This is a genomic window from Lacrimispora brassicae, from assembly GCF_054772055.1.
Map to the genome: position 1 here is coordinate 1 of NZ_BRYH01000044.1, position 57,671 is coordinate 57,671.

Sequence of the window (57,671 nt, forward strand, 5' to 3'; positions counted from 1 at the left end):
GCCCTGATGAAGAAAACAGGGATTGACGGGCTTGAAAGCAGGGATATCACGGAGGTTTCGGGCGGTCAGCTCCAGCGGGCCGGCATCTGCCGCGCCCTGATGAATGCGCCGGAGATTCTCTTTGCCGACGAGCCAACCGGAGCACTAAACTCAAAATCGGCGGAGGAAATTATGGGGCTGCTGGTGGACATCAACAAAGAAGGCACAGCCATATTGCTTGTGACCCATGACGCAAAAGTCGCGGCCAGGGCTGACAGGGTTCTGTTTACCAAGGACGGGAAAATCGTTTCCGAACTGCCGCTACAAAAGTTCAGCGGCAAGGATATGGAGGTGAGAGGGGAAAGGGTATTTGCTGGGATGGCGGCTGTGGGTATTTAGATGCGATTGAGAATGGCAAATAACAATAGGCGGCGAGAAAAACCTCTGAACTTTATTGCTTATATCTTGCGAAAACGATAAACGTGCAGCGCGTAACCGTACTACCTTTGGGCAAAAATTCGAACTTGGACAATAATGTATAAATTAGTGAGTGTGAGGTGGTGAGGGAAGAGAGAACTTTCCTAAAAGAATAGGATATTCGTTATTCCGGCAAAAAGTCCAATTTGTTTGTAACCACAGTAGTTTATGAAATAGAGACAAATAGAATAATATCCCGTAATTATGTCACAGAACACTTCAGCTTGCTGCTGGCAAACGGAATATCCATGAAGCAAATCCGGATTTGGCTGGGGCACAGCACCTTCTCAACCACAGCGGATATTTACTCGCATCTGGACTTTCATTCACTCGGCAATCCCTGTTCCATTTCCATATTGTTATCAAAAGTGATTCGGATTTGGTCTGTGGATAAAACAAGCACTGGACCTAGGTCAATACCTTGGACACAAAAAGTTGAACTTATTTATGCTGTTTGTGCATATTGCTACTTGCGTTTTATTTTTACACAGTCTGGCTTATTTGCTACCATATTATAAACCTCATATCCAGCGCATTTAGATACTTTGCAAAAGATTAGATTGCACTATGCGTATATCATCTGCCCATATAAATCAAATTCAATCTTTTTTTAGCGGCGTATTCCAATCAAGATGAAGCGGACTATTCAAGTCATTTTTCATTAGATTGATGACTCTTTCTCGTTGCTGGTAATTTTTCGGTTTTTTCGAATCTACTTTTGGATTATCATGGCTCCAATATTGATAACCATACATATAGCTCTTGATAAAATCATCCCAAGACGAAAAAGCACTTTGAATTCGTTTACTGACAACAATGGTTTTGTCTATATATGTATCCTTATCAATATAGTCAGAAAGATAAAGCCTTGAAAGTATCTCGTTCGCTCTGCTCAAATCCCATCCCAGTATAGCCTTTTCCCCAAAATCTTTATATGCCTCATACAATGTTTGTGAATTAGACTCATCTTTTCTGTCGGTTGTCTGAGATAACTCATTTGTTGAATTAGCTTCGATCATTGCTAAATAATCAGTACTATGCATGCCTTCAACAAGGGCTTCAACGGTTTCTAAACCATTTTCTTTGTTTGTAATATCCCAGTAATTTTTCAATAATTGTTTAGAGACAGTTTTTGAATTAGAATTTTTGAATTGACCTGCAAAAATTTTGTAATGTCCACTATTCATTATGGTAACAATCGCAAATGTACCATTCACAAATCTAAAAGTCGGACTTAAAATGGGCAATTTGGATATTTTCCTTTTATTGTAATTTAAACCAACCAATATAACTGCCATTAAAATAATAGTCAAAATTATTAAAAATAAAATCATACCAAGCATTATTAAAGTTCCTCCAAAATATAAATTACTCTACGAAATACTTGCTCAAATATTTGCAGCAATTTTTTCTTTACTATACCATAAGCAGAATTCAATTGAAAGGAGTTTCTAATGCCCTCACAAGTTTTTTTACTCATCTCAGCGGCCGCCATGATGTTTCTTGTCATCGGCGGTCTTTCACTGCTTGCCCATTACTACACTCTCAACGGCATCAAATCACGCACTGTTGGTGACGGCCAACATGGCACAGCATGCTTTGCCACAAAACAGGAAATCAAAAGCACCTATCAGCACATTCCCTTTAGACCCAAACACTGGCGGCAAGGTAAAGCTCTGCCCACCACCAATCAGCAAGGTCTTATACTCGGTAGCACCGGCAAGAAAACTTTTTGATTTCGGCAACAAAAAAGCGATTGTGTTTTTCAGTTACAAAGAACACAGCCGCTTCAAAATTGTCCCATAGGGTATTGGCTCTATTAAATTGTTACCGGACTGATTCCGACCAAAAACGAGAAACACCTCGATTTCTTGTTAAAAGGCAGTATACATCTATGAAAAATGAGGGTCTTGAATTTTTTATTCAAAACCCTCGCAATGCCGCATAGATACTGGCTTTTTCAGCCCTGCATCTATTTTGACCTAATCTTCTGCTCGAAGTGAAGAGATTCGAATCCACACATTCCTTATTTTTTTGAATATTATATAAGAAGATTGACTGTTTTATACATCTTATAACGTGTTTTAGAGCAATTAAAGCATCATTATACAAAATACAATATGGATATCATAGCTTAATTTTAGTGGTTTCCTTCATAAAATTGGGAATTGAACCCCAATCCTTAAGATCTTCATCCAATCCGCCTACACCATACTCATCTTCTAGTAATTATTTGGGATTGATGGGAAATGTATTTAATTGCATTGATCATCCAAGATAGATTTAATGATTTTCCCAATATTGCTAGTAACTACTCCTTTGCATACAGTAATATCACTATTAAGCTTATTCTCCTGTTCAATAGCTATGAGAACATCGTGTGCTAATTCTCCAATACCACTGTTGCTCTTCGGTCTCATACCAGACTTTTTTCTGAACAGATCTTCGATATATCTTCTGCGATATTGTCCATGCCCAACCCATGAATTCGCAATGATATTTACACAGTCAGGAAGAATCAATTCATCAACAGAATTCTGATAATGTAAAAGTAAAAATAATTCAAAACTTGGATTTGTGACTCCTAATATATTTCTCCTCGAGCCTTCTGCAACAACCTCATTGTAATTTGTATATTGGGTTTCAAAAACATCGGCATCAAATATTACAATCATTTTGTCAAATTTGGAGTCAAACGATATAGAGCCATTTGTTTTTTGCTTATCGGCAAAATCTATAAGTTGCGCTGGGTTTGATAAATTTTCATCTTCATCTGTTTTCTCTAAATACACCAATTTAATGTCTGCATGAATTGATAATTCTTTCCGTATATCTATCAGCTTTTCGAAATACCATTTTTCGGTATTTCGTCCCTCACAAATAAAATAATAATGTCTATAGGGCTCAATTTGAGCATCAGCATTTGTAGAACGGACATTCCAGTTAGTATAAGAACGTATAGGTGCCATGGCTATTCCTCCTTAAAGCTAAACGAAGTAAATAGAGGTATAGCGCCATAGCGGCCTTCCAAATAAGCCTTGCTGAGTTTCTTATCGTATCTTTCTTTAAACTTATCAAGCGAATAAACATGGCTACAGTTATTCTTGTCTCGCTCAACAAACCAAATCTCATCTCTACGAAACAATTCTTGGTCCATTATTGAGGATTCGTGTGTAGTAAAAATAAGCTGCATTTTTTGTTCACGATGAAGTCGATCAAAAAGCTCGATAAACTTTGAAGTTAACTTCGGGTGTAAACTGCGTTCCATCTCATCAATTACATATACCTTGTTATATGCCTTGTTTAATAGCATGTCTAAAAGCTCAAATAAGCGTCTGGTGCCATCCGATTCTTCCTTAAACTTATAGCTGTAAAATGATTTGCCATGCCTTAATTTAATGGTAGTAATTTCAGGCTCCTTACCTTTTCTAAATTCTATGTTGAAAAAACTATGATTTGAACGCATTGATACTTTGAAATCACGTGTACTTTCAATTTCCGATTTTTCTTTCAGGTACTTCAGCACATCATCAAATAGTGTTTCTGGCAGTTCTTGGCGCAGTTCGTCCATAGAAATTTGATCAATCTCAACTTCTGTAATTCCAGTATCAAAGGTTTTGATTAATTCATTAATTGCCGAAAGAGATGCTTCATCATAGTAATACTCGAAGCTTGCAAGAGATGTCTGTGGCGTGCAGACAGTTAACCCATTACTTATCCAATCAAACACTTCCTTGAAAAAACGAAGTTTTGAGTTCTCGGCATATTTTTTCCCGCGATTCATAACAGTCAAAAAAAGTAAATCTGAAGTTTCTTCAAAATCTTCAAGATAAGTCTGCATTTTTGCAGTATCTACAGACTCCAACTTTAAGTCACTACCAAGCGTAGGCTTTTTTCCCATTTCTCTTTCAAATAATGTTTTTGATGAACCATTTTGGTAAAGCTCATAGAGCCATTCGGAGTTAATTGTTCGTTCGCTGAGAATTAAAGTAAAACCATATGCGTAAAATTTATCATTGATTGTAAACTGAATTTCAAACATACTGGGGCGTAATGAATTGCTTTCTGTTGCTTTACAAAACATTGTTGTAGCTTCAACTGGAATTGCCTTACTTACACAATATTTAATAAATTTAAATGATTCAATCAAATTAGATTTTCCAGCAGCGTTTGCACCATAAATCACAGCGTATTTAAGCAACGGAGTACTTTTAATATTAACTTTATGTTCTACTTTTTTACGCGTTTTATTTGACGGAATCATTGTCAGTTCAGTTTCAGTCTCAAAAGACAAAAAGTTATCTATTATCAATTTCACTAACATATCAATACCTCCAATCTGGTAATATATATTATACTGCTAGCACAGCACCCTGTCAATTATTAATATCTATATTTAGAGATTTTTTCTCCTAATCTTGTATTTAAAATGCAATAAGCACACTTTAGCCTTAAATTATGTCGAAATAAACAATATTATACACATCTATCGAATAATGATAAATAGGGGCAATCCCGACAGTTTGCTTATTTCTCTGTAAGTGCGTCAGCATGTCTTTTCCTTTCCAGAAAACAAGAAAGCCGGAGAGTAGTGTGTATTTTCTTACTTCGCTTCTCCGGCTTCAATGATTATTCTCTTATTTTGTTGGTTGAGAATATATATAAAGCGCCGCTTCCGTTTCGGCATTTCTGCCGTGTCGGAAAGGGCGCTGTCGGTACTCATTTATTTTTGTTTCTGCCATAAAGCACTGTGTGTGCGGGTTCAAATCCATGGACTTATCCAAACCACCCCTATGATATCCATGAAATCGCACTCTTTTTTGACGGGCATTTTGAGGGTGAAAAAGCCCGGAAATAGCGGATGTCCTGCGGTTTTCACCGCAGGACATCCATTTCTGACATTAATTATGACGGAGAAGGTGGGATTCGAACCCACGTGCCCTTGCGGACAACCGCATTTCGAGTGCGGCTCGTTATGACCACTTCGATACTTCTCCATATTTTATTTTAATACACACAGCCTTTCGTAAAAGTCAAGGCAAAGTGCAGAAAAACCGTAGAAATCGCTAAAAAGCTAAAAGTACAAAATTCCGTAAACCCAAGGGTTCCCCGCATTTTCAAAGCATCTGACCGAGCGGATTTCCAGTCAATCTAGTTATGACCGCTTCAATACGTCTCCCAATATATACCGACCGAAAGCCTCCCGGAAAAATGAGAGAACATAAGGAGAGAACTCAACAAAATTATTCAATTAGAACCAACAGAAAACCGCAAAAGTTCAACCTTAACGCGCTTCCTGCGATACTTTGTCCTTAAACAAAAGATGAACGATACAATTATACACGAAAAATACGGTTTTGGGTAGTACTTTCAGTGAAATTTTTGTATTTTCCCCGTATAAGCTCCTATACTATGGAAATAATAGAAATGTATATGAAAAAGTACATATTTTTTCTAAAAAGTACATTTGTTTTTGTTGAAAAGAGAGATGAAATGATGGGGATCAAGGCAAGGGGGTGCTTAAAGTGAGGCATATGAAACACACATTTTCCACAGTAGAAGAGCTGGTTGCATTTGTGGTAAGAGCAGAAAAATGTAACTGTGATGTTAAAGTCGTTTATAATCAATTGGTTATTGACGGCAAATCATTGATGGGAATTATGATCATCGGCATTGGAAAACAGGTGGAAATCATTTGCTATAATGCGGCAGTTTCCCCTGAGGAATTAGTAGGCCATGCAGCTTGAACACCAGACATAAATAGAACAAACAGATTGGTCCCCGCTTTTTATGGCAGAAAGCGGGGATCAGCTTTTTCCCCGCCGTCTTTCAAGGCTGAACCCCGATAAAGTGTCATCAATGACAAGGGAGAAAGTTCTGGTGGAAGGCATGGTCTTCCATGGAAGCGAGGCTGAGGGGCAGAAGGTTTCTGAGATCCAGTGGCCCAGAACCTGCCTTTTGGTATCCTTAATGAGAGGAGAGGCTGAGTTTGTTCCAAGAGGGGAAACGAAATTTGCGGCAGGAGAAAAATCGCAGTTCTGTGTGATGAAACCGTACAGGGAGAGCTTCACCGGGTACTGCAGGCGGAGTGCGAGACTGTAAAGATGGGCACAAGGTTTAAATATATAGGGTGAATGGCATGTTTTCGGTTGACTTTTCCATAAAAAAAGACGTAAACTTAAGGAAATGGAAAATCAGGAGTCAAGACATGAAAAATCAGGTAGAAGAAAGCCGTGACGAACTGGAGCGCCGCCGCCGTGCCAGGGACCGGCGGAAGAAGCAGAAGAAGAAGCAGAAAAGAAAGAGGCAACTTTACATAGGGGCTGAGGTTCTTGCGCTGGCTGTTGTTTTAGCTGGAGTATTATGGATCATGAGCCTGTTGTTTGCAAGAAATTACGTAGATTTAAAGAGGATTCCCATGCCGGAATGGGTTGAACAGGATTTTCTTGATCCCAATCCTTATTCAAGACCGGGAACGGAAATGAAGCGGGTGGATGAAATCGTGATTCATTATGTGGCGAATCCAGGGACAACGGCAAAGCAGAACATGAATTATTTCAACAGCCTGAAAGATCAGACAGGAATTAAGAAAATTTCAGCCAGCAGCCATTTTATCATAGGGCTGGAGGGAGAGATCCTTCAGGGGATCCCCATTTATGAGATGGCTTATTCCACATCAAAGGAAAAGAATGTGGACACGGTTTCCATCGAATGCTGCCACCTGGATGAGACAGGAAGGTTCAATGAAGCAACCTACGATTCCCTGGTAAAGCTGACGGCCTGGCTCTGCAAAAACCTGGGGCTTACGGAAAAGGATGTCATAAGGCATTACGATGCCACGGGAAAGGACTGTCCAAGGTATTTTGTGGCCCATGAGGATGAGTGGAAAAAGTTTCTTTCAGATGTGAAGGCGGCCAGAAAGCAGCCGGATGAAGGGGAAAGATAAAAAAAGGGAACCTCCAGTAGGCCCTATATAGGCTTATTGGAGGTTCCCTTATGGATATCTTTATTCATCCCCGAATAATTCACGGTCTATGATCCTTACGGCATCTGCGATGCAGTCGTCGCAGGAACGGAGGATATTTCCAGTCTCCATGCCTTTTAGGTCCTTACAGACCACGCTTCCGTTCTGTTCCTTAAAGTCTGAAAGGCATTTTTTAGATGCTTCGTGGGAGGTCCGCTTGGAATCCGGCTTATGAAGACGGACAGAGCTGTTCTTTAACCCGGAAAGTATGGCGGCGGCCCCAATGGCCCCGCAGGTACCTTCCATGCCGCCCATACCAAGACCCATGCCTTCTGTAAAGCGGAACATGGTCTCTTCGTCAATTCCAGTTTTATCACAGAATACACAGGATACAGCCTGTGCACAATTATATCCTTTTGCATGTTTGTTAAATGCTTCTTCCACTCTTTTTGCTGTTGTGTCTGACATGTAATGATTCCTCCTGAGGTTATTGTTATCCACTAGACTGTCCGCCTAAGCTTCGGCCCGGGCAGAGAGTAAGCGAAATTTATTAAATATTATGTGAAACAGAAATCCGCCCAAACAGGTGGCAAACAAATAGACGGTATTTCCTGCGGATATTCCGTATTTTAACGCAATTTCATGAAAAACGATCTGGGCCGATGGGTAATAGGGCGAAATATAGAACATATCCGCCTGCCCCAGAGGCTTTGCTGTCCGGTTGATAATGGAGGCAATGATGATGCAGATGAAAAACAGGGGAAGTGTCCGCACAAACCCTAAAATCGTGGTATCGGAATGGCGGGAAAATGCGATGACCAGCCCTATAAAAATCAAGACCAGGTGCCAGACCAGGCCGTGAAGGGTCAGAAACCAGTAAGGATGAAAAAGCCCTGAGGGTTCTGCCAATGCCATGACGCCACCTAAAAGGTTGAAATCCTGCATAAAGGTACAGAGAATTCTTTGCCCGTCCTTAGAAGGGACAAGGGGCAGGATGAGGCAGAAATACATGGGAAGGCTGCATAGCTGGAATGGAAAATACCACCAGTTGTAGGTCTGTTCATTTACCACATAATATAAAAAAAGCTGTTTCCAGCATTCGGTGGCGGCCAGAAGAATGCCGCAGAAAAAAAGCAGCAGGGGAAGCCTGGAGCTTTTTATTTTTCTGGAAGTATAGTAAGCCAGAAAAACCACAGCCACCAGCCCTATGGCAATAAATATGATGTGAAACAGGGAATAAGGGGCCGGGGGATTCATGGGCCACGCTGTTTTTTCAAGGAAATCCTTCATAAGCCATTACCTTCATTTCTTTCATGCTTCCGATTAAGGTATATGATCGGAAGCAAAAAGCATTTCCGATCATCGGATTGATGGGCTAAAAAGCAGTCCTTTTATGGAAACTTGCTTTGCATGTTCTCATAAGCCATATTATATAGGATTGCCTGAAAACATGCAAGATAAATGGAAATGCCTGCGAAAAATAAGAATCTTCTTCATATTAAGTACTTGATTAATTCCGAAAATGCTATATAATGTATAACTGATACTTTATTTAATAATTATGCATGTTTGTGCATATAGGAGGAGGAATCATTATGAAAAAGAATGTAATTGCAATGGCAGGAGTTGTATGTATGGCAGCTTTATTAACTGCCTGCGCCGGTTCCGGAACAAAGACAGAGACAACTGCAGCAGGCCAGAAGGAAGCTGCCGGAAAGCTGGTTATGGTGACCAACGCAGAATTTCCGCCCTATGAATATCATGATAATAACCAGATCGTTGGAATTGATGCGGATATTGCAAAGGCAATCGCTGATAAGATGGGGGTGGAACTGGAAATCCAGGACATGGCTTTTGATTCTCTGATCCCGGCTGTTCAGTCCGGCAAGGCAGACTTTACTGCGGCCGGTATGACCGTCAATGAGGACCGTAAGAAAAATGTTGATTTTACCGATACCTATGCAGAAGCTGCTCAGGTCATTATTGTTAAAGAAGGAAGCGAGATCAAAACACCGGATGATTTAGCAGGTAAGAAGATCGGCGTACAGACCGGAACAACCGGCGATATTTACGCAGATGATATTGAAAATGCGGACATCCAGCGTTTTAATAAAGGAATGGAAGCAGTTATGTCCCTTTCTCAGGATAAAATTGATGCGGTTATTATTGACCGTGAGCCTGCAAAAGTGTTTGTGAAGGAAAATGCCGGCTTAGTGATCCTTGACGAGGCATTTACTGAGGAAGAATATGCCATTGCCATTAAAAAGGGCAACACAGAGCTGTTGGATAAGATGAACGGAGCCATCAAGGAACTAAAGGAATCCGGTGAATTAAAGAAGATCGTGGATAAATACATCACCGCGGAATAATAAAAAAGGAAGAGTGCCATGTGGGAAAAGCTAAGAGATGATTTTTATCAGAATTTTATCGTGGATGACCGTTGGAAATACATTACCGGCGGCCTGCAAAACACGTTAAAGATCACGTTTTTTGCAGTTTTGATCGGTATTTTATTGGGATTTCTGGTTGCCATCATACGATCAACTTATGAAAATACCCATAAGCTGAAAATACTAAATGCAGTCTGCAGCGTTTATCTGACGGTGATCCGCGGTACGCCGGTGGTTGTACAGCTTATGATCATGTATTTTGTCATCTTTTCATTCAGTGATCCAGGCCAGGTGCCTACGGCGATTCTGGCGTTCGGAATCAACTCTGGCGCCTACGTGGCGGAAATCTTCCGGAGTGGTATCAGTTCCATTGAAAGAGGGCAGTTTGAGGCGGGCCGCAGCCTGGGTCTTAATTACGCCCAGACCATGTGGTTCATCATCATGCCCCAGGCCTTTAAAAATGTGGTCCCTACTCTTGCCAATGAGTTTATTGTTCTTTTAAAGGAGACTTCTGTGGCAGGATACATAGGGCTGCAGGATTTGACAAAGGGCGGCGATATCATTAAGAGCCGTACCTATTCTGCGTTCATGCCTCTGATTGCAGTGGCCATCATTTATCTGGTTATGGTTATGGTATTTTCATATCTCGTAAAATCACTGGAGAGGAGGCTGCACAGAAGTGAGCATTAATAGAATGGAAGAACCCCTGATCCAGGTACAGAATCTGGGGAAGAAATTTGGAGACGTAGAAGTACTTAAGGACATTTCCGTTGATATTTACAAAGGGGATGTGGTATGTGTCATCGGGCCTTCCGGTTCCGGAAAGAGTACGTTTCTCCGCTGCTTAAACCGTCTGGAGGAGCCCAGCGGGGGACATATCCTGTTTGAGGGCGTGGACATTGTGGACAAAAAGACCAACATTGACAAGCATCGCCAGAAAATGGGGATGGTGTTCCAGCAGTTTAACTTATTCCCCCACATGACGATTTTAAAGAATTTGACCCTTGCACCCATAAAACTCCAGGGGCGCAGCAGGCAGGAAGCGGAAGCCCAGGCAATAGAACTGCTTCATAAAGTAGGTCTTGCCGACAGGGCAGAATCCTACCCCAATCAATTATCCGGCGGGCAGAAGCAGCGAATCGCCATTGTCCGTGCCCTGTGCATGAATCCGGATGTGATGCTGTTTGACGAACCCACCTCTGCTCTTGATCCTGAGATGGTAGGAGAGGTGTTAAATGTTATGCGGGAGCTGGCCGAGGAACGGATGACCATGGTGGTGGTCACTCATGAAATGGGCTTTGCCAAAGAAGTGGCGACCCGGGTCATGTTCATGGACGGCGGTTATTTCCTGGAAGAAAACGAACCAAATGAATTCTTTTCCAACCCTAAAAATGACAGACTGAAACTGTTTTTAAGCAAGGTGCTTTAATATAACAGCGCCCCTGGTGATTTTATGACCAGGGGCGCTGTTATATTAAAGGATTTTTCCCATATAGTATTCATCAACATACGTTCCGTTTACCAACAGGGATTTTTCTTTCGTTCCTTCGATCTTAAATCCCATTCTCTTATATAAACGTATTGCTGCTTCATTATGGGTCATTACTGTCAACTCCAGTCTTGTGACTTGATGTTCCAGCGCCCATTTTTCCAGCTCCTTAAAAAGCTTTTCTCCCAATCCCTTTCCTCTGTAATCCTTTAATATCCCGGTCACAATATAAGCCCTGTGCCGGATCCTGGCTGCAGTGCCTCTTGAAGCCGATAAAAAGCCTGCGATGCGTTCCTCATCCTCAAGGATCAATGTCAGGGATCCTGAAGGGCCCATGTTTCTGATATTTGCCTGCATGTCCTCTACGGTGGTCATCCGTTCTCCTGGCTCAAGCATCATAAAACTTGTTTCCCTGTCTAACTGTTTCAGCATATCTAAAAAACTACGTGAATCACCTGTATTAACTGGTCTTATAATCATAGGTCCGCCTCCAGTGTATTTTTTCAGTTAATTCCATTATATATGATGGATAGGGGATTTGCAAATACGGAAAGAATTAAATGCAAAGGCGTTTCTGCCCAGCTATGGCGTTGGTCCGGGCAATGTGCAGGGCTGAAAGCAAGGATCTGATCTTCAGCCGGATTGGTTATTGAAATAGCGGATATGGTATGTTATAATAATCAAATATCAGTCCAGAGAGAAAGAGAGCACAGCAGGACAACTAAAAGGTTGTCTTTTGGGTGCGCTTTTTTTTGTGGGCTGAAAGATGGGATCTTATTTGATGCCATTATTTTACAGGGGGGTTAAAAATCATGTATCAAACAATCATCATAGAAGATGACCCTATCGTTGCTTCTATTAATCGCCATTATGTAGAATTAAACAAAGATATGGAAGTGTGCGGTTGTTTTTCTAATGGACAGGATGCTCTTAACTATCTGGAGGGGCATTCCGTGGATTTGGCCATTACGGAGCTGTATATGCCGAAAATGGATGGAATGGAGCTTTTGCGGGAGATTCGGAGACAGGAGAAGGATCTGGATGTCATAGTAGTGAGTTCCGCCAATGACGTAAAGCATGTGAAGAAGTTTCTTTCACTTGGAATTATCGATTATCTGATAAAGCCATTTGAATATACCAGGTTTAGCCATGCTTTGGAGAAGTTCGCGAAAAATCAGGAACTGCTGAAACCGCGCAATTTCTCCCAGTCCCAGTTAGATAAGCTGTTTCACTTTTCTTCTCTGCCCCAGGCAGAAGAAAACAGCAAGGGAATCCAGGAAGCTACTTTAAACAGCATATTGGATTATATGAAAATGAACCAGTTAAATCCGCTGACAAGCGAGAAAATCGCCAAAGAGGTCCAGTTGTCCAGTGTGACTGTGAGAAGGTACATGAACTATCTGCTGGAAAAACAGAGGGTTGTCAGTGACATTGATTATAATACAGGGGGAAGGCCCGGTGTTGTCTACCGCTACATAAAAGAAGAGGATAGCCTGGCAGAATAAGAAAAGCGCCGGAAACACTGTGTAAGTGTTCCGGCCTTTTCCTTTTTTTATGGTCACATTAGCAGGATTGTAAAGGAATAATTATGCCCAGGGGATCGCGCTGTAGAGAAGTACTGCAGCAAAGGCGCCCATCAGGGGCCCGAAAATCACGATGGGAGCGTATTTCCAGTTGGAACTGCCTTTATCCTTGATGGGAAGAACTGCGTGAGCAAGGCGGGGGCCTAAGTCTCTGGCAGGATTGATGGCGTATCCGGTTAAGCCTCCAAGGGACATACCGATGGAAACGATGATCCCAAACACCAGAAGGTTATTGACTCCAGCAGGAACATTTCCTGCCTGCCCCATGCCTTTAATGGCAAATACCAGAACAAAAGTTCCTATGGTTTCACTTAAAAGGTTGCGGCCGGTGTTGGGAATCGCAGGTGAAGTGCAGAAAACGCCCCTTTTCGTGTCCTGGCTCTCTGTTGCGTCAAGCTGATCCTTAAACAATAAGTAAACCAGGACGGCGCCGGTAAATGCTCCTGCAAACTGTGCGGTCACATATCCCGGAACAAAATCCCATGGAAAGCTTCCGTCCGCGGCCAGGGCAATGGTAATCGCCGGATTGAAATGTGAACCGGAGGCTGCGCCGAAGATAAATGCGGGAATCATAACTGCTAATCCCCATGCAAGGGTGACCTGGACGGATCCTCCTCCCTTCATACCGGACTTATCCAGGTTCACGTTGGCGACCACACCTTCCCCCAGCAAAATCATAATCATAGTTCCTAAGAATTCCGCTAAATACATTAACATACTTTTCCTCCCCAAATCTTTTATTTCATCTTCTAATCTTCTTTTGCCCAATCAAAGGAATATTTCACAGCCCTGTACCAGCCATTGATCCTTTTCGTACGTTCTTCCCCGCAGATGGCAGGTTCAAAGGTCCTGTCAATGGCCCAGTTCTTTATGACATCTTCCTTGTTTGCCCAATATCCTACTGCCAGGCCTGCCAGATAGGCGGCACCCATAGCAGTAGTCTCCACACATTGGGGGCGGTTTACGGGTGCGTTGATGATATCTGCCTGTGTCTGCATGAGATAATTGTTGGCGCTGGCTCCTCCGTCAACCTTAAGAGATGCCAGTTCGATTCCAGAATCCGACCTCATTGCCTGGAGTACGTCATTTACCTGATAGGCCAGGGAATCCAGGGTGGCGCGGATGATGTGGTACTTGTTCACGCCCCGGGTGATTCCCACCACAGTGCCTCTGGCGTACTGATCCCAGTGGGGAGCCCCCAGCCCTGTAAATGCAGGTACTACGTAACAGCCGTTGGTGTCCTTTACCTTGCGGGCCATATATTCGGAATCCTGAGCGGAATCAATGAATTTCAGTTCGTCCCGAAGCCACTGGACGGCGGCTCCTGCTACGAAGATGGAGCCCTCCAGGGCATAATTCACTTTTCCATCCAGCCCCCAGGCAATGGTAGTCACCAGGCCGTTGCTGGAGAATACAGGCTTTTCTCCGGTGTTCATCAGTAAGAAGCACCCGGTTCCATATGTATTTTTAGCTTCACCGGCGGTAAAACAGGTCTGCCCGAAAAGGGCTGCCTGCTGGTCCCCTGCGGCGCCGCTGACCGGAATAGGACCGCCAAAGAACTGAGAGTCCGATTCTCCGTATATACAGCTTGAGGGCTTTACCTGGGGAAGCAGGGATCTTGGAATGTCAAGTTCCGAAAGAATGTCATTGTCCCACTCTAAGGTATTGATATTAAACATCATGGTCCGGGAAGCGTTGGAGTAATCGGTTACGTGAACCCGTCCTTTCGTCAGCTTCCAAATCAGCCATGTTTCTACGGTTCCGAATAAGAGTTCCCCTCTTTCCGCCCTTTCTCTTGCGCCCTCTACGTTGTCCAGGATCCATTTTAATTTGGTTCCCGAAAAATAAGCGTCAATGACCAGTCCGGTTTTGGAGCGGAAGGTGTCCACCAATCCTTTTGCCTTTAAGGAGTCACAGTATTCGGAAGTTCTGCGGCATTGCCATACGATTGCGTGATAGACGGGATCGCCGGTTTTCTTATCCCATACGACAGTAGTTTCTCTCTGATTGGTGATGCCGATGGCAGAAATGTCTTCTGCAGAAGCACCAATTTTGGACATGGTTTCCACTGCAACCCCCAATTGCGTGGACCAAATCTCATTTGCATCGTGCTCCACCCAGCCGGGTTTTGGAAAATACTGGGTAAATTCCTTTTGAGCAACGCTGCAGATTTCCCCTTTTTCATTGAACAGAATACAACGGTTACTTGTTGTGCCCGCATCCAATGCCATTACATACTTTGCCATAAAAAATCTCCTTCTCCTCTTTATTTTTAGTCAAATCAAGCAGCCAAGCGGATTGCGAATCTCCGCTTGACTCATTATAGGAAAATCCTATGGAAAAAAGAAGAATAGGAAAGTAAAAAATGAATTATATAAGTAAGAAATACCAGCCCGTTTATTTTACTTACAAAATGTGTTTATTATTTGTCAATGATTTCCCTCATTTCTAATTTGTGATAAATTATAAATGTAAGAGGTTGGGAGTTTTACCATTATGATGACTTGGAGGCAGAGGTTTTGTGTAAACTATATGTGGAAGAAATTCCTCTGGTGGTCATTATCGGCTGCAAAGGAAATAATCATTATGAAGTAGCAGCGGTTTTCGCCTTACAGGAGCCAATGCTTTAAATAAATTTAAAAATACAGGAGGTATTTTATGGGAAGCAAATCAAACATTGTGGATTGGAAGACAATTACGGATTTTGTTGTGGATGCATTCAAGGGGTATGGGATTCCGGAAGAAGATGCGAAAATCTGTGCAGATGTATTGCTGGAGTCTGATAAGCGGGGAATTGAATCTCATGGGGTAAACCGCTTTAAGCCCATTTATCTGGACCGGATCAAAGCGGGAATCCAGAACCCGGTAACAAATTTTGAGGTAGTAAAGGAAACAAAAACCACGGCGGTTGTGGACGGCCATGACGGCATGGGTCAGGTGATCGGTGTAAAATCCATGAATATGGCTATTGAGAAAGCCAAAGAATATGGCATGGGCATGGTGGTTGCCCGCAATTCCACCCACTACGGCATTGCAGGCTACTATGCGACCATGGCTTCCCAGGCAGGCTGTATCGGAATTACAGGAACCAACGCAAGGCCTTCCATTGCTCCTACCTTTGGAGTGGAAAATATGCTGGGAACGAATCCCCTTACCTTTGGTATGCCAACGGATGAGGAATTCCCCTTTGTGCTGGACTGTGCTACTTCCATTACCCAAAGGGGCAGGATCGAATACTATTCCCGTATCGGAAAGTCCACTCCTTCCGGCATGGTAATCGGACGGGACGGGCAGCCCCAGACGGATTCAGACCAGATTCTCGTTGACTTGAATACGGGAAAAGCAGCCCTTGCACCTCTGGGCGGAATCGGTGAAGAACTGGCAGGTTACAAGGGATACGGCTATGCCACTGTGGTTGAAGTCCTTTCCGCAGCGTTGCAGCAGGGAAATTTCTTAAGAGCCTTAACAGGCATTGGGGAAAAGGGAGAAAAGGTTCCTTTCCACTTAGGCCACTTCTTCATTGCCATTGATACGGAAGCCTTTATGGGCCTGGATTCCTTTAAAAAAACATGCGGCGATATTCTCCGGGATCTTCGCGGTTCTGTCAAAGATCCTGGGGAAGACCACATTTATACGGCAGGTGAGAAGGAGTACCTGGTATGGCAGGAACGCAAAAACAGCGGAGTGCCTATTAATGATGCGGTGCAGAAAGAGATTATTAAGATCAGGGATGAACTGGGACTTAGCCAGTACCGGTTCCCATTCGAATAAGAAGTGCTGTCATTGACCGATTCCGCCGCTCCGCATTTCTTCCTGTTAAAAAGAAATGCCGGCGCAGAGGTCAGACCTGCTGTTCCTGTGTGAAGGAGTACACTTTTGTCTGGAAAAAATCAGTGACCCCAGCTTGACTGATATGCTCCCTTCAGGCAGACAAGTGAAATAATATAACTTGTCTGCCTGAAAGGGGGCATTTTCCATGTCATTGAATCTAACTTAATCCTATGGCTCTGGAATGTCTGGTTGCTCTTTTCTGTCATAATATGTTAGAATAGGTAAGAGTTTTTATTAACTGATCCTAACGATAAGAAGGCTGGAAGAATGATGTATTGTATGAGTGTAAGCCATAAAAAGGCTTCTGTGAATATCCGGGAACGATTTGCCTTTAATGAAAAAGAGAAGGTGGAATTTATAGAACGGCTCATGAAGAAGGAAGCGGTGACCGGTGTGGTTGTGCTTTGCACCTGTAACCGCAGTGAGATTTATGTTTCAGGAACAAAGCAGGCGGTTGGAGAGCTTCAGCGGGCTGCTGCTGATTTTAAAGGGATCCGTCTGGAGGAGCTGCTGAAATATTTAAATATCTACAGCGGAGAAAGTGCCATCGGGCACCTGTTTAAGGTGGCCTGTGGGTTTGATTCCATGGTTCTGGGGGAAGATGAGATTTTAGGACAGGCAAAGGAAGCCTATCAGATTTCCAGGGACCAGGGGGCAGTGGATTACGAGATGAATGTGCTGTTCCAAAGGGCGTTTGCCTGTGCCAAACGGATCAAGACGGACACCAATTTATCCAGAACGCCTCTTTCCGTAGCAACCCTTGTGGCCAATGAGGTGTTCCGCTTTGAAAAAGAGGACGGGGAAAAGAACGTCATGGTGATCGGCATGACCGGTAAAATGGGAAATACTATAACAAAGAATATTTTAAGCAAACCGGGCATTCGTGTTACCGGAACGGTCAGAAGCCATAAGTCCGACCTGATTGTAGAGGTAAAGGGGGACCGGGTGAGGGTCGTGGATTACAGGGACCGCTATCAGTACATGGATGACATGGACATCGTCATTAGTGCCACTTCAGGGCCTCATTATACATTAACCAGTGAAGAACTGTCAGAACAAGTGGCTTTTGGGAAAAAACGGCTGTTCATGGATCTGGCCGTTCCTGTGGACATGGACCCTAAGATTGAGGAAATGGAAGGACTGACCCTTTATAACATCGATTATTTTGAAACACTTTCAAAAAATAACACAGAGATAAAGCTAAAGGAACTGGACCGGGCAAACGTGATCATGGAGGAAGAGCTGGATGGGGCCATTAAGGAGGTGGTTTTCCATCCATATATCCGGAGAATGGAAGAGTTTAAGGAAGCATTTGCTGGAAAACGTCTGGATACACTTCTCTATGAGATCAGGGATCATGTTTCCAGTGAAGAACTGAAGGTGGTGCTTAAAACCCTGGATGGCTTAAAATGCTGGATTAAGGAGGGATGACCGTGGCTTATTTCCCGTTTTTTGTTGATATTGAAGGAAAAAGGTGCTTGATCGCAGGCGGAGGAGCGGTTGCCTGCCGCAAGGCCCTGGCATTAATGGATTATGGCCCGGATATTGTGGTGGTGGCTCCTCAGGTGATTCCTGAGATGGAACAGCTCATAAAGGAGAGCATGGGAAAACTCACATGGAGGTGCCGGGAATTTGAAGAATCTGACCTGGAAAATATGGATTTTGTAATAGTGGGAACCTCGGATGAAGGGTTAAACAGGATGATATCCACCTGGTGCAGGGAACGAAGGATCCCGGTCAATGTGGCGGATATGCAGGAGGAATGCAGCTTTATTTTTCCGGCCCTCATTAAGGAAGGGGATATTACGGTGGGAATTTCCACAGGAGGAAACTCTCCGGTCCTTGCCCGGTATTTAAAAAGGAAGTTTAAGGAAGTCATTCCAGAGGGACTTGGCAGCCTGGCAAAGCAGCTTGGCTCATACCGGGACATGGTAAGGGAACGGGTGGATTCCCTGGCCGTCAGAAGGTCAATTTTCAGGGCCATGACAGAGGAAGGGATCCGCCAGGGAGACTTTACCAGAGAACAGGCAGAAGAACTGATAGAAAGGAAACTGGCGGAGCATGAAAAATAAGACCATTCGCATTGGAACAAGAAGAAGCGATTTAGCCGTAGCCCAGGCAAATATCGTGGTGGAGACTCTTGCAAAGGCCGGTACCGGCTTAAGGGCAGAACTGGTGCTAAAGCAGACGGAAGGGGACCGGATCCTTGACCGGCCCCTTCTGGAATTTGGGGGAAAGGGAGTATTTGTGTCAGAGTTTGAACAGGCCCTTCTCCGGGGAGAGATTGATTTTGCGGTCCACAGTGCCAAGGATCTGCCAACAGAACTGGAAGAAGGCCTTGGAATCGTGGCAGTGCTGGAAAGAGGAGACCCCAGGGATGTTTTAGTGACGCCTGCCTCCAGTGACCTTTCGGGGAAAAGGGAAATTGTAATTGGTACTTCCAGCTTAAGAAGAAAGCTTCAGATAGAAGAAATAGGCAAGACCATGTGGCCGGAGGCTATGGTGCGGTGTGAGAATTTAAGGGGCAATGTACCCACCAGGCTTTCAAAGCTCATGGAAGGTTCTTATGACGGCATTCTATTGGCCGCCGCCGGATTAAAGAGGCTGGGGCTTTGGGAGGACAACCGGTATGATTATCATTGTTTTGACTGTGAAACCTTTATTCCGGCCGGGGGCCAGGGAATACTTGCCGTAGAAGGACGGCTGGATTCCGGGCTAGAGGCGGTGGTAAAGTCTCTTGAGGATGAGGAGGCCAGGATGTGCCTGGCTTTGGAGCGAAAGATCTTAAAGCTTTTAAATGCCGGATGCCACGAACCCATTGGCGTGTATTCCAGGCTTAAAGGCGGGGAAATGGAAATCCTTGGAATCAGCAGGAGAGGGGAAGAAACAAAACGGATCCGGCTGCAGGGAGGATTAGAAGAACTGGACAGGCTGGCTCTGCTGGCTGCCCAGAGCCTTGGGGAATGAGGAGGATGCTATGAAAGAAACAGGAGTCGTCTATCTGGTAGGGGCAGGTCCCGGAGATCCTGGGCTTATTACGGAAAAGGGGTTGTCAAGGCTGCGGACATGTGAAGCAGTGGTCTATGACTCTCTTGCTTCCCCCCGCCTTCTTGATGAGGTGCCGGACCAATGCCGGAAGATCCATGTGGGAAAGCGCGCCGGGCGCCATTCCATGAAACAGGAGGAAATCAACCGGCTTCTGGTGGAGCTGGCAAGGGAAGGCCTTTCTGTGGTAAGGCTAAAGGGCGGGGATCCTTTTGTATTTGGACGGGGAGGAGAGGAGATCATAGCTCTTTCTGAGGCAGGGATCTCCTACGAAGTGGTTCCGGGAGTCACCTCTGCTGTCGCAGCCCTTGCAAGCGCCGGGATCCCGGTGACCCACCGGGCGGTCAGCAGGAGCTTTCATGTCATGACCGGGCACACCCTTTCAGAAGAAGGAGGACTTCCGGCTGATTTTGATGCATTTGCCAGGCTTTCCGGCACATTGGTTTTTCTTATGGGACTTGGAAACCTGTCCCTCATCGTAAAGGGCCTTTTAAACCAGGGAAAACCAGAGGAAACACCTGCTGCGGTCATTCAAAACGGAACGCTTCCGGAAGAGAGAGCCGTCCGCGGGACTTTAAAGGATATTGAGGAAAAAGTGCTGGAGGCTGGAATAGAAAGTCCTGCCCTCATTGTGGTGGGAGAAGTGGCTTCTCTTGATTTTTCTTCTACATTAAAACAGCCCCTGGAGGGATGCCGGATCGGAGTGACGGGAACAGGCTCCTTTACGGTCAGGTTGAGAAAACAGTTGGAATTCCTTGGAGGAGCTTCGGAATGCATTCTGAGCCTTTTGATAGAGTCCCACCGAAAGGGAGAGAAAATGAAGGAAGCCTATGAAAAGCTGCCATCCTATACCTGGATCGTATTTACCAGTGCCAATGGAGTAAGGGAATTTTTTCAGGGGCTTTTGGAATGGGGCTATGATTTCCGGGCGGTAGGCCATGTGAAATTTGCCGCGGTAGGAAGAGGAACAGCCGATGAACTGCTGCGGTACGGCTTTTCCGCCGATTACATACCGGAAAAGTACCAGGTACATGATCTGGCAGCAGGCTTAAAAGGCTTGTTATCCGGGGAGGACAGGCTTTTGATCCCCAGATCCTTAAACGGCTCTAAGGAATTAAATGAGATTCTTGATGAAACCAGGGTCTTTTATGATGATATTGTGCTCTATGATGTGGCCCTGGCAGGCCTGGAGGCAGAAAGCAGGACAGAAGCCTTAAAGCATTTGGACTATCTGACCTTTTCAAGCGCTTCCGGTGTAAAAGCCTTTTTTAAGGAGATAAATATGGAAGTAATGGAAGCTCTGGCAGGCCTCAAAGTGGTCTGTATCGGAGACATTACAGCAAAAGCACTTATGGAGCATGGGAGGAAGGCGGATATCATTGCCGGGGTTTACAGCATCCAGGGGATAACGGAAGCCATCTGCCAGGATTGGAAAGAGGAAGTGCCTTTTGGGTATACCTCTATGCCCCCCCAATATGGGCAACAATTAAAGAAAGGAATCAGCCAAAATGAAAATAGAAGAATCCAAAGCATTATTTGAAAAATCAAGGGAGTATTTCCCGGGCGGAGTCAACAGTCCGGTCCGTGCTTTTGGTTCCGTAGGGGGAGTTCCGGTCTTTGTAAAACGGGCGTCAGGTTCCCATATTTACGATGAGGATGGAAACGAATACATTGATTATGTGAATTCCTGGGGGCCGTGCATCCTTGGACATGCCTTCGGGCCTGTGGTGGAAGCGGTGAGGGAGGCCTGTTTTGACGGCCTGTCCTTTGGAGCGCCTACCAGAAAAGAACTGGTGCTGGGGACGCTCATCAGGGAGTGTATGCCTTCCATGGAGATGATGCGTATGGTAAGCTCCGGAACGGAAGCGGTCATGAGCGCCATCCGCGCGGCAAGAGGCTATACGGGAAGGGATAAGATCATCAAATTCAAGGGCTGCTATCATGGACATTCCGACGGTCTTTTAGTAAAGGCAGGTTCCGGAGCCCTGACAGGCAGTGCACCGGACAGCGCCGGTATACCGGCCTCCTATACGGAACATACGCTTCTTGCCCAGTATAATGATGAGGCTTCCGTGAAAAAGCTGTTTTCGGAATATCCGGAAGACATCGGGGCATTGGTGGTGGAACCGGTGGCGGCCAATATGGGGCTTGTTCCCCCAAAGCCCGGTTTTTTGGAATTTTTAAGGGATATCACGGCAAAGTATGGAGCCCTTCTCATTTTTGACGAAGTCATTACCGGTTTTCGTATGGGGCTTGGAGGCGCACAAGGATATTACGGCGTTGTCCCTGACTTGACGACTTTAGGAAAGATCGCAGGAGGCGGAATGCCAATGGGAGTTTATGGAGGCAAAAGGGAGATCATGGAGGTGGTTTCTCCCCTTGGGAAGGTTTACCAGGCAGGTACCCTTTCTGGAAATCCCATTGCAACGGCGGCAGGAATCGCCACCATTAAGACCTTGATGGAACGGCCGGAAATTTACCCTTCCCTGGAAGAAAAGGCGGCCAGGCTTGTAACATCCTTAAGGGAAGCCCTTCCAGGAACCTGGGTGAATCAGGCAGGCTCTCTTTTCAGCGTATTTTTTACAAAAAATCCGGTGATGGATTATGATACTGCTTTGGCTTCTCATACGGGTAAATATGGGACATTTTTCCATTATCTTCTGGAGCATGGCATTTACACGGCTCCATCCCAGTTTGAAATCCTGTTTCTGTCTGCGGCTCATACGGATGAGGATATTGAGAAAACCTGCGGCATCATAAAGGAAGCGGCCGGAATTGTTTTTTAATGACGGTATAAGGCTTTGGAATGGCTGAAAACAGCGGTCCCAAAGTCTTTTTCTTTTTTGACCGGATAATCATAAACTTTGCCATATAGATTCTAAAAGTTACATAAATTGTATTAACATTTCCCGCAATCTATTGATAAATAATCCGATTTGGTATATTTTAATGTCATAGGAGGCTGAATGTATGGACTATTTAGTTGTGTATACAAGTAATACTGGAAATACCCAGAAGGTTGCTATGAAAATTTTTGAAACGCTTCCCGGAAAATCCAAGGATATTGTCAGCCTGGAGGAGCTTCATGGAGAGGAAGCGGATACGTATTTTGTAGGGTTCTGGAATAACCGGGGAACCTGTAAAACAGAAGTCCTTGACTTTCTTTCCGATTTACATGGCAAACGGGTGGCCCTGTTTGGAACCTGTGGGCTTTCCGGAAATAAAGAATATTATAAACAAGTAGAAAAGCAGGTGGCTGTTTTTTTGCCTGATGATAATGAATACCTTGGCTGCTTTTTGTGCGGAGGAAAGATGGCTCCCCAGATACTTGAAAAGTACAGGCAGATGCAGGCGATTCATGATACTCCCCAGATCAGGGCCTTAATATCCGCATATGAGGATGGAATGCTCCATCCCAACGAGCAGGATTTTAAGGACGCACAAGAATTCGTAAAGTCGGTTCTCAGGGAGTAACGGAAGAAAAAAAGGAGGAGTATTATGGGTTTGAAAGATGACAGTAATTTAAAGAAAAATCCGAAAAAACCATTTATTTATTATTACGTGATTGTATTATTAGTCATGATAATGTTTAATGCAATGACGGTTCCCTGGCTTCAGTCAAAAACAGTGGTGGAGGTCCCTTACAGCACGTTTCTGGAAATGGTAGACCAGGGGAAGGTACAGGCGGTAGCAAAGACGGAAACCGAGATTCAGTTTAAATCCGATACCGGTAAAAAGGATTGGGAAGGCAAGCCCGTATATGATGTGTATAAGACCGGGTTATGGTCGGATGACACCCTGACCGAAAGGCTTATTGCTCATGACGTTTCCTTTGAAAAGGCCATTGTGAAGCAGATGTCCCCCATGCTTTCCCTTTTGCTCACCTGGATCATTCCCATTCTGATCTTTGTGTTCCTGGGAAATTTTTTATCCGGGCAGATGCAAAAGAAGATGGGCGGCGGCAATGCCATGACCTTTGGAAAATCCAATCCCAAAATCTATGCAGAGTCTGAAACAGGAAAGACCTTCCGGGATGTGGCCGGACAGGAGGAGGCAAAGGAGGCTTTAAATGAGATTGTGGATTTCCTTCATAATCCTCAGAAATATACGGATATCGGAGCCTCTCTTCCAAAGGGTGCCCTGCTGGTAGGCCCTCCTGGAACCGGTAAGACATTGCTTGCAAAGGCGGTGGCAGGCGAGGCCCATGTGCCGTTTTTCTCCATATCAGGTTCGGAATTTGTGGAAATGTTTGTGGGCATGGGTGCTGCAAAGGTCAGGGACTTATTTAAACAGGCCGGTGATAAAGCGCCCTGTATCGTGTTCATCGATGAAATTGATACCATAGGAAAGAAACGTGACGGAGGCGGCTTTAGCGGAAACGACGAGAGAGAGCAGACCTTAAACCAGCTTTTGGCTGAAATGGATGGATTTGACGGAAGGAAAGGGGTTGTTATCTTGGCGGCCACCAACCGTCCGGATTCCCTTGATAAGGCGCTGTTAAGACCGGGCCGTTTTGACCGCAGGATTCCTGTGGAGCTTCCAGACTTAAACGGACGGGAGGCCATATTAAAGGTTCACGGCAAAAATGTAAAGCTGTCTGATGATGTGGATTTTCACGGAGTTGGCCTTGCCACTGCCGGATCCAGCGGCGCAGAACTTGCTAATATCATCAACGAGGCGGCCCTGCGGGCAGTGCGGATGGGCAGGAAGACTGTGACCCAGAGAGATTTAGAAGAAAGCGTTGAGGTGGTGATCGCCGGATACCAGAAAAAGGATTCTTCTGTCAGCGTCAGGGAAAGGAAGATCATTGCCTACCATGAGGTGGGACATGCTCTGGTTGCTGCCTGCCAGAATCATTCGGCACCGGTCCATAAGATCACAATTATTCCAAGAACCTCCGGCGCGTTGGGCTATACCATGCAGGTAGATGAGGAAGAGCGCTATCTTTTGACAAAGGAGGCTGCTTTAAGCAAGATCGCCACCTTTACAGGAGGAAGGGCAGCAGAAGAGCTGATATTTCAAACAGTCACCAGCGGAGCTGCCAATGACATTGAGCAGGCCACCAGGATCGCCAGGGCCATGGTAACCCGTTACGGCATGACCGATGAGTTTGACATGGTGGCACTTGAGACCGTGACCAATCAGTATCTGGGCGGAGACACCACTCTTACCTGTTCCCCTGAGACAGCGAAAAAGATCGATGACGCCGTGATCAGAATCGTAAAGGAGCAGCATCAAAAGGCCCTGAAAATTCTTAAGGACAATGAAACAAGGCTTCATGAGATCGCAGAATATCTTCTGGAACGGGAAACCATAACAGGGGAAGAGTTTATGAAGATCGCAGGATTTGATTCTGGAGGAGTCCATGAAAGTTAAAGCCAGGACCTGCCGGTTATAAAACGAGAAATTGTAAATATGTTCCAATAAAAATAGAAATGTTATTTTACATTTTGGTAAATTATGGTATAATTCCCATGAAGCTTGTAACTTACAGAGGGGGATTATGCAATGAAGGAACAGTTTTTCAGAAAATGGAGGAATCGGGATTCAGGATCCAAAGGAATGTCATGGCTGAAGGAAAAGGGGATAGGGAAACATCATCTTTCAACCAGGATCGCATGTATCGCAGGGATTATGCTGGTGGTGGTTTTTGCAGCTTTGATCGGGATTACCTCAAGAATGACAAAAAGCGCCATGAAACAGTCCGCTTTCAGGGAGTTAAAGACTCTGGCATCTGAGAATGGAAAGGTGATCCAGCAGACGCTGGACGAGGCAAGACAGGTATCGGAAAATATTACTTATTATCTAGAGAATTCTACGGCGAACAGAAAGGTCCTCCAGGGGTTGAGGATCAAATCAGGCCCATCGGCCGAGCCGCTTTATAAGAGCCAGGTTTTTGACAGTGTTACCCTGGACAGCTACGGCATGAAGATGGAGGATTACATGCTGACTACCATCAAGTCCTCTGTTCTCCACTCCCAGGATATCGCAGGGGTGGAAATCCTCTTTGAGCAGTATGCCATGAGCTCTGCAGCCAGAAGCTATGGACTGTATGCCGGCAAGGATGGAACGGTTAAGGACTGCGGTCTGTACGAGGATTATTCTTCCACGGATTATTTCGTAAAGGCCATGGAACAAAAGGCCCAGGTCATTACTCTGCCCTATGAATCAAATGGAATGATGATCATTACCATGGCAATGCCTGTGATCGTCAACGACAGGGTGCTGTGTGTGGTTGCAGTGGATGTGGGGCTGGACCGTTTCAGCCAGATAAAGACGGCAGGTTCCTCCTATCCAAGCATGCAGACCTTCATTTTAAACGAATCGGGAACCATTATTTCGGAAAGCACAGGCAGCGGGCTTGTGGGTACCAATGTTTCTGATTTCGTGAACAGCAATGCGTGCAGGGAGGGGATAAATACCGGAATCTCATCAGGTTCTGACTTTTATACCGTTGATGGGGGCAAAAAAGGGGATACATATTATTTCTTTGAGCCGATCCAGCTTAACGGTTCCAACTGGTATTCCGTCACAGCGGTGGAAGCCGGGGATATGAACCGGGAAGCAGACCGGATGTCTTCTCTGATGGCCGTTATCTGCATCATTGCCATGGTGGTTATTCTTTTTATTATAACTGTTGTCATAAAAAAGCAGTTAAAACCAATCCTTAAAATCGTGTCGGCTGCCGGGAAGATCGCGGAAGGGGATCTGGACGTTTACGTTGATGTGGAATCCAACGATGAAATCGGCCTTGTGGCAGCTTCCTTTGAACGAATGACTGTGAACTTAAAAGATGTAATCGACCGCATATCCTTTGCTTTGAAGGAGGTTGCGGACAACCATCTGGACTTTGATGCGGAACTGGGCCTCAAGGGGGATTTTTCCCAGCTTGAAACAGCGGTCAATCAGATTGTCATGAATTTAAATGCAGTGATGAATGATGTGAATCGGGCGGCTGCCCAGGTAGCGGTAAGCTCCGGACAGGTTGCAAGTGGTTCCCAGCTTCTGGCAAGCGGTGCGGAGGAGCAGGAAAGGACCGTTGAAATGCTGTCCGGTTCCATCAGTCAGGTTGCGGAAAAGGTAAAGCGTCTGGCTGATAAGGCTGGGGAAGTTTCCATGCAGGTCCAGCAGACCGGAACTGAGGTGGTAAACTGCGACATGTCCATGCAGAACCTTTCCAATGCCATGAATGAGATTCATGCTTCCTCCGGAGAGATCGGAAAGATCATCAAGGTCATTGAAGATATTGCATTCCAGACCAATATCCTGGCTTTAAATGCAGCAATCGAGGCTGCCAGGGCAGGAGAATCCGGAAGGGGATTTGCAGTGGTTGCCGGTGAAGTGCGGAATCTGGCTGCCAAAAGCTCGGAGGCAGCAAAAAATACCACGGCTTTAATCAGGGATTCCATAAATGCTGTGGAAAAAGGCAATGAGATACTGGATGAAACCGTTCTGTCCATGATGAAGGTTTTGGAGGACTCTGCCCTGGCGGTGGACTCCGTGGATTCTATTTCAGCCATAGCGGCCCAGGAAGCAAAATCCGTGGAAGAGGTGACAAAGGAACTTGGAAGGATCTCCTCCGTAGTTCAGAACAATGCCGCAGCAGCAGAAGAGAGTGCGGCTTCCAGCGAGGAATTATCCCAGCAGGCCCAGCTTTTACGTGAACTGGTGCAGAGCTTCCGTCTGAGAGAGGGATGAAAGATACATAATCAAATTCATAAAGGATCATTGGAAACAGAGTTAAGAGAAGGGGCACTTAACTCTGTTTCTTTTTCCACAGGCACACAAATAATATATAATATTCAAATAAAAGCAAAAAAATGTTTTGTATTAACAATGGAAAAATAAATATATATTCTAAATAATTGCATACAATTTGAAAATTAACAAATAATATATAAATATATTTAAAATAGTATTGACAAAAGGCGGCTTGTACGCTATAATAAAGCCATAACAAAAAGAAATACAAAGGAAAACCAAATCTAACGAAAGGAGGTACATTCCACCAGAAAGAGCAGTCTAGCTTCATTTATATAATAAATGAAGCAAAAGGAAAACCAATCTGCCGATGTTAAAAACCAATCAAATAGAACAATCATGAATAGTGATTGAGGAAAAAGATAGAATTCATGGCTAGGAAAAACTGTATGAGATTCCAAATGTGGGACAGAAGTGATTTTGGGACACAGTAAGAGAGAGCACAGTAAAGAAGAGGAAAGCAGCTCATGAATCTGGTGTATAACAACGGGGAGCGGAGAAATTAATATAGATCATGTGAAAGATGTGTTCCATGTATAAGGAAACTAACATGATATAGAAATGAGGTATCAAGACCAATGGATGAGATAATATAGAAACGGGTATCGATGGCAGGTATGTTTATAATCGGTATCCGTTTCTATCTGTGTTTTTGTCAATCCATCCCTTCCAAATCAAAGGGCGGTGTGTATTCTTCCTTTGCACTGCTTTTTTCCTGCATAAATCCCTGATCCAACCCAAGTCTGATGGCTTCATCCATCACTTTTCCATATTCGTAAGAAGTAATTCTCCGGTTGATCTCCGGAAAGTTTCCGCTTTGATAAAATGGAGTATATTGGCTCATAAGGCTGATGTAATACATTCCCTCCGGCAGCTCCTCTTTCATCCAGTGAAGAAGGCGGATGGAATCTTCTTTTGCGCCCGGAAGCACCATATGGCGTATGATGACACCTTTTTTCATAATACCCTCGTGGGAATCAAACAGGGGGGCACCTGTCTGGCTTATCATCTGTTTGATGGCCTTAGAGGCCGCATCAAAATAGCCGGGAGCCTTGCTGTAGCGGGAGGAAAGCTCAGAACTGAAATATTTTAAGTCAGGAAGCCAGATATCCACGTAGGAGGCCAGCTCTTTAACGATCTCCACCGACTCATATCCCCCGCAGTTATAGACCACCGGGATGAATAACCTGGTTTTTACAAGATCCAGGGCTTTTAAGATGGAAGGAAGATACTGGGTGGCAGTGACCAGGTTGATGTTGTGGGCGCCTTTCTCCTGAAGCCTTAAGAAGATATGGGAAAGCGCTTCACTTGTGATTTCCTTTCCGAAATTCTCCTGGCTGATGGCATGATTCTGGCAAAAGCAGCAGCCAAGGGTACAGCCGGAGAAAAATACAGTACCGCTTCCTTTGCTGCCGCTGATACAGGGCTCCTCCCAGTGGTGGAGAGCGGCACGGGCCGCCTTTATGGTATGGCCGCACCGGCAGAAGCCGGTACTTACATAGCGGTTTACCCTGCAGCTTCTGGGACAGAGGCAGCAGGATTCATAGATATGGTCAAGGTTCATGAGATCAACTCCTGTTATTTATGCTGGCAACAAGCCGGGCGAACATGCTCACATGCTCATCCGGGGCTGCTGTGATAAGGATAAGAAACTAGCAAAGCGTGTTTCTCGTCGTTGACAAAGTCACTTTTGTGCTTTAATATAGTAAACAATATACATAATAATTGCAAGACAAAGATGATATATATAAAGGAACGATTAGGATGAGTGAAACGAAAAAGCTGGCGGCTCTTCGCTATGCATTTCCCAAAACAATGCCTGTTATGGCCGGTTATCTGGTTTTAGGAGCAGCATATGGGATACTTATGAATGTCAACGGGTATGGAATCTGGTGGGCCCTGCTTATCAGTGTGTTTGTTTATGCAGGAAGCCTGCAGTATCTTGGAATCACGTTTTTTGTGGCGGCAGTGAATCCGTGGTACGCTTTTTTTATGTCCTTGATGCTCAATGCCAGGCATTTGTTTTACGGACTTTCCATGCTGGACAAATATAAGGATGCAGGAAAGCTGAAGCCTTATCTTATATTTGCCCTGACCGATGAAACCTTTTCTGTTTTGTGCAATGAGGAGGTGCCGGAAGGGCTTCCAAAATACTGGGTGTATTTTTTTGTTTCCATCCTGGATCAGATATACTGGGTGACAGGAGCTGTGATCGGAGCTTTTGCAGGGACCATGATAAGCTTTGATACAGCGGGAATGGATTTTGCCCTGACGGCTCTTTTTGTGGTGATCTTTATTGACCAGTGGAAATCAGGAAAAGGACGTCCTGCCGCCTGCATAGGCGTGGGTGCATCGGCCCTGTGTGTGGCGGTCCTTGGCCAGAGTGTTTTCATCATTCCGGCCATGATCCTCATTCTGACCGTCATTACAGCCGGATATTACGTGGAAAAGAAAAAGGAGGAACAGTCTTGAATCAGAATATAGCAGCTAACAGCTTTCTCGCAGCAGCCATGGTGCTGGCTACCATGATCACCCGCTTTCTTCCCTTCCTTTTGTTTCCGGCAGGGAAAAAGACGCCAAAATATATCCTCTATCTGGGGAGGACTCTGCCTTATGCTACCATTGGGCTTTTGGTGGTTTACTGTTTAAGAGGGCTTCAATTCCTTTCCTACCCTCACGGGCTTCCGGAGCTTATCTCCATTGGTGCCATAGCCGGGCTTCATTTATGGAAGGGAAATCCCCTGTTAAGCATTGGTGTGGGAACCGCTCTTTACATGGTGCTTATTCAGGGAGTGTTCTCCTAAAGGAAAGAAAATCAAATCAATAACCTTTTGGCAGCACGGCCTGCTCCCGGAATTCTTTGGGGGAAAGGCCGAATTCTTTTTTAAAGGCCCGGTAAAAGCTTGTATAATCGGAAAATCCATACTGGTGGTACAGCTCTCCAAAGGGGAGGCCGGAGAGGATCCCGTTTTTGCTGGCCTGCAGGCGCTTTTTTAAGATGTACTGGTGAAGGGAGATCCCCATATTGTCTTTAAACACATGGGAAATGTGATATTTGCTGGCATAAAAAAAGGATGCCAGATGGTCCAGGGACAGATTTTCCTCCAGATGGTTGTTAATATAATCACAAAGATTCAGATAAAGCACATTTTCATAAGCGGCAGGGACCTGATGAAGCATGTCGTAAGTGATCCGGTTTAACAGCAGCATAAAGGAATGAATCTGCAGCTCTGCATTCAGCTTATGGAATGCCTTATTTCCGTGAATCTCTTCCAACAGGTCCAGAAGACGGCCCTGGATATTCTGGAATGTGACAAAATCCGTGCGGAAATGGTAATGCTTGCTTTCCGACACATAGCGGAAGCTGTAAGAGAAATCTTCTGACCAGGAACACATGGTTTCATAATAGCTCCGGCTGATCCAGAGGACGATGCGCTGGTAGGTCTTTCCGGTAGAATGGAAAACGGGATGGTGTTTTACCTCAGGAGGGATCAGCAAATAATCCCCGTACTGCAACCGGTATTGGGTTCCTTCTACCTCATAGGACACATCTCCATTTAAGAAAAAATATACTTCATAGTAGGAATGGCTGTGGTCTACCACATGATCCAGGTCCAGATCCTTATAAAAAAACACTTCAAATTCTCCTGAATTCATATACTGCCGCTGGTTAAAGCCGGTAGACAGTTCTTTTCTCATTTAAAATCCCCCTTCCCTTTTCTATATGGCTTAATGGTATTATGGAAAGTAAAGAGCCTTTCGATAATCGGATGGATGGCAGTAAAAACACTGCTTTTTATTAGAAATCTGAAAAGCAATTTCTCATAAGCTATATTATAAGACATGACCGCAAGTTTTGCAATGTGAACGGCAAATAAATCCATGGTAATACATCCCCTTTTTGTATATACTGAACCCATAAGACAGGAAAAGAAACCCCTATTATTGGATTGCTAAGGAGGCATTTTATGAAATTATCATTCAGATGGTATGGAGACGATGACAAGGTAACATTACAGAACATCCGCCAGATTCCAGGCATGTATTCCATTGTAACGGCTGTTTATGATGTTCCCGTAGGAGAGGTGTGGAGCAGGGAAAGCATTGCCCACTTGAAAAAAGAGACAGAGGAGGCAGGGCTGGCTTTTGAAGTGATCGAAAGCATTCCGGTCCATGAGGATATTAAATTAGGAAAGCCCTCCAGAGACAAGTACATTGAAAATTACCGCGAGAACATCAGACGGGTTGCGGAAGCGGGAATCAAGTGTATCTGCTACAACTTCATGCCGGTGTTTGACTGGACCAGGACCCAGTTGGATCATGTATTAGAGGATGGCTCCACTTCTCTGGTTTATTATCAGGATCAGGTGGACAAGGTAAATCCTTTGGAAAGCGAAGGCGACTTAACCCTTCCGGGCTGGGATTCCAGCTACACAAGGGATGAATTAAAACAGGTGGTAAGCGAGTACAACGCAATGTCAGAGGACGATCTTTGGGATAATTTAAAGTATTTCCTGGAAGCCATCATACCTGTGGCATCAGAATGCGGCGTTTACATGGCCATTCATGAGGATGATCCCTGCTGGAGCATTTTTGGCCTTCCAAGAATCATTACCTGTGAGGAAAACTTAGACCGTTTCTTAAAGCTTGTGGATGACAAGCACAATGGAATCACTCTTTGCACCGGTTCCTTAGGCTGTTCCAATCAAAATGACGTGGTGAAGATGGCTGCCAAATATGCTGCCATGGGACGCATTCATTTTGTTCATGCAAGAAATGTGGCTATTCTGGATAACAACCAGGGTTTTGAAGAGAGGGCTCATTTGTCATCATGCGGTTCTCTGGATATGTTTGCTATTTTAAAGGCTCTTCATGACAATGGCTTTGATGGTTATATGCGTCCTGACCACGGCCGCATGATCTGGGGAGAAACAGGCCGGGCCGGTTACGGACTTTATGACCGGGCGCTTGGTGCAACCTATTTAAACGGTCTTTGGGAAGCCATTGAAAAAATGAGCAAATAGGAAAGAGGGAAAATCATATGGCATTATCATTTGGAACGGATTTAAGCGGCAAGGTAGCGGTTGTAACAGGAGCAGGCGGAGTATTATGCGGCATGTTTGCAAAAACTCTTGCGCAAGCAGGCGCAAAGGTGGCTGTCCTGGATTTAAACGAAAACGCAGCAGAGGAAATTGCGGCCTCTATTCATGAAGCAGGCTACGTGGCAAAGGCTTACAAGGCCAATGTTCTGGAACGGGCAAGCCTTGAGGAGGTCCATGCAAAGGTTCTGGCAGAACTTGGTCCCTGCGACATTCTGATCAACGGTGCAGGTGGCAATAATGCAAGAGCCAATACGGATAAGGAATATTTTGAAATGGGAGACATTGAGGCAGATACAAAATCCTTTTTTGACTTAGATCAGTCCGGCGTTGAATTTGTTTTTAACTTAAATTTCCTTGGAACCCTGCTTCCATGCCAGATCTTTGCAAAGGACATGATCGGCAGAGAGGGCTGCAGCATTTTGAATATTTCTTCTATGAATGCCTTTTCCCCTCTTACAAAGATCCCGGCATACAGCGGTGCAAAAGCTGCCATCAGCAACTTCACCCAGTGGCTGGCCGTTCATTTTTCCAAGGTGGGTATCCGGGTAAATGCAATAGCACCTGGCTTTTTTGTAACCAAGCAGAATGAGAAGCTTCTGTTTAATGAAGATGGAACTCCTACACCAAGAACCAACAAGATCCTGTCTGCAACTCCCATGGGACGTTTTGGAGAAGCCGATGAATTAAACGGCGCCCTGTTATTTTTCTTAAATAATGAGGCTGCAGGTTTTATCACCGGCGTGGTGCTGCCCATAGACGGAGGATTCTCCGCTTATTCCGGAGTATAATGAGCGCAAGAGAGCGAAGATGAGCTTGCTCATCGGCGCGAACGGTGAATGTTGATCATGAACGCTTGCGTTCGTGATATAATGAGCGCAAGAGAGCGAAGATGAGCCTGCCCATTGGCGCGAACGGTGAATGTTGATCATGAACGCTTGCGTTCGTGATCTAATAAGACCATAAAGAAATAATACTTAGAATATCAGCCTTTTCCTCAGGTTTTTGGCCGGCAGCGGCCAGGCCGGGAAGGGCTGATTTTCTTTTGTCCATGGATTGACAAAAAAGGAAAAAAGACATCATACTAATTTGTAATTTCTTTTTAGAGAAAATTCGACAAATATCTCTTCCATTTTCTGGATGCGTTGACAAATGGTTACAAAATATTGTATAATGGAAAAAATCATAAAGAAAGTGTTATGGTTTACATTTACCAAAGATGAGGAGCATAAGTCAATGAAGACATCGGGGGAAAAAAAACGAAACCTGAAAGCGTTACTGACGGCGAAAAAAGTGAAGCTGGAGAAAAAGGGAAATAAAAGTGCATTCCTGAAATCACTGAAGATGAAGATGCTGGCATTCATTATCGCAATTATTTTGGGACTGGCTGTAACCAATATGGCAATCAGTATTTCAGTCAGCTACAAAGGAATTACAGATGTTGTGAAAAACGATCTGGAATCAACGGGCAAGCTTGTGAACAGCCTGGTAGTGCAAAATTTGAATCAGATGAAGCTGAGTATTGAGGCCAGCTCCCAGGGTGGAAGCTTAAAATCCATAAATTCCAGGGTCGTATCGGAATACCTTTCCAACCAGTGTAAGCTTTATGGATATAAAGACCTCCAAGTGATCAACAAGGATGGCACCATTACCCGCAGTGCAAGCGGAGAGAATATCGGAGAGAAATACCCGGCCGCAGATTACTTAACAAGAGCCATGAATGGGGAAACCACCATATCCACCACGGAATATGACAGCAATAATGAGCTGGTGATCCGGGTTGCAGCCCCTTATGAATACGGAGTTCTTCTTGGAACTTATGACGGCGCTGTTTTAAGCAGTCTGATCAGTGACTTACGGATCGGAGAGAGCGGCAATGCCTTTATCATTGACAATGCGGGAACCATGATTGCCAGTATAACACCGGAGCTGGTTCATGAACGCCAGAACTTTATTGAGTCTGCAAAGACTGATAAATCCTACGATTCCGCCGGCCGCATGTTTCAGACCATGTTGAAGGGACAATCGGGAATCAGCAGGTATGAATACATGGGATTAGACCGTTTTTGTTATTATAGCCCGGTAACAGGCAGTGACGGCTGGGCTCTGGGAGTGGTAGCGTCAGTGAAGGAAACCACCTCTTCCATCTATTTGGTAGTTTTTGCCATGAGTGCCTTTGCTCTTGTATCAATCGTTCTGGGCAGTATTCTGGCATTTTGGTTTGCAGGATCCATTGCAGGACCTGTATCAGCCATTGCAGCAAGAATGAAGCTCTTTACGGAGGGAGATTTGTCAAGCGAGGTTCCGGTTGTTAAGCGGAGAGATGAGATCGGCCAGCTTGCCGATGAGATCACCAGTTCCGTACATAGCGTGAAATCCTATATCACTGAGATTGCCGCCGTATTAGGAAATATCGCATCAGGGGATTTCAGCCAGTCTGTAGGGATGGAGTTCCAGGGAGATTTTAAGGTGATCCAGGATTCCATTGACAGGACAGAAGATTTGCTTTCAAAGACTATGGAAACCATCAGCATTTCTTCAGATGAAGTGGCAAAGGGAAGCACCCAGGTATCCCAGGGAGCGCAGAACTTAAGCCAGGGCTCTGTAGAACAGGCAGCTTCTGTGGAAGAATTATCTTCTTCAGTAAATGAGATAGCAGGCGGTCTTATAAGCACTGCAAAGGCAGTAGAAGACGTGAATAAGCAGGCAGGACGGGTCGGGCAGGCCATGGAGAGCGGAAATGCCCAAATGCACGAAATGATGCAGTCCATGGATCAGATCAGCAAAAAGTCCAAGGAAATTGAAAAAGTCAATAAGCTTATTGAAGACATTGCGTTCCAGACCAATATTCTTGCATTGAATGCTGCTGTGGAAGCAGCCAGGGCAGGTGAGGCCGGGAAAGGTTTCGCAGTCGTTGCAGATGAGGTCCGCAATCTTGCAGGCAAGAGCGCCAATGCGGCAAAGGATACCTCCAGCCTGGTTGCAGACACCATTACAGCCGTTAATAAGGGAACCGGTATTGCAGCGTCTACAGGGGAGACTTTGAACGGAGTTCTTTCCGAGACCAAGAGCATGGTTTCCGCCATCCGCAGGTCCGCAGAGGAATTGAAGGAGCAAAGCGATAAGGTCACCCAGGTAACCTTTGGAATCGAGCAGATTTCTTCCGTAGTCCAGAACAACTCCGCTACCGCAGAGCAAAGCGCTGCAGCCAGCGAGGAACTTTCCGGACAGGCGGAGAGCTTGCGGGAATTGATGAGTAAATTCCGGCTTCGTTAAGATAAGAATAGAGGATAAGAAGGCCCCCGAAATATTTATGGGCTGTCAAGTAAAATATCTAAGAACAAGGTATCATTCGGCGTGGATGATACCTTGTTTTATTGTAAGGCAGTCTTTTAATAAATCACCTGCTATGCAGGTGTGACCACAGTCGCTTTAGCTTCAAGCAAAAGACCTCCAGTGATTTTAATAAGAAATTTTCTCTAATCCTTTGGATAAGGGGGTTGGGTTTCCGGCTTCAGTTGGAAACTCTTGATTTACCGGTGTTACAAGGCCGGTTCTTAGAACCGGTTGATACAAACTTAATTGTCCTGAATCATGCTTATTTGGACAATGAACCGGATTTTCGCATTGGGGATACGGTCACCATAAAAACGAATGGGAAAAATATAGATTGGGTCATTAAGGGTATTGTAAAGGAAGTGGGCGCAAGTGCGAAAGCCTATGTAAACGCCGGCCTTGATGTAATGATAAGCAGCAGTTTCAGCGACACAAGGGATGTTTTCCTCAATCACCTTGCGCTTATCGCCGGGTTTCTCATTGCTGCGTCCGTTCTGGTTATTATGGTTGGTGTGATGGGGCTGGTATCCACCACGACCATGAATGTGATGGAGCGTATACGGGAAATCGGTATCATGCGTTCCTATGGGGCAGTTTCAAAGGATATTTTACACATTGTCATTTTTGATGGGATTTTTATTGGCGCAATAAGCTGGATAATATCTCTTATCCTCTCTGTTCCGTTAAGCTGCGCGGTGGGTGATCTATTCGGCAGGATTTTCCTGCAAACGCCGCTGGACAACGTACTTAATCTGCCTGGATATGGTCTATGGTTTCTTATTATAGTGGTTACTACCGTATTAGTTGGCTTTGGAGTAACCTTAAAGGTACTGGAAATGCCCGTCAATGAAGTGTTGAGTTATGAATAAACAGGGAGGATAGAAAATGAAAAATAACAAAGACAGTGAGTACAAAAAATTCAAAAAGGTGATGATAGTCATTGGCATTGCCGCCGCACTTGCCGTACTGCATGGAATTATCTTTTGGCTGTTTCCACTCATCAAAGAAATCCACGGATTTTAAGTTAGGAGCGAGAATATGAAAAAGCGGCTGGATTTGTACGGGGGTATTTTGCGCCCTATAAGGTGAACCATAAAATGAAACAGTATTTATCCTATATGGTTTAGAAGTCTTCTCGTAAAGACAATAATCCATATAAAGCATGATAATGCGCAGGGGGTATAAGAAAGTAACTACCGAATACCAAAAGACAAGATGGACGGCCAATAGACGGATATTGTATAATTGGAAAAACTACAAGTTAATACTTGCACCTAAATTGACGGGTATTCACAAATTAAATTTGCTATTATCTTCTTGAAAGGAGGTCATGGAAGTGGATTCATTTGCTCAACTGAACAAGGCTATGCAATATATTGAGGAAAATCTCGTGGGCGAAATTGATGATAAAGAGTTGTCCCGAATTGCTTGTTGCTCCGAGTATCACTTTAGGCGAATGTTCTCTTTTCTCGCGGGAATGCCTTTAAGTGAATATATTCGCCGCAGACGGTTAGCTTTCGCTGTAACAATCTTAAAAAACAGCGGGGAAAAAATTATAGACCTTGCATTGCGGATGGGATATAACTCGCCGGACGCTTTTGCTAAAGCATTTCAAAACATGCATGGCGTATCGCCGTCGCAAGCGCGAAAAAGTAATGTTACCTTGAAAGCATTTCCGCCAATGACCTTTCGCCTGACAATTCAAGGAGGGAACGAAATGAATTATCGAATTGTAGAAAAAGAAGCCTTTTTTATCACAGGGATAAAGAAGCGCATACCCCTGATTTACGAGGGGAAAAACCCGCATATGGATTCCATGTGGGCAAGTTTGACAATGGATGATTTTGCAGAACTCAAGCAACTGTCCAATGTGGAGCCAACAGGGATTCTATGTGTATCGGTGAACTTTGCAAAGGGGCGTTTTTTGGCCGAAGGAGATTATCTCGACCAATATATTGGCGTTGCCACCACAAAGGCTGTGCCGGAGCGATGGGAAACACTATCTGTTGATGCATGTACTTGGGCGGTATTCACAGTAGTAGGGGAATTTCCTAAAACCTTGCAGGATACATGGGCAAGAATTTTTGCTGAATGGTTTCCTACGTCTGGTTATGAGTCAACAGGGGGACCGGAAATACTCTGGAATGAAAGCCCCGACACATCAAAGCCCGATTATAAAAGTGAACTTTGGATTCCAATAATTAAAAGCAAGATACCAAATGGAAGTGATTAGGACAACTCACCATGACTTTATTAAAACTCGGCTGCCGAAGCCATAAAGAAAAAAACACAAACAGGCAGAATGATTTTCTGTGTCTAATTGCAGAACAAATAACCAATGACCGGAGCAAACAGAAATGTTTTGCTCCGGTTTCAGAACTTATTCAATACTATTTCACCAAGAACAGCCTTTGGAATGCCTTCTTATTTTTGGCTTTCCCTTTCTCAGCCCTTATCTGCGTTCTTGCTCTTTGCATGGGGCATAAAGGGATAAAGGTCTTCATATGATTCCAGCTCAGCCTCTGATTGGGGAGCTGAGGGAATAAGCCCTGTACAGTCCGTGGTAGAACAGGCCTGGATGTCAATGTCATAATTATTCTTGGAGGTGGTTGATTCGGCCTTCTTCTTTTTATTTTCTTTATTTTCTGATTTCATTTCATATTCTCCTTCCGGCAGTTTTTTTGGAATCTCTTCTTTATAGTTTGAGGAGAAACAGCGTAATTATTCGCTGCCTGCAGGATCTCTTTTTTTCGCGTTATAAGCGTTATTGGAAATCGTTATACAGAATGGGGATATCATCGTCCATGGGTGAATGAATGGTTACAGGGGAATTGGAAATGAGGGTTGCTTTTTTACAGATGAAAAACAGACGCCAGGATCAGTAACAGGCTGTTCCTGTATCTGGAACAGCCTGTTAAAGATTAAATGTTTTTCCATAAAGGGGGGATATTTTCTGACGCAGAAAAATGCCGAGTATGATATGATTTTGATTTGCCCGACAGAGAACATCAACTTACGCCAAACAAAATATTCTGTATTTTTTAATGGCCAGTCCTGCATCCTGGATATCCGGGATATTCTTTATCTGGAATCCTATTACCGGAAGACCAGCGTGGTGGAAGGCAGCGGCCGGATGCGGATCCGGGCAAGGCTTGATGAAGAGGAAGAAAAGCTGCCGAAAGACCGATTCGTCAGAATCAACCGGCATAACATTATCAATATGCAGTATGTGAGGAGCGTAAAGGGAGAGGCAGTGGAAATGCAAAACGGGGAGATTTTGTATGTAAACGGCGGGAGAAGAAAGAAATTTGAAAAAAGGTACATGGAATTTTTAAAAGAGAATCGTATGTCATTGTAGAAATGTTTCAAAAAACGCAATAATTCGATTAAAACATGCAGACCAGCTTGTTTTGGTCAGGCGCTCATGGTATTGTTATCCCTATCCCAAGAGATAAAATTCTGTTTCAAAGGTCGGCGGGTCACATCTGATCACATTCTTCATATTCTGTAAAATCAGGACAGGCAGCGAAAATTCAGCCGATTTCGCTGCCTGTTTTCTCATTAATTGAGAATCTTTATGGAAAGGCCGTAGGTTTTTGCATTTCCAGGATTTAAGGACTGCACATGGTTCTTATGAATGAATTCGTCATCTTCCGAAGCATAGATCCCGGAACCATTCCAGGGCTCCACACAGACAAAGGGCGCTTCTCCGGGATAAGGCGTCCAGAAGGCCACGGTTTCAAAGCCTGGGAAGGAAACCTCCACGCCCCGGCCGGTATTTCTGTTTACAATAGAAACTGCTCTGGACTGAAGGTCGTCAAAATAGACGGCGTCATCCTTAAATAATTCACGGTTGAGAGGAAGAATGCGGCTTTCTTTCAGCCGGCTGATCCTGTTTTCCGGATTAAATTCCAGACGTTTGCAGTCGTATACCATGCTGGAAGCGGTTTCTTCTTTCTCAAACACCAGATCATAATCCTCAAATACGGCCTGATCTTCCATGGGGCAGTTAAAGCCCGGATGAGCGCCCAGACAGTAGGATATGGTCCGGTCATTAGTATTAGTCACCCGGTATTCCATGAACAGGCTTCCGTCTGTGAGGGTATAGGCAAGGCTTAGGCGGAAGGAGTAGGGATATATCTTCTTTGTTTCAGAATTATCCCGGATTTCAAAGGTCACGGAGGTTTCTGTCTGCTCTGTGACGGCAAAATCCATTTCCCGGCAAAAGCCATGCTTGGGGATTTCCCATACCTGGCCTTCCAGGCGGGTCTGGTTATTCCGGCAGTTTCCTACGATTGGGAAAAGAAGGGGAGAGCATTTGCTCCAATACTCAGGATCTCTCTGCCATATGTATTCTGTGCCGGCAGAATCTTTGAATGATATGAGCTGGGCACCGATGGAATCGATGACAGCCGTTGTTTTGGAATCGTGAAGTGTAACCAGCATTTTCGTTTACCTCGTTTCTTTGTTCGGTTGTTTTTGTTCTTTGAATGGTCCTTCCAGGCAGTTCCTTGAAGTGGTCAGGCTTGCTTTATGGTAAGTATACTAAATAAAAAAGGAAAATTCCATGGGTTTGGTAAAAATTTCAGCAATTCCCGCCTGATGGTGAAATTATTATCAGGACAAAGACAAAGGCTCAAAGAAAAAAGGAGGCTGGCAACTGAAACGTTTAATATTTTCTTCTGTCCTATTGACAATTACATGAAAATCTGAGTTAATTAAAACAAAAGGTTCTGGAGGCAGTCAATGGCAACCATAAAGGAATTGGCAAAATGCTGCGGTGTATCAGTGGCCACAGTATCAAATATATTAAACAACAAACCTGGTGCAAGTGAAAAAACGAGAAAAATGGTTTTAGAAATGGCTGAAAAGCTGGATTATACCCCCAATATAGTTGCAAAGAACTTAAAGCTGCAAAAGACCAGAAGCATTGGGGTCATTGCGGAGGATATGACCATATTCAGCATCCCCGATATTATAGACGGCATTACGGACTATTGCCAGGAGCTGGATTACCAGATACTTTTGACAAATCTAAGGCTGTTTAAAAAATACGATGACGCCTATTATAACCGGGATGATTATTATGGGCTGGTGGGGCTTGAGATAAAAAAGCTGATGGAAAAACAGGTGGAAGGGATCATATATGTGGCTGCCCATGAGCGGGTCATCCGCTGCATTCCCGATACGCTGCCGATACCTGCCGTAATGGCCTACGGATACTCCAAAAGCATGAAGGTACCTTCTGTTGTGGTGGATGATGTCCATGGCGCTGCTGAAATCATGCAGCATTTAATGGAACATGGTCATAAAAGAGTCGGAGTAATAACAGGAAAGCCGGACAGCCTTCATGCACAGGCCAGACTGGTGGGGTATCAGCAGGCCCTTTTTCAAAATATGATATTATACGATCCAAGCCTTGTGATAGAAGGGGACTGGACCAGGGAATCCGGTTACCGGTGTGCCGGCCTGCTCCTGGAAAAGGGAGTGACAGCCATCTTCTGCATGAATGATTTAATGGCAGGAGGAGTGTATGACCGCCTGGAGGAGCTGGGCATGAACGTGGGCGCTGACTTATCGGTGGCAGGATACGATGACCGGGAATTATCAGGGTATTACCGACCCCCTCTTACCACAATAAGACTTCCTCTTCATGATATCGGACACAAAGCCAGTGAGCTGATCATTGGCCTTATAGGCGGGCAGAAGTTGGAGACCGGCTCTGAAAATGTCTGTTCCGTAGGATGCAAGCTGCTGATCCGTAAATCAATAAAGAGCATTGTATAGAAACAGTTCACTGATTTAATTACAAAAAGGAACGTTTTACATGGGATCAACTGTGTAAAATGTTCCTTTTTGATGCAGAGATTGCCTTTGAAGAAAGGATTGGTTCTTGAAAATCCAGAAAGCTTCCTTAAAGCGAAACTCTACGTTACCTTTTTCTCAACATACATAATATTGTCCTCCTTTCCATTTCAACGGCTTATGGTTTAAAGAATAGGCAGGAGAGAATAAGTGGCAATTCATGAGCAGCGAAGAATGATTCGCAATGAATGAGCAGTTGGAACAGGCTGTTTTACAGAAAAGTGTCAGTGAAAACCAGGTTAAATGATGTAGTTCTACATTTTATAACAAAAATTAAGTAAAAGTTACATAGTTAAACGATTTAATAATTATATAAATTGTGCAAAAATACTTTACAGAATAAATCCCATGTGATAGTATGAAAATATAGGAATTAAAGGTGATTATTAACTGGTAAAATCACCTTTAATATTAATTTTTTAATTAAACGTTTAATATAAAGACAAACAAATAAGGTGGCTATGATAAGTATAAAATTGATGATGATTCCGCTGGAAATGGTTTAAATCAATGATAAATCATGGAATGGGTACATAGGGCTTGTGGAAGAAGTGATCATACCTTTTTAATGGAGTATATTAAACGATTTAACCTCATCAAGCAGCGAAGCAGAGGGTCTGACCCTTGGTCATTGCAAATATCCCATTGACCAAATGATGGAGAACCAAGTCACTGTATCCCAAATTTTAAAATCGCTGCCGGAAAGGTGGGATTTTCAGATATGGATGGGAAAGCAGTTCCGTACAGCGGCTGGGGGAGCGGAAAACAGGAAAGATGGGGTATGGATAAAAGAGTTTATCCCGTAGGAGTCATACAGATGGTATCATCTGATTTGATAAAGCAGGAATATAAAAAGGAGGATTTATCATGAAAAAGCGGGTATTAGCAGGGCTGTTGTGTGTGGCAATGGCAGCATCCATGATCACTGGATGCAACAGCGCCAAGGGGAATTCCGGGGAAACTACCAAAGGCGTATCTTCGGCAGGGAAAAACGAGATGGAGGTGGACGGAAGTGATGTGACTACATTGAACGTGTGGACCTTTATCGAGCTGCATCAGAACTTTTATGTGGCAATGGCAGAGAAATGGAATGAGGCCCATCCGGATAAAAAGGTGAAGCTGGTGCTAAGCAATATGCCCTATGATGACATGCACAACAAACTGTCTCTTGCGCTGGAATCAGGGGAAGGGGCACCGGATATTGTAGATATTGAGCTTGGCAAGTTCCCTGCATTTATGACGGGAAAGATCGGTCTCATGGAGCTTAATGATGCAATCGAACCATACAGGAAGAACATTGTAAAGTCCAGGCTGGATATTTACACAAAAGACGGGAAGGAATACGGATTTCCCACCCATGTAGGGACAACGGTGGCATTTTACAATGAAAAGCTGTTAAGTGACGCAGGGATAAACTATGAAGATATTAAGACCTGGGATCAGTTTAAGGAAGCAGGCGTAAAGTACCATGAGGCCACCGGGAAATATTTCGCCTGTGTGGAAACCTCTGCCCAGTGGATGGTCAATTTAATGCTGGCTCAAAAGGGCGGGGACTATGTTAATGAAAACGGGAAACTTAACCTGGCGAGCAATGAAATGGTAGAAGTGCTGGAATACATAAAGGGAATGCAGGAAACCGACGCATTTGCAACGGTTCCAGGCGGTCAGCCGGATAATGAGGAAGCGTATCCGTTTTACAACTCAGGAGATTATGCCGTGCAGATCATGCCATTCTGGCAGACCTCCAGATATGTGAATTATATGAAGGATTTAAAGAAGCAGGTGGCCATTGCTCCGGTGCCGGTATGGAATGAAAACGGCAAGGAGGCAGCCACCATCGGCGGAGGCGGTACTGGTACTGCCATCGTGAAATCCGGCGAACACGCACAACTGGCGGCGGAAGTAATGGCTTATATAAAGCTTTCCGAGGAGGCCAACAAGGAAGTATGGAATGTATTGGGCTTTGATCCGGTCAATACTGCGGTATGGGCCGATACCTCCCTGACCCAGAACCCGGATAACCAGTTTGTCCAGTATTTTACCAATTACCCCTTTGATACCCTGCTTAAAACAAAGGACAGCATTGGATCCTTACGGGCTTATACGGATGAAAAATATCCCTCCATCAACAATGAATTCTGCAATGTGACTTTAAACAACATTTTTGAAGACGGGGTGGATGTGAAAGAGGCCCTTCAATCCTCCCAGGAAACCCTGAATAACGAATTTAAAGAATAGGAAAAGCTGCAGGCTGCAGGAGGATGACATGTCTCCTGCAGCCGGTGAATGAGTTCCTATGAGAAAAGGGGTATGCGAAATGAAGAAATTCTTTTACTCGAAAAAGATAGCTCCTTATGTGTTTATCTGCCCGTTTGTGATCACGGTATTGTTGTTCTGGCTTGTGCCCATCTGCAATGGGGTCCTTTTAAGCTTTCAGGATGTATTAAAAGAGCAATGGGTGGGATTTGACAATTATGCGCGGCTGCTGTCTGATAAAATATTTATGAAAGCATTGTGCAACAGCTTTAAATATATGGCAGGAACGCTGATTTTTCTGATTCCTTTTCCAATGCTGTTTGCGACCCTGTTAAACAGCAAATTAATGAAAAAGGCAGACTTTTTTAAATCGGTCTATTTTATACCGGCGCTGACTTCTGTTGTGGTGGCAGGTACCATTTTCCGCCTTATGTTCGGGGAATCCTCCACCTCTCTTTTTAATCAGGTGCTGGTTTTTTTCGGAGCCTCCCCAATAAAATGGCTGAAGGGGGCATGGACCAGTTATTTTGCTCTTTTGCTTTTGTCCTGCTGGAGATGGACCGGAGTGAATATCCTGTACTTCCTTTCAGGCCTTCAGAGCATTCCCTCTGATCTTTATGAGGCGGCTGCCATTGACGGAGCCTCCAAATGGCAGCAGCTTTCTAAAATATCCGTGCCCCTGGTTAAGCCTACGACGGTTTATGTCCTGACCATCAGCATTTATGCGGGTCTGTCCATGTTTCTTGAAAGCAATATGCTGTTTAAAGGGAATAACTCCCCCAATAACATCGGCCTTACCATTGTCGGGTACCTTTACCGGCAGGGAGTTGAAAAAAGGGCACTGGGCTATGCATGTGCGGTAGGCCTGATCCTTCTGTTGGTGGTTATGCTGGTAAACATCATTCAGCTAAAGCTCACAGGTACTTTTGAAGAAGGGAGGGACTGATATGAATAAAAGAAACACAGCAAGCCTGCAGGGGAGAAAAAAGGCGGCTTCAGCCGTACTGGTCCTTATGTTTTCTATCCTTGCCGTATTGATTATCCTTCCCATCTGGGTGCTGTTTGTAGCCAGCTTTAAACCGGGCAGTGATCTGCTGCAATACGGCCTTAACCTGGATATTCGCGTTTCAAGAATGAATCTGGATAATTATATTCTTCTGTTTGCAGGGCAGCATGAATACTGGAAATGGTTCTTTAACAGCATTTGCCTTACCGTTGTCACGGTGGTGAGCACCCTGCTTGTAAGCTCCTTTGTGGGATATGGATTTGCGGCCTATGAATTCAAGGGAAAAAAGATCCTGTTTGTCATTGTTCTTCTGATCCTCTCCATTCCTTTAGAAGTAGTCATGCTTCCCCTGTATAAGCAAATGTCCGGCTGGAAGATGATGGACAGCTATGCCGCCGTCATTCTCCCCTTTGTTGCCCATGCTTCCACCATATTTTTCTTCCGGCAGTATCTGGTAAGCATTCCAGGGTCCCTGTTGGAGGCTGGGAGGATTGACGGTGCCACTGAGTACGGGATCTTTTACAGGCTGATCGTTCCTTTGATGAAGCCTGCATTTTCCGCTATGGCCATTCTCAATGGAATGAATGCATGGAACAATTATTTGTGGCCCCTTCTGGTGATCAGGTCCTCTGGAAAATATCCTCTGACCCTGGGCTTAAATACGCTTATCAATCCTTATGGTGATAATTACAGCCTTTTGATCGTGGGTTCTGTTTTCTCAGTGATCCCCATATTCCTCCTGTTTGTGGCATTCCAGAAATACTTTATTGAAGGAATGATGGCAGGGGCTGTGAAAGGGTAGAGGTGGCAGAGGATGAATGGCCGCGATTTTAAGAAAACCTCTTATAATGAACCTTTCATTGCTCAGAGGGCGGACCCGCATGTATACCGGCATGAAGATGGAAGCTATTATTTTACCGCATCGGTGCCGGAGTATGACCGGATCATCCTTCGCCGTTCTCATACGATCCTGGGATTAAAGGATGAAAAGGAAGTGACCATTTGGGAAAGGCACCGGAAAGGGATTATGAGCGTCCATATATGGGCTCCGGAGCTTCATTATATGGATGGAAGGTGGTACGTTTATTTTGCAGCAGGGGATTCGGATGACATTTGGGCGATCCGCCCTTATGTGCTGGAATGCAGAGAACAAGACCCAATGACAGGGGTATGGACAGAGCTGGGCATGATTCAGCCCTTTGATGATTATTCATTTCAGGATTTTTCCCTGGATATGACGGTTTTTGACCATAGAGGGAACAGGTACTGCATCTGGGCGGAAAAGGTCAGCGTAGGAAAGAAGATTTCAAACCTGTACATAGCCAGAATGGAGACGCCATGGAAGCTTTCATCGGAACAGGTGACTCTTTCTGCTCCTGACTATGATTGGGAACGGATCGGGTTCTGGGTCAATGAAGGTCCGGCGGTTTTAAAGCATGGAAACAGGATCTATGTCACTTATTCTGCCAGCGCTACAGGGGCATGCTACTGCATGGGGCTTTTAAGCGTTGATGCAGGTGCAGATTTGCTGGATCGGAATGCATGGGAAAAGGAAAGGGAGCCTGTATTTAAGACAGTGCCGGAAGCGGGAATTTTTGGTCCGGGGCATAATTGTTTTGTGAAAGGAGAAGACGGGATTCAGGATATTATGGTATATCATGCAAGGCAATACGATGAGATCACCGGGGATCCGCTCTATGATCCCAACCGGCATACGTATATGATGAAGGTCGGCTGGGGAGATCACGGTCCTGTGTTTAACTGGAAGAACCATATGAGATGATAAAAAGGAAAAATCAGCATTTAACAGGTGTTTTGCAGCCTGGGGAATGCTGATTTTTTCCATCCTTTCATTAATTTGTAAGAACTGGTAAGAGATTTGTCAGAAAATGTCCGAAACCTTTAGGGAAATATAAGGAATTATTCCTGTTTTTAAAGGGACTCTATGATACAATTTAAGCAGAACCATAACATATTATATAACGATAAGGAGGCAGTGAATCTATGAAAATTGGAACATTTATAAGGAGAATCGTGTTTTTACTGATGACAGTGTGTCTTTTGGCCGGATTCACTGTGGCATATAAGGGGTATGAGATGTACCGGGAGGCCCTTAATAAAACCGGACTCCAGGAACGTGTGGAAGCCGTTCAGGATAAGGAAGGCTATACGGAATATGAAAACCTGCCCCAGATTTATGTGAACGCAGTCATATCGGTGGAAGATCACCGTTTTTACCACCATAATGGGATCGACCTGGTCGCTATTGCCAGGGCCGTGACAAACGATATCAGAGCCGGGAAACTTGTGGAGGGCGGCAGCACCATAACCCAGCAGCTTGCCAAGAACTTGTATTTTGACCAGGATAAGGACATCGCCAGAAAGGCGGCTGAGGTGTTCATGGCCTTTGATATAGAGAAGAATTATACCAAGGAGGAAATTTTTGAGCTGTATGTAAACTGCATCTATTTTGGGGATGGATATTACAGCGTTGGGGATGCCAGTGCAGGGTACTTTAAAAAAATGCCGGAGGAGATGACAGAATATGAAAGCACTCTTTTGGCCGGTGTTCCTAATGCTCCGTCCAAATATGCTCCGTCCAAAAATCATGCTCTGGCGGAGAAAAGGCAGATGAAGGTCCTTCGGAGAATGGAGGAATGCGGATATTTTTCGGCAGAAGAAGCGGAGACCGTGGCGGAACAGATGGTGGCCCTTCAGTGATTTTTACTTGATGAATGGAAGTATAGAGGGTATAATGGAGTTGTTACATATATCCTGTTTTTATACAAAAGAATGGAGGAACCTATGGCTGTCAGACCGATTACAGGCAGACGTTTGAACCAATATGCAGAGAATTACGTGGTATTTGATCTTGAGACAACAGGCATCAGCGCTGAAGAAGATTTCATCATTGAGATTTCCGCGATCAAGGTGAAGGGACATGAACCAGTGGCTGAGTTTAGTGCCCTGGTTAATCCGGGCACTCATATTCCGGCCGGGGCTACCAGGGTAAATGGGATCACAGATGATATGGTAAGAGAGGCGCCTGGATTAAGGGAGGTTTTACCGGATTTTCTTTCCTTTATTGAAGGGGAAATTCTGGTGGGCCATAATATCCAGTCCTTTGACTTACGTTTCCTTTACCGGGCAGCAGAAGAACTTCTTGAGAGAGAGGTGCCCAATGATTACGTGGATACTCTTTTCATGGCAAAGTCCAGCCTGCCCCAGCTTGGCCGTTACCGCCTGACGGATATTTCGGCGTATTTTCATATTGATACGGAGGGGGCTCACCGGGCGCTTTCTGATTGCATCATGAACCAGAAATGCTATGAGCAAATGGGAAAGCTGGTTCATAAGGAGGAAGCGGAGATCTGCCCTCAATGTGGTGGAGTGCTTAGGCGGCGCAGCGGAAAGTTCGGGGAATTTTATGGCTGCACCAATTTTCCCCAGTGCCGTTTTACGAGGAATGTTTAAGAGAAAGGCTGCGGTGTATTTGACTTTACCCGACAGCCAAAGCATAGACTGGTTACATAATGAAAGAAAGGGGAAACGGTGTGGAGGATAAAAAATTATATAATAAGGTCATGTTGATCGCGTTCTGTCTGATCATGATTTTGCTTTGCGCCGGTGCGTATAGCTGGTTCCATGGCAAGGATGCCGTGCCGGATATGGAAGTGCCCCGGGAAAAGGTACAGGTTCTTCAATGGGAGCTTTGGGAGCTGGTCGGGCTTTCAGAGGCAGTCATTTAGGAGGAAGGACCGGAATGGAATTTTTAATTGAAAGGGCAGTCCATGAGGATTATCAGATCATGACTGACGTGATCCAATCCGTGTGGCAGCAGATTGAAAGGAAGGACTGGTTTGTTGCCGATGATTCGGAATACACCTGCCGAATCCTTAAGGAGGGAAATGGAATCGGTTATAAGGCCTTTGAAAAGGATTCAGGAGCCCTGGCAGGCGTTTTTATTGCGGCGCTGCCGGGTAAAAGGGAAGAAAACCTTGGCAGGGACATGGGGCTTTCCGAAGAAGAACTGGGAAAGGTGGCCCATATGGAGTCAGTGGCCATTTTTCCGGAATACCGGGGAAACGGCCTTCAGTATAGGCTTATGAAGACCGCGGAAGAAGAGCTGAGGAGGCTGGGCTGCCGGTATCTGATGTGTACGGTTCATCCGGAAAACAGATTCAGCAGGGACAACATGATAAGGCAGGGGTACCAGGTTGTCCTGACCAAGGAAAAATACGGTGGATATTTAAGGGATATATTATTGAAGGAACTTACATAAGACGCCGGGGTTTGCAAACGTTTGTTTAAAAAGCCGTTGACGTAGGGTTGATTATTCCGTATACTTTTTTTAACGGCTGACAGAAGTCACCACTGACAGGAAGCATAAGGTTGAAAGAAAAAGTAACTTTTAACCTTGGGTTTGTAAACAACGTGCCCCGCTTCATGGGGCGTCAAATGGATATGCAAGCATATCCGCTGGATTTATTGGTATTTAAAAATAAGAATAAATGAAAACAGATACCAGGAAGGTATGGGTATTCCCAAGGAATACGTATGACTGATTATGGTATCTGTTTTTATTTATGCAAGTAATGAGCCAAGGGCAGGAATGTTTTCATTTCTGCATTTGGTGAATGCTGCAGGAGTTAAATTCCCCGCAGTTTGCTGTGGGGGATTTGGCCGTAGAAAATACCGGATTTAATATGGATGTTTATGGAGGAGGAAATAGGATGATGAAGCGCAGATGGGGGATTGCAGCGGCTCTTGTGATGACTGCAGTGGTTATAAGCGGGTGTGGAAAAGCGGGCGGTACCCAGGCTCCGGGACAGACCCAGGTGGTTACAGAAGGGGCAGGAACAGACGACGCCGTAGAAAATGACAGGGTTGTGGTGGTAATGGGAGTCAGCTCAGAGCCTGAAGCAGGATTTGATCCGGCATATGGCTGGGGTGCAGGGGAACATGTCCATGAACCTTTGATACAGAGCACCCTTACGGTTACGGATAAGGATTTAAACATTGGCTATGATCTGGCAACGGATATGCAGGTCAGCAGCGATGGCCTGACCTGGACCGTAAAGATCCGGGATGACGTTTCTTTTACAGATGGGGAGAAGCTGACCGGACAGGATGTGGCCTTCACCTACAATACCTTGAGAGATACCAGTTCGGTGAATGATTTCACCATGCTGGACCGGGCAGAAGCACAGGATGATACGACGGTGGTATTTCATATGAAGCATCCATATTCCATCTGGCCCTACACCATGGCCATTGTGGGGATCGTACCGGAACATGCCTATGGACCGGATTACGGAGAACATCCCATCGGTTCCGGCAGGTACATATTAAAGCAGTGGGACAGGGGGCAGCAGGTGATCCTGGAAGCCAATCCGGATTATTATGGGGAAGCGCCCAAGATGAAACGGGTTACGGTCCTTTTCATGGAAGAAGATGGGGCTTTGGCTGCAGTTCAGTCCGGGCAGGCGGATGTTGCGTATACGGCCGCATCCTATTCGGATCTGACAATACCCGGCTATGGGCTTTTGGACTGCAAGACCGTGGATAACCGGGGCTTTAACCTTCCGGCCATTCCTTCCGGAAGCGTATCAGAAGCAGGGATTCCCATGGGAAATGATTTTACCAGCGATGTAAAGGTCAGAAGAGCCATTAATATGGGAATTGACCGGGAAGAAATGATCAATCACGTTCTGAACGGATACGGAAGCCCTGCTTACAGCGTCTGTGACAAAATGCCGTGGTATGAGCCTTCTGCAAAGACAGAGTATGACTTAGAAGGTGCAGAGGCCCTCCTTGAGGAGGCTGGCTGGAAAAAAGGCGGCGATGGAATCAGAGAAAAGGATGGAAAACGGGCGGAGCTCCATTTCCTCTATCCGGCAGGGGATTCCGTAAGGCAGGCTCTTGCAGCGGATACCATCAACCAGCTTAAAAAAGTCGGAATTGACGGTCAGATGGAGGGAGTCGGCTGGGATACGGCATATGACAGAGCCCAGACACAGCCTTTGATCTGGGGCTGGGGAGCCCATACTCCCATGGAGCTTTATAATATTTACCATACCGTGAAGGAAACCGGGCTTGCGGCTTATTCTCCTTATGCCAATGAAAAGGTGGATCAGTACATGGATGAGGCCCTGGCGCAAAGCGATCTGGAAAAATCCTATGAGCTTTGGAAAAAGGCTCAGTGGGATGGAGAAACAGGAATTACCCAGAACGGGGATATTCCCTGGATCTGGCTTGTGAACATTGACCATTTATACTGGGTAAGGGATGGATTAAAGGTTGCGGACCAGAAGCTTCATCCTCACGGACATGGCTGGTCCATCGTAAATAATGTGGATCAGTGGAGATGGGGATCATGAAAGACGGCCGGTTAGGAAGGAAGATCATTTGGTTTTTGCTTAAACAGTTTACACGGATGGCAGTCCTTCTTTTTCTGGTAAGTGCAGCAGCTTTTTTTCTTGTATCGGTTTCTCCCATTGATCCTTTAAAGGTCAATGTAGGCCAGGCGGCCCTTGGCTCCATGAGCCAGGAGCAGATCCATAAGCTTTCCCAGTACTGGGGCACTGGCCTGCCTCCTGCAGAACGGTTTTTTTCCTGGGCCGGTGATTTTATCCGGGGAGATATGGGAACCTCTCTTTTATACCGCCGGCCGGTTTCCCATGTAATCGGTGTGAAGCTGGCAAACTCCCTGTGGCTCATGGCAGTTTCCTGGTTGATTTCCGGGGCAGCCGGTTTTGCCCTTGGAACCCTGGCCGGAGCAAACAGGGGAAAGGCGGTGGATAAGGTGATTTCTGCTTATGCCCTCATTACTGCAAGCACTCCGGCGTTTTGGCTGGCCCTGGTGTTTCTGATGGTGTTTGCCGTCCGGCTCCAGGTGCTCCCTATTGGGTTAAGCGTTCCCATAGGCATGGAAGCGGCGGAAGTCACCTTAAAGGACCGGGTGGTCCATGGGATTTTGCCATGTCTGACCCTTTCCATCACCGGAATGTCCGGCATCCTTCTCCATACAAGGGAGAAAATGCTTCAGGTCATGGAAAGCGATTACGTTCTTTTTGCCAGGGCAAGAGGAGAATCCAAAAGCCGGATCGTCTTTGGCCACGGGATCAGAAACATTCTTTTGCCCGCCCTGACCCTTCAGTTTGCTTCGGTCAGTGAAATCTTCGGAGGTTCGGTTCTGGTGGAGCAGGTATTTTCTTATCCAGGACTTGGCCAGGCGGCTGTGACAGCCGGACTTGGCGGTGATGTGCCTTTGCTTCTGGGGATCACGGTTATCAGTGCTGCCATTGTATTTTCAGGGAATTTTACGGCGAACCTGCTCTACGGTATAGTAGATCCAAGAATGAGGAGAGGGAGGAAAGGCGCATGAAGCAATGGAACGGACGAAAGACCATGGTCTGCCTCCTGGTGGTTTTTATTTGCCTTTTAACGGCGGTGACCGTTGCCGGTCAGTTTTACAGAACAGAGGCCTTGGTCACTGATTTTTCCAGGAAAAATATTCCTCCCTGTCTTTCCCACCCCTTTGGAACGGACTGGATGGGCCGGGATATGTTTGCCCGGACCATGACGGGCCTTTCCATGAGCATCCGGATCGGCCTTCTCACTGCAGCGGTCAGTACGGTGACTGCCTTTTTTCTGGGACTTCTTGCAGCCTCCATGGGAAAGGCGGTGGACGGGCTTGTGGTCGGACTCATCGACCTTGTCATGGGGATCCCTCACATTCTCTTGCTGGTTTTGATCTCCTTTGCCTTGGGAAAAGGCTTTAAGGGCGTTGTGGTGGGAATCTCCTTAACTCACTGGACTTCCCTTGCAAGGCTGATCCGGGGAGAGGTTCTCCAGCTTAAGGAGAGCCAGTATATAAAAATCTCACGTAAGCTTGGTCATGGCGGATTTGAAACAGCCCTTAAGCATATGACCCCTCATTTGCTTCCCCAGCTTTTTGTGGGGCTTGTGCTGTTATTTCCCCATGCAATCCTTCATGAGGCCAGCATCACGTTTCTGGGCTTCGGGCTTTCCCCGGAGCAGCCTGCCATCGGCGTGATCCTGTCGGAGAGCATGAAGTATCTGGCAATGGGAAAATGGTGGCTGGCCCTGTTTCCGGGGATGTTTCTGGTTGCTGTTGTACTGCTGTTTCATTTAACAGGAGAAATGGTCAGCAGGCTCATGGACCCCGGATTCGTGCATCAGTAGGAGGAAATGGATTGGAAGAGAAGAAAACAGTTTTGTCGGTTAATCACTTGTCGGTATCATTTACCCAATATGAGCGGCGGATCCAAAGGACCACCCTTTTAGCCGTCAAGGATGTGAGCCTGACGGTGAAAGAAGGAGAGCTGGTGGCTGTGGTGGGCTCCAGCGGCTCAGGAAAAAGCCTGCTGGCCCATGGAGTGCTGGGGATCCTTCCCTATAATGCGTCCTGGACCGGGGAAATATCCTATTATGGGGAGAAGCTGACGGAAAAGCGGATGAAGGAGCTGAGGGGCAGGGAAATCGTTCTGGTACCCCAAAGCGTTTCCTATCTGGACCCCTTAATGAAGGCCGGACCTCAGATCAGGAAAGGCAAGCAGGATCCGGAAAGCCGAGGCAAAAGCCTTAAAACCCTGAAACGCTACGGGCTTGATGAGAGCGTGGAAAGGCTGTATCCCTTTGAACTGTCAGGAGGGATGACCAGGAGAATCCTGATCTCCACGGCGGTGGTGGAAAGACCTAAGCTGGTCATTGCGGATGAGCCAACACCGGGCCTGCACCTGGAGGCTGCAAAGCGGGTCCTGTCCCATTTCCGGGAAATGGCTGATGAAGGGGCAGGGGTGCTTCTCATCACCCATGATCTGGAACTGGCACTTGAAATTGCGGACCGGATTGTGGTATTCTATGCCGGTACCAGCGTGGAGGAAGCTTCTGCCTCTGATTTTAAAGAGGAAACATGCCTTCGCCATCCATATTCTAAAGCCCTTTACAGGGCCATGCCTGACCATGGATTTAGGGCGGCGCCGGGAACCCAGCCTTATTTAAAGGACCGTCCATCAGGATGCCCCTATGCTCCCAGATGTGAGTTTCGGGAAGCAAGTTGTTTAAGGGAAGTGGAATACGTTGGCCTGCGTGGAGGATTGGTCCGGTGCGTAAAGGCGGAGGAGGGATAAGGTGAGACTGGAAGCGGAAAACATATCATTCCGGTATGATAATGGGAATAGGCAGATATTAAATGATTTTACCATGCACATGGACAGCAAAGACCGTTTGGGGCTGATTGCTCCCAGCGGTTTTGGCAAGACCACCTGCTGCAAGATCCTTGGGGGATATGAAAGGCCGGATAAGGGGGAGGTGCTTTTGGATGGAAAGCCCCTTTCTTCCTATAAGGGTTATTGTCCTGTCCAGATGATCTGGCAGCATCCGGAAAGCTCTGTAAACCCAAGGCTTAAGCTTAAGGAGGTTTTAACGGAGGGGGACGGGGTGGAAAAACGGGTCATAGAAGGGCTGGGCATTGAACCGGAATGGTTAAACCGGTACCCATCGGAGGTTTCGGGAGGTGAGCTCCAGCGCTTCTGCATTGCCAGGGCATTGGGCGGGGGAACTAAGTTTCTCCTTGCAGATGAGATCAGCACCATGCTGGATTTGATCACTCAAAGTCAGATCTGGAATTTTCTTATATCAGAAGTGGAGAGACGCAAAATCGGCCTTTTGGTAGTCAGTCATTCCCAGGGCCTTTTAGAACGCGTATGTACAAGAAGACTTGATTTGGGCGAGGAACACCGTAAGAGGAAGGATTGGGAATAATGGATATTAGAGATATGCTTAACCTGGTAAAATCAGGTGAAATGGAGATCCTGGAAGCAGAACAGATGTTAAAGGATCTTCCCTATGAGGACCTGGGCTATGCAAAGCTGGATCACCACAGGGCGCTTCGTTCCGGCTTTGGGGAGACGGTTTTTTGTCAGGGAAAGCCGGACCCATACCTGGTGGAAATTTACAGGAAGTTCTATGAAAGAGACGGAGAGGTGCTGGGAACCAGGGCATCAAAAGAGCAGTTTGAACTGGTGAAATCCGTTGTGCCGGAGGTTGTATATGATCCCATATCCAGGATCTTAAAGGTGGAACGGCCGGGGAAAGAGAGAAAGGGATGCGTGGCGGTCTGTACAGGGGGGACGGCGGACATCCCGGTAGCAGAGGAAGCGGCACAGACAGCGGAATATTTCGGCTGTCATGTGGACCGGATATTTGATGTGGGGGTAGCCGGAATCCACCGCCTTCTGTCCCAGAGGGACAGGATCAGGAATGCCAACTGTATTATTGCGGCGGCAGGAATGGAAGGAGCCCTGGGTACTGTCATCGCCGGGCTGGCGGACTGTCCGGTCATTGCGGTTCCCACCTCAGTAGGCTATGGAGCCAGCTTCCATGGATTGTCCGCTCTTCTTACAATGCTGAATTCCTGTGCAAATGGAATTTCCGTTGTAAATATTGATAATGGTTACGGGGCCGGGTATATTGCAACACAAATCAATCGACTGGCGGTGAGATAAAATGGGAAAAATACTGTATTTGGAATGTAACTCAGGAATCAGCGGCGATATGACGGTAGGCGCTCTTTTAGACCTGGGAGCGGATAGGGAAGTTTTTACAAAGGCCCTGCAAAGCCTGGGGGTGGACGGCTATCATCTTCACTTTGGCAGAACAAGGAAATGCGGCCTGGATGCCTATGATTTTGACGTTTTTCTGGAAAACGAAGGGCATGACCATAAGGGGGATCATGGGAATGGCTGCGAAGATGACCATGATCATGAACATGACCTTGGTCATAGCCACGAGCATGGTCACGAAAACGAATACGGCCATAGCCATGAACATGATAACCACAATGACCATGACCATTGTCACGACCATGATTGTGGTCATAGCCATGAGCATGACCACGACCATGATTGTAGTCATAACCATGAGCATAATCACGACCATGATTGTAGTCATAGCCATGAGCATGATCACGACCATGATTGTAGTTATAGCCATGAGCATGATCACGGCCATGACCACGGCCATAGTCATGGACATGATCACCTAAAAGTCCACCGGAATCTTCAGGATATATATGCTATCATCGACAGGCTGGATTCCAGCAGCAGGGTAAAGGCAATGGCAAAGCAAATGTTTGATATTGTAGCGGATGCGGAGTCAAAAGCTCATGGAATTCCAGTGGAAGAGGTTCATTTTCATGAGGTGGGAGCCATTGATTCCATTGTGGACATCATCGGCGTGGCAGTCTGTGTGGACAGCCTGGGAGTGGATGAGATCGTGGTATCTCCTCTGGCGGAAGGATATGGCAGTGTCCGGTGCCAGCATGGCGTTATTCCGGTTCCGGTTCCCGCAACGGCCAACATTGTGTCAGCCCATGGTTTGAAGCTTCGTTTTACGGACAATGAAGGGGAGATGGTGACTCCCACCGGAGCAGCCATAGCGGCAGCCCTTGGGACAAGAAAAAATCTTCCTTCCTCTTTCCAGATTTTAAAGACAGGGATTGGTGCAGGGAAAAAGGACTTTAAACAGGCTAATGTCCTGCGGGCCATGCTTCTTCTGGAGGAGGAAGAAGGGGCAGGAGAAAATATGTGGGTTTTGGAAGCCAATATTGACGACTGCAGCGGGGAAGCCTTTGGCTTTGCCATGGAATGTTTATTGGAAGCCGGAGCGGCTGATGTCTGGTATACCCCTGTTTTTATGAAAAAGAACCGGCCTGCTTATATGCTCAGCCTGATCTGCCGGGAAGAAGAGATAAGCAGAATGGAAGATATCCTGTTCATTCAGACCACCACCATCGGAGTCAGAAGATACCCGGTATCCAGAACCATTCTTAACCGGAAGAAAAGGAAGGTTATGACGGAATTTGGGGAGGCGGAGGTAAAAATCTGCACCTACAAGGACAGGACGTTCTGTTACCCGGAATTTGAAAGTGTAAAAAGTATTTGCAGACAAAATGGGCTGGATTACCAGACCGTATACAGTATTATACGCAGGGAGGCGGAGAAATAATGGAACAAAACATGCTGGAAATAAAAATGAGGCTGGAACAGATGATGGCGGATTACGCCAAAGAGGATATTTGCCTGGCTTTTTCCGGGGGAGTGGATTCCAGTTTATTGCTTAAGGTGGCGGCAGAGGCAGCAGGAAAGACGGGAAAAACCGTTTGTGCGGTAACCTTTGACAGCCGTCTCCATCCCTCCTGCGATCTGGAGATCGCCGCCAGAGTAGCAAAGGAGCTGGGGGGAGTTCATAAGGTAGTTTCCGTCAATGAGCTGGAACAGGAGGAGATACGTTTTAATCCTGTAAACAGGTGCTATCTGTGCAAAAAGAAGCTGTTCCAGTCTTTGAGGGATTTTGCGGGGGAAAAGAACATCCCTTATATCATGGATGGGACCAATGAAGACGACCTGCATGTTTACCGTCCGGGAATCAAGGCTTTAAGGGAGCTGGGGATCATCAGCCCCCTGGCAGAACTTCACATTACCAAGGCCCAGGTGAAAGAACTGGCCTCATGGTACGGAATCTCCGTGGCGTCCAGGCCGTCCGCTCCATGTATGGCCACCCGT

58 protein-coding genes and 1 tRNA gene (1 of these 59 running past the window's edge) are annotated in these 57,671 nt (G+C 45.6%); 46 read left to right on the plus strand and 13 right to left on the minus strand.

Annotation, left to right across the window (positions count from 1 at the left end; translation table 11 throughout):
* The coding region (locus ACYVD3_RS19690) for an ATP-binding cassette domain-containing protein (protein WP_460644194.1) at positions 1-378 on the plus strand (378 nt) is incomplete at its 5' end.
* 677 nt (positions 379-1,055) lie between these two features.
* On the opposite strand, the gene ACYVD3_RS19695 is transcribed toward ACYVD3_RS19690, so the two are convergent.
* On the minus strand, positions 1,056-1,799 hold the full coding sequence (locus ACYVD3_RS19695) for a DUF1266 domain-containing protein (RefSeq protein WP_460644195.1): 744 nt from the start codon (positions 1,797-1,799) through the stop codon (positions 1,056-1,058).
* Positions 1,800-1,910: 111 nt separating this feature from the next.
* On the opposite strand from ACYVD3_RS19695, the gene ACYVD3_RS19700 reads away from it, so the two are divergent.
* Positions 1,911-2,192: a hypothetical protein gene (locus ACYVD3_RS19700; protein ID WP_460644196.1), complete on the plus strand. Its 282-nt coding sequence runs from the start codon at positions 1,911-1,913 to the stop codon at positions 2,190-2,192.
* Positions 2,193-2,711: 519 nt separating this feature from the next.
* On the opposite strand, the gene ACYVD3_RS19705 is transcribed toward ACYVD3_RS19700, so the two are convergent.
* The 3 genes from ACYVD3_RS19705 to ACYVD3_RS19715 form a co-directional block, all read right to left on the minus strand.
* Entirely contained in the window at positions 2,712-3,425 is a 714-nt protein-coding gene (locus ACYVD3_RS19705; RefSeq protein WP_460644197.1) for an RloB family protein, read from the minus strand.
* Between the two features lie 2 nt (positions 3,426-3,427).
* On the minus strand, positions 3,428-4,780 hold the full coding sequence (locus ACYVD3_RS19710) for an AAA family ATPase (protein WP_460644198.1): 1,353 nt from the start codon (positions 4,778-4,780) through the stop codon (positions 3,428-3,430).
* A gap of 587 nt (positions 4,781-5,367) precedes the next feature.
* Positions 5,368-5,453: transfer RNA gene (locus tag ACYVD3_RS19715), tRNA-Ser, on the minus strand.
* Between the two features lie 537 nt (positions 5,454-5,990).
* On the opposite strand from ACYVD3_RS19715, the gene ACYVD3_RS19720 reads away from it, so the two are divergent.
* From ACYVD3_RS19720 to ACYVD3_RS19730, 3 genes are all read left to right on the plus strand, one after another.
* Positions 5,991-6,203 carry an HPr family phosphocarrier protein gene (locus ACYVD3_RS19720; RefSeq protein WP_460644357.1) on the plus strand — a complete coding sequence of 71 codons (213 nt, stop codon included), beginning with the start codon at positions 5,991-5,993 and terminating at the stop codon, positions 6,201-6,203.
* 112 nt (positions 6,204-6,315) lie between these two features.
* Positions 6,316-6,558 (plus strand): TrkA C-terminal domain-containing protein, encoded by a 243-nt coding sequence (locus tag ACYVD3_RS19725; RefSeq protein ID WP_460644199.1) that lies wholly within the window; start codon positions 6,316-6,318, stop codon positions 6,556-6,558.
* 106 nt (positions 6,559-6,664) lie between these two features.
* Positions 6,665-7,402 carry a peptidoglycan recognition protein family protein gene (locus ACYVD3_RS19730; protein ID WP_460644200.1) on the plus strand — a complete coding sequence of 246 codons (738 nt, stop codon included), beginning with the start codon at positions 6,665-6,667 and terminating at the stop codon, positions 7,400-7,402.
* Positions 7,403-7,462: 60 nt separating this feature from the next.
* On the opposite strand, the gene ACYVD3_RS19735 is transcribed toward ACYVD3_RS19730, so the two are convergent.
* Together ACYVD3_RS19735 and ACYVD3_RS19740 are read right to left on the minus strand one after the other, a co-directional pair.
* Positions 7,463-7,888, minus strand: coding sequence for a C-GCAxxG-C-C family protein (locus ACYVD3_RS19735; RefSeq protein ID WP_460644201.1), 426 nt, complete (start codon positions 7,886-7,888; stop codon positions 7,463-7,465).
* A gap of 45 nt (positions 7,889-7,933) precedes the next feature.
* Positions 7,934-8,710: a TMEM164 family acyltransferase gene (locus ACYVD3_RS19740; RefSeq protein ID WP_460644202.1), complete on the minus strand. Its 777-nt coding sequence runs from the start codon at positions 8,708-8,710 to the stop codon at positions 7,934-7,936.
* Between the two features lie 305 nt (positions 8,711-9,015).
* Here ACYVD3_RS19740 and ACYVD3_RS19745 point away from each other — a divergent pair, with 305 nt between their 5' ends.
* The 3 genes from ACYVD3_RS19745 to ACYVD3_RS19755 are packed head-to-tail and all read left to right on the plus strand — an operon-like array spanning position 9,016 to position 11,239.
* On the plus strand, positions 9,016-9,789 hold the full coding sequence (locus tag ACYVD3_RS19745) for a basic amino acid ABC transporter substrate-binding protein (protein WP_460644203.1): 774 nt from the start codon (positions 9,016-9,018) through the stop codon (positions 9,787-9,789).
* 18 nt (positions 9,790-9,807) lie between these two features.
* Positions 9,808-10,500 (plus strand): amino acid ABC transporter permease, encoded by a 693-nt coding sequence (locus tag ACYVD3_RS19750; protein WP_460644204.1) that lies wholly within the window; start codon positions 9,808-9,810, stop codon positions 10,498-10,500.
* A gap of 4 nt (positions 10,501-10,504) precedes the next feature.
* Positions 10,505-11,239, plus strand: a complete 735-nt coding sequence (locus ACYVD3_RS19755) for an amino acid ABC transporter ATP-binding protein (RefSeq protein WP_460644358.1) — start codon at positions 10,505-10,507, stop codon at positions 11,237-11,239.
* A gap of 45 nt (positions 11,240-11,284) precedes the next feature.
* Here the strand turns inward: ACYVD3_RS19755 and ACYVD3_RS19760 are convergent, their stop codons facing one another.
* Positions 11,285-11,779, minus strand: coding sequence for a GNAT family N-acetyltransferase (locus ACYVD3_RS19760; RefSeq protein WP_460644205.1), 495 nt, complete (start codon positions 11,777-11,779; stop codon positions 11,285-11,287).
* Between the two features lie 332 nt (positions 11,780-12,111).
* On the opposite strand from ACYVD3_RS19760, the gene ACYVD3_RS19765 reads away from it, so the two are divergent.
* Entirely contained in the window at positions 12,112-12,804 is a 693-nt protein-coding gene (locus ACYVD3_RS19765; RefSeq protein ID WP_460644206.1) for a response regulator, read from the plus strand.
* 81 nt (positions 12,805-12,885) lie between these two features.
* Here the strand turns inward: ACYVD3_RS19765 and ACYVD3_RS19770 are convergent, their stop codons facing one another.
* Both ACYVD3_RS19770 and glpK read right to left on the minus strand, forming a co-directional pair.
* Positions 12,886-13,599, minus strand: coding sequence for an MIP/aquaporin family protein (locus tag ACYVD3_RS19770; protein ID WP_460644207.1), 714 nt, complete (start codon positions 13,597-13,599; stop codon positions 12,886-12,888).
* Between the two features lie 32 nt (positions 13,600-13,631).
* Entirely contained in the window at positions 13,632-15,128 is a 1,497-nt protein-coding gene (gene glpK / locus ACYVD3_RS19775) for a glycerol kinase GlpK (RefSeq protein ID WP_460644208.1), read from the minus strand.
* Between the two features lie 412 nt (positions 15,129-15,540).
* Between glpK and ACYVD3_RS19780 the strand changes: the two genes are divergently transcribed.
* The 9 genes from ACYVD3_RS19780 (at position 15,541) to ACYVD3_RS19820 (ending at position 27,456) form a co-directional block, all read left to right on the plus strand.
* Positions 15,541-16,653, plus strand: coding sequence for an Ldh family oxidoreductase (locus tag ACYVD3_RS19780; protein ID WP_460644209.1), 1,113 nt, complete (start codon positions 15,541-15,543; stop codon positions 16,651-16,653).
* Between the two features lie 327 nt (positions 16,654-16,980).
* A complete protein-coding gene (gene hemA, locus ACYVD3_RS19785) occupies positions 16,981-18,144 on the plus strand; it encodes a glutamyl-tRNA reductase (protein WP_460644210.1) in 1,164 nt (387 codons plus the stop codon).
* A complete protein-coding gene (locus ACYVD3_RS19790; protein WP_460644211.1) occupies positions 18,141-18,785 on the plus strand; it encodes a precorrin-2 dehydrogenase/sirohydrochlorin ferrochelatase family protein in 645 nt (214 codons plus the stop codon). The genes hemA and ACYVD3_RS19790 overlap by 4 nt, the downstream gene beginning before the upstream one ends.
* Entirely contained in the window at positions 18,775-19,680 is a 906-nt protein-coding gene (gene hemC, locus ACYVD3_RS19795; RefSeq protein ID WP_460644212.1) for a hydroxymethylbilane synthase, read from the plus strand. The genes ACYVD3_RS19790 and hemC overlap by 11 nt, the downstream gene beginning before the upstream one ends.
* 10 nt (positions 19,681-19,690) lie before the next feature.
* Positions 19,691-21,298 carry a uroporphyrinogen-III C-methyltransferase gene (gene cobA / locus ACYVD3_RS19800; RefSeq protein ID WP_460644213.1) on the plus strand — a complete coding sequence of 536 codons (1,608 nt, stop codon included), beginning with the start codon at positions 19,691-19,693 and terminating at the stop codon, positions 21,296-21,298.
* Positions 21,267-22,544 (plus strand): glutamate-1-semialdehyde 2,1-aminomutase, encoded by a 1,278-nt coding sequence (gene hemL / locus ACYVD3_RS19805; protein WP_460644214.1) that lies wholly within the window; start codon positions 21,267-21,269, stop codon positions 22,542-22,544. Before cobA ends, hemL begins: the two co-directional genes overlap by 32 nt.
* Positions 22,545-22,728: 184 nt before the next feature.
* Positions 22,729-23,232 (plus strand): flavodoxin family protein BilS, encoded by a 504-nt coding sequence (gene bilS, locus ACYVD3_RS19810; protein WP_460644215.1) that lies wholly within the window; start codon positions 22,729-22,731, stop codon positions 23,230-23,232.
* A gap of 24 nt (positions 23,233-23,256) precedes the next feature.
* Positions 23,257-25,134 carry an ATP-dependent zinc metalloprotease FtsH gene (gene ftsH / locus ACYVD3_RS19815; RefSeq protein WP_460644216.1) on the plus strand — a complete coding sequence of 626 codons (1,878 nt, stop codon included), beginning with the start codon at positions 23,257-23,259 and terminating at the stop codon, positions 25,132-25,134.
* A gap of 132 nt (positions 25,135-25,266) precedes the next feature.
* Positions 25,267-27,456, plus strand: a complete 2,190-nt coding sequence (locus ACYVD3_RS19820; RefSeq protein WP_460644217.1) for a methyl-accepting chemotaxis protein — start codon at positions 25,267-25,269, stop codon at positions 27,454-27,456.
* Between the two features lie 718 nt (positions 27,457-28,174).
* Here ACYVD3_RS19820 and ACYVD3_RS19825 read toward each other — a convergent pair.
* A complete protein-coding gene (locus tag ACYVD3_RS19825) occupies positions 28,175-29,083 on the minus strand; it encodes a radical SAM protein (protein WP_460644218.1) in 909 nt (302 codons plus the stop codon).
* 200 nt (positions 29,084-29,283) lie between these two features.
* Here ACYVD3_RS19825 and ACYVD3_RS19830 point away from each other — a divergent pair, with 200 nt between their 5' ends.
* On the plus strand, positions 29,284-29,991 hold the full coding sequence (locus tag ACYVD3_RS19830; RefSeq protein WP_460644219.1) for an AzlC family ABC transporter permease: 708 nt from the start codon (positions 29,284-29,286) through the stop codon (positions 29,989-29,991).
* 38 nt (positions 29,992-30,029) lie between these two features.
* Complete coding sequence (locus tag ACYVD3_RS19835) at positions 30,030-30,323, plus strand: branched-chain amino acid transporter permease (protein WP_460644359.1); 294 nt, start codon at positions 30,030-30,032, stop codon at positions 30,321-30,323.
* Between the two features lie 16 nt (positions 30,324-30,339).
* On the opposite strand, the gene ACYVD3_RS19840 is transcribed toward ACYVD3_RS19835, so the two are convergent.
* The gene (locus ACYVD3_RS19840) at positions 30,340-31,218 is read right to left on the minus strand and encodes a helix-turn-helix transcriptional regulator (RefSeq protein WP_460644220.1); all 879 of its coding nucleotides are present in this window, start codon (positions 31,216-31,218) and stop codon (positions 30,340-30,342) included.
* A 269-nt stretch (positions 31,219-31,487) separates the two neighbouring features.
* Between ACYVD3_RS19840 and uxuA the strand changes: the two genes are divergently transcribed.
* The 6 genes from uxuA to ACYVD3_RS19870 all read left to right on the plus strand — a co-directional run bounded on the left by uxuA (position 31,488) and on the right by ACYVD3_RS19870 (position 38,187).
* Entirely contained in the window at positions 31,488-32,543 is a 1,056-nt protein-coding gene (gene uxuA, locus ACYVD3_RS19845) for a mannonate dehydratase (protein WP_460644221.1), read from the plus strand.
* 17 nt (positions 32,544-32,560) lie between these two features.
* On the plus strand, positions 32,561-33,409 hold the full coding sequence (locus ACYVD3_RS19850) for an SDR family oxidoreductase (RefSeq protein ID WP_460644222.1): 849 nt from the start codon (positions 32,561-32,563) through the stop codon (positions 33,407-33,409).
* A gap of 445 nt (positions 33,410-33,854) precedes the next feature.
* Positions 33,855-35,894: a methyl-accepting chemotaxis protein gene (locus ACYVD3_RS19855; RefSeq protein ID WP_460644223.1), complete on the plus strand. Its 2,040-nt coding sequence runs from the start codon at positions 33,855-33,857 to the stop codon at positions 35,892-35,894.
* A gap of 224 nt (positions 35,895-36,118) precedes the next feature.
* Positions 36,119-36,823, plus strand: a complete 705-nt coding sequence (locus ACYVD3_RS19860) for an ABC transporter permease (protein WP_460644224.1) — start codon at positions 36,119-36,121, stop codon at positions 36,821-36,823.
* 16 nt (positions 36,824-36,839) lie between these two features.
* Positions 36,840-36,977: a hypothetical protein gene (locus tag ACYVD3_RS19865; protein ID WP_460644225.1), complete on the plus strand. Its 138-nt coding sequence runs from the start codon at positions 36,840-36,842 to the stop codon at positions 36,975-36,977.
* Positions 36,978-37,284: 307 nt separating this feature from the next.
* A complete protein-coding gene (locus ACYVD3_RS19870; protein WP_460644226.1) occupies positions 37,285-38,187 on the plus strand; it encodes an AraC family transcriptional regulator in 903 nt (300 codons plus the stop codon).
* A 212-nt stretch (positions 38,188-38,399) separates the two neighbouring features.
* On the opposite strand, the gene ACYVD3_RS19875 is transcribed toward ACYVD3_RS19870, so the two are convergent.
* Positions 38,400-38,609, minus strand: coding sequence for a hypothetical protein (locus tag ACYVD3_RS19875; protein WP_460644227.1), 210 nt, complete (start codon positions 38,607-38,609; stop codon positions 38,400-38,402).
* Between the two features lie 157 nt (positions 38,610-38,766).
* Between ACYVD3_RS19875 and ACYVD3_RS19880 the strand changes: the two genes are divergently transcribed.
* A complete protein-coding gene (locus ACYVD3_RS19880) occupies positions 38,767-39,312 on the plus strand; it encodes a LytR/AlgR family response regulator transcription factor (protein WP_460644228.1) in 546 nt (181 codons plus the stop codon).
* A gap of 203 nt (positions 39,313-39,515) precedes the next feature.
* Here ACYVD3_RS19880 and ACYVD3_RS19885 read toward each other — a convergent pair whose 3' ends face one another.
* Entirely contained in the window at positions 39,516-40,400 is an 885-nt protein-coding gene (locus ACYVD3_RS19885) for an aldose 1-epimerase family protein (protein WP_460644229.1), read from the minus strand.
* Between the two features lie 300 nt (positions 40,401-40,700).
* On the opposite strand from ACYVD3_RS19885, the gene ACYVD3_RS19890 reads away from it, so the two are divergent.
* From ACYVD3_RS19890 to larE, 19 genes are all read left to right on the plus strand, one after another.
* The gene (locus ACYVD3_RS19890) at positions 40,701-41,741 is read left to right on the plus strand and encodes a LacI family DNA-binding transcriptional regulator (RefSeq protein WP_460644230.1); all 1,041 of its coding nucleotides are present in this window, start codon (positions 40,701-40,703) and stop codon (positions 41,739-41,741) included.
* A gap of 799 nt (positions 41,742-42,540) precedes the next feature.
* Positions 42,541-42,690 (plus strand): hypothetical protein, encoded by a 150-nt coding sequence (locus ACYVD3_RS19895; protein WP_460644231.1) that lies wholly within the window; start codon positions 42,541-42,543, stop codon positions 42,688-42,690.
* Positions 42,687-44,057: an ABC transporter substrate-binding protein gene (locus ACYVD3_RS19900; protein ID WP_460644232.1), complete on the plus strand. Its 1,371-nt coding sequence runs from the start codon at positions 42,687-42,689 to the stop codon at positions 44,055-44,057. The genes ACYVD3_RS19895 and ACYVD3_RS19900 overlap by 4 nt, the downstream gene beginning before the upstream one ends.
* A gap of 79 nt (positions 44,058-44,136) precedes the next feature.
* Entirely contained in the window at positions 44,137-45,021 is an 885-nt protein-coding gene (locus tag ACYVD3_RS19905) for a carbohydrate ABC transporter permease (protein ID WP_460644233.1), read from the plus strand.
* A gap of 1 nt (position 45,022) precedes the next feature.
* A complete protein-coding gene (locus ACYVD3_RS19910; RefSeq protein WP_460644234.1) occupies positions 45,023-45,883 on the plus strand; it encodes a carbohydrate ABC transporter permease in 861 nt (286 codons plus the stop codon).
* A 12-nt stretch (positions 45,884-45,895) separates the two neighbouring features.
* On the plus strand, positions 45,896-46,864 hold the full coding sequence (locus tag ACYVD3_RS19915) for a glycoside hydrolase family 43 protein (RefSeq protein ID WP_460644235.1): 969 nt from the start codon (positions 45,896-45,898) through the stop codon (positions 46,862-46,864).
* Between the two features lie 221 nt (positions 46,865-47,085).
* Positions 47,086-47,802, plus strand: a complete 717-nt coding sequence (locus tag ACYVD3_RS19920; RefSeq protein WP_460644236.1) for a transglycosylase domain-containing protein — start codon at positions 47,086-47,088, stop codon at positions 47,800-47,802.
* 84 nt (positions 47,803-47,886) lie between these two features.
* Positions 47,887-48,555, plus strand: a complete 669-nt coding sequence (locus tag ACYVD3_RS19925) for an exonuclease domain-containing protein (RefSeq protein ID WP_460644237.1) — start codon at positions 47,887-47,889, stop codon at positions 48,553-48,555.
* Between the two features lie 80 nt (positions 48,556-48,635).
* Complete coding sequence (locus ACYVD3_RS19930) at positions 48,636-48,830, plus strand: hypothetical protein (RefSeq protein WP_460644238.1); 195 nt, start codon at positions 48,636-48,638, stop codon at positions 48,828-48,830.
* Between the two features lie 14 nt (positions 48,831-48,844).
* Positions 48,845-49,363, plus strand: a complete 519-nt coding sequence (locus ACYVD3_RS19935; protein WP_460644239.1) for a GNAT family N-acetyltransferase — start codon at positions 48,845-48,847, stop codon at positions 49,361-49,363.
* A gap of 110 nt (positions 49,364-49,473) precedes the next feature.
* A complete protein-coding gene (locus ACYVD3_RS19940) occupies positions 49,474-49,596 on the plus strand; it encodes a hypothetical protein (protein WP_460644240.1) in 123 nt (40 codons plus the stop codon).
* A gap of 218 nt (positions 49,597-49,814) precedes the next feature.
* Complete coding sequence (locus ACYVD3_RS19945; RefSeq protein ID WP_460644241.1) at positions 49,815-51,461, plus strand: ABC transporter substrate-binding protein; 1,647 nt, start codon at positions 49,815-49,817, stop codon at positions 51,459-51,461.
* A complete protein-coding gene (locus tag ACYVD3_RS19950; RefSeq protein WP_460644242.1) occupies positions 51,458-52,468 on the plus strand; it encodes an ABC transporter permease in 1,011 nt (336 codons plus the stop codon). Before ACYVD3_RS19945 ends, ACYVD3_RS19950 begins: the two co-directional genes overlap by 4 nt.
* Complete coding sequence (locus tag ACYVD3_RS19955; RefSeq protein WP_460644243.1) at positions 52,465-53,289, plus strand: ABC transporter permease; 825 nt, start codon at positions 52,465-52,467, stop codon at positions 53,287-53,289. Before ACYVD3_RS19950 ends, ACYVD3_RS19955 begins: the two co-directional genes overlap by 4 nt.
* Before the next feature lie 11 nt (positions 53,290-53,300).
* The gene (locus tag ACYVD3_RS19960) at positions 53,301-54,236 is read left to right on the plus strand and encodes an ABC transporter ATP-binding protein (RefSeq protein ID WP_460644244.1); all 936 of its coding nucleotides are present in this window, start codon (positions 53,301-53,303) and stop codon (positions 54,234-54,236) included.
* 1 nt (position 54,237) lies between these two features.
* A complete protein-coding gene (locus tag ACYVD3_RS19965) occupies positions 54,238-54,870 on the plus strand; it encodes an ABC transporter ATP-binding protein (protein ID WP_460644245.1) in 633 nt (210 codons plus the stop codon).
* On the plus strand, positions 54,870-55,613 hold the full coding sequence (larB, locus tag ACYVD3_RS19970) for a nickel pincer cofactor biosynthesis protein LarB (protein WP_460644246.1): 744 nt from the start codon (positions 54,870-54,872) through the stop codon (positions 55,611-55,613). Before ACYVD3_RS19965 ends, larB begins: the two co-directional genes overlap by 1 nt.
* A gap of 1 nt (position 55,614) precedes the next feature.
* Positions 55,615-57,114: a nickel pincer cofactor biosynthesis protein LarC gene (gene larC / locus ACYVD3_RS19975; protein ID WP_460644247.1), complete on the plus strand. Its 1,500-nt coding sequence runs from the start codon at positions 55,615-55,617 to the stop codon at positions 57,112-57,114.
* On the plus strand, positions 57,114-57,671 hold the 5' portion of the coding sequence (gene larE, locus ACYVD3_RS19980; RefSeq protein ID WP_460644248.1) for an ATP-dependent sacrificial sulfur transferase LarE. It continues 279 nt past the right edge of the window; only the first 558 of its 837 coding nucleotides appear in the window; the start codon lies at positions 57,114-57,116; its stop codon lies off the right edge, out of view. Before larC ends, larE begins: the two co-directional genes overlap by 1 nt.

Coding starts and splice junctions, on each gene's coding strand:
- ACYVD3_RS19695 (WP_460644195.1), bottom strand. CDS start 1,799: ATGCTTGGTATGATTTTATTTTTAATAATTTTGACTATTATTTTAATG.
- ACYVD3_RS19700 (WP_460644196.1), top strand. CDS start 1,911: ATGCCCTCACAAGTTTTTTTACTCATCTCAGCGGCCGCCATGATGTTT.
- ACYVD3_RS19705 (WP_460644197.1), bottom strand. CDS start 3,425: ATGGCACCTATACGTTCTTATACTAACTGGAATGTCCGTTCTACAAAT.
- ACYVD3_RS19710 (WP_460644198.1), bottom strand. CDS start 4,780: ATGTTAGTGAAATTGATAATAGATAACTTTTTGTCTTTTGAGACTGAA.
- ACYVD3_RS19720 (WP_460644357.1), top strand. CDS start 5,991: ATGAAACACACATTTTCCACAGTAGAAGAGCTGGTTGCATTTGTGGTA.
- ACYVD3_RS19725 (WP_460644199.1), top strand. CDS start 6,316: ATGACAAGGGAGAAAGTTCTGGTGGAAGGCATGGTCTTCCATGGAAGC.
- ACYVD3_RS19730 (WP_460644200.1), top strand. CDS start 6,665: ATGAAAAATCAGGTAGAAGAAAGCCGTGACGAACTGGAGCGCCGCCGC.
- ACYVD3_RS19735 (WP_460644201.1), bottom strand. CDS start 7,888: ATGTCAGACACAACAGCAAAAAGAGTGGAAGAAGCATTTAACAAACAT.
- ACYVD3_RS19740 (WP_460644202.1), bottom strand. CDS start 8,710: ATGAAGGATTTCCTTGAAAAAACAGCGTGGCCCATGAATCCCCCGGCC.
- ACYVD3_RS19745 (WP_460644203.1), top strand. CDS start 9,016: ATGAAAAAGAATGTAATTGCAATGGCAGGAGTTGTATGTATGGCAGCT.
- ACYVD3_RS19750 (WP_460644204.1), top strand. CDS start 9,808: ATGTGGGAAAAGCTAAGAGATGATTTTTATCAGAATTTTATCGTGGAT.
- ACYVD3_RS19755 (WP_460644358.1), top strand. CDS start 10,505: ATGGAAGAACCCCTGATCCAGGTACAGAATCTGGGGAAGAAATTTGGA.
- ACYVD3_RS19760 (WP_460644205.1), bottom strand. CDS start 11,779: ATGATTATAAGACCAGTTAATACAGGTGATTCACGTAGTTTTTTAGAT.
- ACYVD3_RS19765 (WP_460644206.1), top strand. CDS start 12,112: ATGTATCAAACAATCATCATAGAAGATGACCCTATCGTTGCTTCTATT.
- ACYVD3_RS19770 (WP_460644207.1), bottom strand. CDS start 13,599: ATGTTAATGTATTTAGCGGAATTCTTAGGAACTATGATTATGATTTTG.
- glpK (WP_460644208.1), bottom strand. CDS start 15,128: ATGGCAAAGTATGTAATGGCATTGGATGCGGGCACAACAAGTAACCGT.
- ACYVD3_RS19780 (WP_460644209.1), top strand. CDS start 15,541: ATGGGAAGCAAATCAAACATTGTGGATTGGAAGACAATTACGGATTTT.
- hemA (WP_460644210.1), top strand. CDS start 16,981: ATGATGTATTGTATGAGTGTAAGCCATAAAAAGGCTTCTGTGAATATC.
- ACYVD3_RS19790 (WP_460644211.1), top strand. CDS start 18,141: ATGACCGTGGCTTATTTCCCGTTTTTTGTTGATATTGAAGGAAAAAGG.
- hemC (WP_460644212.1), top strand. CDS start 18,775: ATGAAAAATAAGACCATTCGCATTGGAACAAGAAGAAGCGATTTAGCC.
- cobA (WP_460644213.1), top strand. CDS start 19,691: ATGAAAGAAACAGGAGTCGTCTATCTGGTAGGGGCAGGTCCCGGAGAT.
- hemL (WP_460644214.1), top strand. CDS start 21,267: ATGAAAATAGAAGAATCCAAAGCATTATTTGAAAAATCAAGGGAGTAT.
- bilS (WP_460644215.1), top strand. CDS start 22,729: ATGGACTATTTAGTTGTGTATACAAGTAATACTGGAAATACCCAGAAG.
- ftsH (WP_460644216.1), top strand. CDS start 23,257: ATGGGTTTGAAAGATGACAGTAATTTAAAGAAAAATCCGAAAAAACCA.
- ACYVD3_RS19820 (WP_460644217.1), top strand. CDS start 25,267: ATGAAGGAACAGTTTTTCAGAAAATGGAGGAATCGGGATTCAGGATCC.
- ACYVD3_RS19825 (WP_460644218.1), bottom strand. CDS start 29,083: ATGAACCTTGACCATATCTATGAATCCTGCTGCCTCTGTCCCAGAAGC.
- ACYVD3_RS19830 (WP_460644219.1), top strand. CDS start 29,284: ATGAGTGAAACGAAAAAGCTGGCGGCTCTTCGCTATGCATTTCCCAAA.
- ACYVD3_RS19835 (WP_460644359.1), top strand. CDS start 30,030: ATGGTGCTGGCTACCATGATCACCCGCTTTCTTCCCTTCCTTTTGTTT.
- ACYVD3_RS19840 (WP_460644220.1), bottom strand. CDS start 31,218: ATGAGAAAAGAACTGTCTACCGGCTTTAACCAGCGGCAGTATATGAAT.
- uxuA (WP_460644221.1), top strand. CDS start 31,488: ATGAAATTATCATTCAGATGGTATGGAGACGATGACAAGGTAACATTA.
- ACYVD3_RS19850 (WP_460644222.1), top strand. CDS start 32,561: ATGGCATTATCATTTGGAACGGATTTAAGCGGCAAGGTAGCGGTTGTA.
- ACYVD3_RS19855 (WP_460644223.1), top strand. CDS start 33,855: ATGAAGACATCGGGGGAAAAAAAACGAAACCTGAAAGCGTTACTGACG.
- ACYVD3_RS19865 (WP_460644225.1), top strand. CDS start 36,840: ATGAAAAATAACAAAGACAGTGAGTACAAAAAATTCAAAAAGGTGATG.
- ACYVD3_RS19870 (WP_460644226.1), top strand. CDS start 37,285: ATGGAAGTGGATTCATTTGCTCAACTGAACAAGGCTATGCAATATATT.
- ACYVD3_RS19875 (WP_460644227.1), bottom strand. CDS start 38,609: ATGAAATCAGAAAATAAAGAAAATAAAAAGAAGAAGGCCGAATCAACC.
- ACYVD3_RS19880 (WP_460644228.1), top strand. CDS start 38,767: ATGAATGGTTACAGGGGAATTGGAAATGAGGGTTGCTTTTTTACAGAT.
- ACYVD3_RS19885 (WP_460644229.1), bottom strand. CDS start 40,400: ATGCTGGTTACACTTCACGATTCCAAAACAACGGCTGTCATCGATTCC.
- ACYVD3_RS19890 (WP_460644230.1), top strand. CDS start 40,701: ATGGCAACCATAAAGGAATTGGCAAAATGCTGCGGTGTATCAGTGGCC.
- ACYVD3_RS19895 (WP_460644231.1), top strand. CDS start 42,541: ATGGATGGGAAAGCAGTTCCGTACAGCGGCTGGGGGAGCGGAAAACAG.
- ACYVD3_RS19900 (WP_460644232.1), top strand. CDS start 42,687: ATGAAAAAGCGGGTATTAGCAGGGCTGTTGTGTGTGGCAATGGCAGCA.
- ACYVD3_RS19905 (WP_460644233.1), top strand. CDS start 44,137: ATGAAGAAATTCTTTTACTCGAAAAAGATAGCTCCTTATGTGTTTATC.
- ACYVD3_RS19910 (WP_460644234.1), top strand. CDS start 45,023: ATGAATAAAAGAAACACAGCAAGCCTGCAGGGGAGAAAAAAGGCGGCT.
- ACYVD3_RS19915 (WP_460644235.1), top strand. CDS start 45,896: ATGAATGGCCGCGATTTTAAGAAAACCTCTTATAATGAACCTTTCATT.
- ACYVD3_RS19920 (WP_460644236.1), top strand. CDS start 47,086: ATGAAAATTGGAACATTTATAAGGAGAATCGTGTTTTTACTGATGACA.
- ACYVD3_RS19925 (WP_460644237.1), top strand. CDS start 47,887: ATGGCTGTCAGACCGATTACAGGCAGACGTTTGAACCAATATGCAGAG.
- ACYVD3_RS19935 (WP_460644239.1), top strand. CDS start 48,845: ATGGAATTTTTAATTGAAAGGGCAGTCCATGAGGATTATCAGATCATG.
- ACYVD3_RS19945 (WP_460644241.1), top strand. CDS start 49,815: ATGATGAAGCGCAGATGGGGGATTGCAGCGGCTCTTGTGATGACTGCA.
- ACYVD3_RS19950 (WP_460644242.1), top strand. CDS start 51,458: ATGAAAGACGGCCGGTTAGGAAGGAAGATCATTTGGTTTTTGCTTAAA.
- ACYVD3_RS19955 (WP_460644243.1), top strand. CDS start 52,465: ATGAAGCAATGGAACGGACGAAAGACCATGGTCTGCCTCCTGGTGGTT.
- larB (WP_460644246.1), top strand. CDS start 54,870: ATGGATATTAGAGATATGCTTAACCTGGTAAAATCAGGTGAAATGGAG.
- larC (WP_460644247.1), top strand. CDS start 55,615: ATGGGAAAAATACTGTATTTGGAATGTAACTCAGGAATCAGCGGCGAT.